This is a genomic window from Microbispora sp. NPDC046973, assembly GCF_040644495.1.
GTDB lineage: Bacteria > Actinomycetota > Actinomycetes > Streptosporangiales > Streptosporangiaceae > Microbispora.
On the sequence record NZ_JBEYWQ010000023.1, the window covers coordinates 57,672 to 114,735 of the forward strand.

49 protein-coding genes (1 of these 49 running past the window's edge) are annotated in these 57,064 nt (G+C 72.3%); 19 read left to right on the forward strand and 30 right to left on the reverse strand.

Annotation, left to right across the window (positions count from 1 at the left end; translation table 11 throughout):
* The 8 genes from ABZ860_RS32290 to ABZ860_RS32325 all read right to left on the reverse strand — a co-directional run.
* A protein-coding gene (locus ABZ860_RS32290; RefSeq protein ID WP_357227357.1) for a hypothetical protein crosses the window boundary here: on the reverse strand, window positions 1-1,954 show its 5' portion. It extends 296 nt beyond the left edge of the window; 1,954 of the gene's 2,250 nt are visible here — the first part of the coding sequence; its start codon is at window positions 1,952-1,954; its stop codon lies off the left edge, out of view.
* A 5-nt stretch (window positions 1,955-1,959) separates the two neighbouring features.
* Window positions 1,960-4,047: a hypothetical protein gene (locus ABZ860_RS32295; protein WP_357227359.1), complete on the reverse strand. Its 2,088-nt coding sequence runs from the start codon at window positions 4,045-4,047 to the stop codon at window positions 1,960-1,962.
* Between the two features lie 29 nt (window positions 4,048-4,076).
* Complete coding sequence (locus tag ABZ860_RS32300; protein WP_357227361.1) at window positions 4,077-5,342, reverse strand: hemopexin repeat-containing protein; 1,266 nt, start codon at window positions 5,340-5,342, stop codon at window positions 4,077-4,079.
* The gene (locus tag ABZ860_RS32305; RefSeq protein WP_357227363.1) at window positions 5,339-6,007 is read right to left on the reverse strand and encodes a hypothetical protein; all 669 of its coding nucleotides are present in this window, start codon (window positions 6,005-6,007) and stop codon (window positions 5,339-5,341) included. The genes ABZ860_RS32300 and ABZ860_RS32305 overlap by 4 nt, the downstream gene beginning before the upstream one ends.
* Window positions 6,008-6,009: 2 nt before the next feature.
* Entirely contained in the window at window positions 6,010-6,786 is a 777-nt protein-coding gene (locus ABZ860_RS32310; RefSeq protein WP_357227366.1) for a hypothetical protein, read from the reverse strand.
* 120 nt (window positions 6,787-6,906) lie between these two features.
* On the reverse strand, window positions 6,907-7,389 hold the full coding sequence (locus ABZ860_RS32315) for a hypothetical protein (RefSeq protein WP_357227369.1): 483 nt from the start codon (window positions 7,387-7,389) through the stop codon (window positions 6,907-6,909).
* A gap of 27 nt (window positions 7,390-7,416) precedes the next feature.
* Window positions 7,417-7,977 (reverse strand): sigma-70 family RNA polymerase sigma factor, encoded by a 561-nt coding sequence (locus ABZ860_RS32320; protein ID WP_357227372.1) that lies wholly within the window; start codon window positions 7,975-7,977, stop codon window positions 7,417-7,419.
* A 6-nt stretch (window positions 7,978-7,983) separates the two neighbouring features.
* Entirely contained in the window at window positions 7,984-9,195 is a 1,212-nt protein-coding gene (locus ABZ860_RS32325) for a S8/S53 family peptidase (RefSeq protein WP_357227374.1), read from the reverse strand.
* Window positions 9,196-9,271: 76 nt separating this feature from the next.
* Here ABZ860_RS32325 and ABZ860_RS32330 point away from each other — a divergent pair, with 76 nt between their 5' ends.
* Both ABZ860_RS32330 and ABZ860_RS32335 read left to right on the forward strand, forming a co-directional pair.
* Window positions 9,272-12,010: a CHAT domain-containing protein gene (locus tag ABZ860_RS32330; protein WP_357227377.1), complete on the forward strand. Its 2,739-nt coding sequence runs from the start codon at window positions 9,272-9,274 to the stop codon at window positions 12,008-12,010.
* An 83-nt stretch (window positions 12,011-12,093) separates the two neighbouring features.
* Window positions 12,094-12,720: a TetR/AcrR family transcriptional regulator gene (locus ABZ860_RS32335; RefSeq protein WP_357227380.1), complete on the forward strand. Its 627-nt coding sequence runs from the start codon at window positions 12,094-12,096 to the stop codon at window positions 12,718-12,720.
* Here ABZ860_RS32335 and arfB read toward each other — a convergent pair.
* Complete coding sequence (arfB, locus tag ABZ860_RS32340) at window positions 12,692-13,114, reverse strand: alternative ribosome rescue aminoacyl-tRNA hydrolase ArfB (RefSeq protein WP_357227383.1); 423 nt, start codon at window positions 13,112-13,114, stop codon at window positions 12,692-12,694. The genes ABZ860_RS32335 and arfB overlap by 29 nt on opposite strands.
* A 176-nt stretch (window positions 13,115-13,290) precedes the next feature.
* On the opposite strand from arfB, the gene ABZ860_RS32345 reads away from it, so the two are divergent.
* Both ABZ860_RS32345 and ABZ860_RS32350 read left to right on the forward strand, forming a co-directional pair.
* A complete protein-coding gene (locus ABZ860_RS32345; protein WP_357227386.1) occupies window positions 13,291-14,124 on the forward strand; it encodes a hypothetical protein in 834 nt (277 codons plus the stop codon).
* Window positions 14,125-14,154: 30 nt separating this feature from the next.
* Complete coding sequence (locus ABZ860_RS32350; RefSeq protein WP_357227389.1) at window positions 14,155-14,733, forward strand: HAD-IA family hydrolase; 579 nt, start codon at window positions 14,155-14,157, stop codon at window positions 14,731-14,733.
* Window positions 14,734-14,797: 64 nt separating this feature from the next.
* Here the strand turns inward: ABZ860_RS32350 and ABZ860_RS32355 are convergent, their stop codons facing one another.
* Window positions 14,798-15,670, reverse strand: coding sequence for an aldo/keto reductase family oxidoreductase (locus ABZ860_RS32355; RefSeq protein ID WP_357227516.1), 873 nt, complete (start codon window positions 15,668-15,670; stop codon window positions 14,798-14,800).
* Between the two features lie 128 nt (window positions 15,671-15,798).
* Between ABZ860_RS32355 and ABZ860_RS32360 the strand changes: the two genes are divergently transcribed.
* The gene (locus tag ABZ860_RS32360) at window positions 15,799-16,245 is read left to right on the forward strand and encodes a helix-turn-helix domain-containing protein (protein WP_357227392.1); all 447 of its coding nucleotides are present in this window, start codon (window positions 15,799-15,801) and stop codon (window positions 16,243-16,245) included.
* A 7-nt stretch (window positions 16,246-16,252) separates the two neighbouring features.
* Here ABZ860_RS32360 and ABZ860_RS32365 read toward each other — a convergent pair whose 3' ends face one another.
* The gene (locus tag ABZ860_RS32365; protein WP_357227395.1) at window positions 16,253-16,834 is read right to left on the reverse strand and encodes a helix-turn-helix domain-containing protein; all 582 of its coding nucleotides are present in this window, start codon (window positions 16,832-16,834) and stop codon (window positions 16,253-16,255) included.
* 82 nt (window positions 16,835-16,916) lie between these two features.
* Between ABZ860_RS32365 and ABZ860_RS32370 the strand changes: the two genes are divergently transcribed.
* Window positions 16,917-17,870, forward strand: a complete 954-nt coding sequence (locus tag ABZ860_RS32370) for a zinc-binding dehydrogenase (RefSeq protein ID WP_357227398.1) — start codon at window positions 16,917-16,919, stop codon at window positions 17,868-17,870.
* 29 nt (window positions 17,871-17,899) lie between these two features.
* Here the strand turns inward: ABZ860_RS32370 and ABZ860_RS32375 are convergent, their stop codons facing one another.
* Complete coding sequence (locus tag ABZ860_RS32375; protein WP_357227401.1) at window positions 17,900-19,351, reverse strand: MFS transporter; 1,452 nt, start codon at window positions 19,349-19,351, stop codon at window positions 17,900-17,902.
* Window positions 19,352-19,505: 154 nt separating this feature from the next.
* Here ABZ860_RS32375 and lon point away from each other — a divergent pair, with 154 nt between their 5' ends.
* The 7 genes from lon to ABZ860_RS32410 all read left to right on the forward strand — a co-directional run bounded on the left by lon (window position 19,506) and on the right by ABZ860_RS32410 (window position 28,880).
* Entirely contained in the window at window positions 19,506-21,866 is a 2,361-nt protein-coding gene (lon, locus tag ABZ860_RS32380; protein ID WP_357227403.1) for an endopeptidase La, read from the forward strand.
* A gap of 325 nt (window positions 21,867-22,191) precedes the next feature.
* Window positions 22,192-23,136, forward strand: a complete 945-nt coding sequence (locus ABZ860_RS32385; RefSeq protein ID WP_357227406.1) for an ATP-binding cassette domain-containing protein — start codon at window positions 22,192-22,194, stop codon at window positions 23,134-23,136.
* Window positions 23,133-23,789: a methionine ABC transporter permease gene (locus tag ABZ860_RS32390; RefSeq protein ID WP_357227408.1), complete on the forward strand. Its 657-nt coding sequence runs from the start codon at window positions 23,133-23,135 to the stop codon at window positions 23,787-23,789. Before ABZ860_RS32385 ends, ABZ860_RS32390 begins: the two co-directional genes overlap by 4 nt.
* Before the next feature lie 22 nt (window positions 23,790-23,811).
* Window positions 23,812-24,645: a MetQ/NlpA family ABC transporter substrate-binding protein gene (locus tag ABZ860_RS32395; RefSeq protein WP_357227411.1), complete on the forward strand. Its 834-nt coding sequence runs from the start codon at window positions 23,812-23,814 to the stop codon at window positions 24,643-24,645.
* A 67-nt stretch (window positions 24,646-24,712) separates the two neighbouring features.
* Window positions 24,713-25,852, forward strand: coding sequence for a Fic family protein (locus ABZ860_RS32400; RefSeq protein ID WP_357227414.1), 1,140 nt, complete (start codon window positions 24,713-24,715; stop codon window positions 25,850-25,852).
* Between the two features lie 59 nt (window positions 25,853-25,911).
* Complete coding sequence (locus ABZ860_RS32405) at window positions 25,912-27,447, forward strand: acyl-CoA synthetase (protein ID WP_357227416.1); 1,536 nt, start codon at window positions 25,912-25,914, stop codon at window positions 27,445-27,447.
* A gap of 134 nt (window positions 27,448-27,581) precedes the next feature.
* Window positions 27,582-28,880 carry a trypsin-like peptidase domain-containing protein gene (locus ABZ860_RS32410; protein WP_357227419.1) on the forward strand — a complete coding sequence of 433 codons (1,299 nt, stop codon included), beginning with the start codon at window positions 27,582-27,584 and terminating at the stop codon, window positions 28,878-28,880.
* Window positions 28,881-28,968: 88 nt separating this feature from the next.
* Here ABZ860_RS32410 and ABZ860_RS32415 read toward each other — a convergent pair whose 3' ends face one another.
* The 8 genes from ABZ860_RS32415 to ABZ860_RS32450 form a co-directional block, all read right to left on the reverse strand.
* Complete coding sequence (locus ABZ860_RS32415) at window positions 28,969-29,856, reverse strand: MurR/RpiR family transcriptional regulator (protein WP_357227422.1); 888 nt, start codon at window positions 29,854-29,856, stop codon at window positions 28,969-28,971.
* A 13-nt stretch (window positions 29,857-29,869) separates the two neighbouring features.
* A complete protein-coding gene (locus ABZ860_RS32420) occupies window positions 29,870-30,700 on the reverse strand; it encodes a carbohydrate ABC transporter permease (RefSeq protein WP_357227425.1) in 831 nt (276 codons plus the stop codon).
* The gene (locus tag ABZ860_RS32425) at window positions 30,697-31,641 is read right to left on the reverse strand and encodes a sugar ABC transporter permease (RefSeq protein ID WP_357227428.1); all 945 of its coding nucleotides are present in this window, start codon (window positions 31,639-31,641) and stop codon (window positions 30,697-30,699) included. The genes ABZ860_RS32420 and ABZ860_RS32425 overlap by 4 nt, the downstream gene beginning before the upstream one ends.
* Before the next feature lie 38 nt (window positions 31,642-31,679).
* Window positions 31,680-32,972, reverse strand: a complete 1,293-nt coding sequence (locus tag ABZ860_RS32430) for an extracellular solute-binding protein (protein ID WP_357227431.1) — start codon at window positions 32,970-32,972, stop codon at window positions 31,680-31,682.
* 160 nt (window positions 32,973-33,132) lie between these two features.
* A complete protein-coding gene (cydC, locus tag ABZ860_RS32435; RefSeq protein WP_357227434.1) occupies window positions 33,133-34,899 on the reverse strand; it encodes a thiol reductant ABC exporter subunit CydC in 1,767 nt (588 codons plus the stop codon).
* Window positions 34,896-36,650: a thiol reductant ABC exporter subunit CydD gene (cydD, locus tag ABZ860_RS32440; RefSeq protein ID WP_357227437.1), complete on the reverse strand. Its 1,755-nt coding sequence runs from the start codon at window positions 36,648-36,650 to the stop codon at window positions 34,896-34,898. Before cydD ends, cydC begins: the two co-directional genes overlap by 4 nt.
* 10 nt (window positions 36,651-36,660) lie before the next feature.
* A complete protein-coding gene (locus ABZ860_RS32445) occupies window positions 36,661-37,407 on the reverse strand; it encodes a cytochrome d ubiquinol oxidase subunit II (RefSeq protein ID WP_357227440.1) in 747 nt (248 codons plus the stop codon).
* Between the two features lie 14 nt (window positions 37,408-37,421).
* Window positions 37,422-38,609, reverse strand: coding sequence for a cytochrome ubiquinol oxidase subunit I (locus ABZ860_RS32450; RefSeq protein ID WP_357227443.1), 1,188 nt, complete (start codon window positions 38,607-38,609; stop codon window positions 37,422-37,424).
* A 93-nt stretch (window positions 38,610-38,702) separates the two neighbouring features.
* Here ABZ860_RS32450 and ABZ860_RS32455 point away from each other — a divergent pair, with 93 nt between their 5' ends.
* The gene (locus ABZ860_RS32455; protein WP_357227446.1) at window positions 38,703-39,026 is read left to right on the forward strand and encodes a helix-turn-helix transcriptional regulator; all 324 of its coding nucleotides are present in this window, start codon (window positions 38,703-38,705) and stop codon (window positions 39,024-39,026) included.
* Here ABZ860_RS32455 and ABZ860_RS32460 read toward each other — a convergent pair.
* Window positions 38,986-39,717: a permease prefix domain 1-containing protein gene (locus tag ABZ860_RS32460; RefSeq protein WP_357227449.1), complete on the reverse strand. Its 732-nt coding sequence runs from the start codon at window positions 39,715-39,717 to the stop codon at window positions 38,986-38,988. The genes ABZ860_RS32455 and ABZ860_RS32460 overlap by 41 nt on opposite strands.
* A gap of 403 nt (window positions 39,718-40,120) precedes the next feature.
* On the opposite strand from ABZ860_RS32460, the gene ABZ860_RS32465 reads away from it, so the two are divergent.
* The 3 genes from ABZ860_RS32465 to ABZ860_RS32475 all read left to right on the forward strand — a co-directional run bounded on the left by ABZ860_RS32465 (window position 40,121) and on the right by ABZ860_RS32475 (window position 44,188).
* Complete coding sequence (locus ABZ860_RS32465) at window positions 40,121-40,591, forward strand: universal stress protein (protein ID WP_357227452.1); 471 nt, start codon at window positions 40,121-40,123, stop codon at window positions 40,589-40,591.
* Window positions 40,592-40,678: 87 nt separating this feature from the next.
* On the forward strand, window positions 40,679-41,560 hold the full coding sequence (locus tag ABZ860_RS32470; RefSeq protein ID WP_357227455.1) for a universal stress protein: 882 nt from the start codon (window positions 40,679-40,681) through the stop codon (window positions 41,558-41,560).
* Window positions 41,561-41,710: 150 nt separating this feature from the next.
* Window positions 41,711-44,188 (forward strand): ExeM/NucH family extracellular endonuclease, encoded by a 2,478-nt coding sequence (locus tag ABZ860_RS32475; protein ID WP_357227458.1) that lies wholly within the window; start codon window positions 41,711-41,713, stop codon window positions 44,186-44,188.
* Window positions 44,189-44,237: 49 nt separating this feature from the next.
* On the opposite strand, the gene ctaD is transcribed toward ABZ860_RS32475, so the two are convergent.
* Window positions 44,238-45,923 (reverse strand): cytochrome c oxidase subunit I, encoded by a 1,686-nt coding sequence (gene ctaD / locus ABZ860_RS32480; RefSeq protein ID WP_357227461.1) that lies wholly within the window; start codon window positions 45,921-45,923, stop codon window positions 44,238-44,240.
* 122 nt (window positions 45,924-46,045) lie between these two features.
* On the opposite strand from ctaD, the gene ABZ860_RS32485 reads away from it, so the two are divergent.
* Window positions 46,046-46,411, forward strand: coding sequence for a thioredoxin domain-containing protein (locus tag ABZ860_RS32485; RefSeq protein ID WP_079314506.1), 366 nt, complete (start codon window positions 46,046-46,048; stop codon window positions 46,409-46,411).
* A 175-nt stretch (window positions 46,412-46,586) separates the two neighbouring features.
* On the opposite strand, the gene ABZ860_RS32490 is transcribed toward ABZ860_RS32485, so the two are convergent.
* Window positions 46,587-47,924: a class II 3-deoxy-7-phosphoheptulonate synthase gene (locus ABZ860_RS32490; RefSeq protein ID WP_357227519.1), complete on the reverse strand. Its 1,338-nt coding sequence runs from the start codon at window positions 47,922-47,924 to the stop codon at window positions 46,587-46,589.
* 44 nt (window positions 47,925-47,968) lie between these two features.
* Window positions 47,969-49,216 carry an FAD-dependent oxidoreductase gene (locus ABZ860_RS32495; protein ID WP_357227464.1) on the reverse strand — a complete coding sequence of 416 codons (1,248 nt, stop codon included), beginning with the start codon at window positions 49,214-49,216 and terminating at the stop codon, window positions 47,969-47,971.
* 118 nt (window positions 49,217-49,334) lie between these two features.
* Here ABZ860_RS32495 and ABZ860_RS32500 point away from each other — a divergent pair, with 118 nt between their 5' ends.
* Complete coding sequence (locus ABZ860_RS32500) at window positions 49,335-49,502, forward strand: hypothetical protein (protein WP_161627906.1); 168 nt, start codon at window positions 49,335-49,337, stop codon at window positions 49,500-49,502.
* A gap of 2 nt (window positions 49,503-49,504) precedes the next feature.
* Here ABZ860_RS32500 and ABZ860_RS32505 read toward each other — a convergent pair whose 3' ends face one another.
* The 6 genes from ABZ860_RS32505 to ABZ860_RS32530 all read right to left on the reverse strand — a co-directional run bounded on the left by ABZ860_RS32505 (window position 49,505) and on the right by ABZ860_RS32530 (window position 56,643).
* Window positions 49,505-50,509 carry an aminoglycoside phosphotransferase family protein gene (locus tag ABZ860_RS32505; protein WP_357227467.1) on the reverse strand — a complete coding sequence of 335 codons (1,005 nt, stop codon included), beginning with the start codon at window positions 50,507-50,509 and terminating at the stop codon, window positions 49,505-49,507.
* The gene (locus ABZ860_RS32510; protein WP_357227469.1) at window positions 50,510-51,406 is read right to left on the reverse strand and encodes an aldose 1-epimerase family protein; all 897 of its coding nucleotides are present in this window, start codon (window positions 51,404-51,406) and stop codon (window positions 50,510-50,512) included.
* Window positions 51,407-52,072: 666 nt separating this feature from the next.
* Window positions 52,073-53,395 carry a GH1 family beta-glucosidase gene (locus ABZ860_RS32515; RefSeq protein WP_357227471.1) on the reverse strand — a complete coding sequence of 441 codons (1,323 nt, stop codon included), beginning with the start codon at window positions 53,393-53,395 and terminating at the stop codon, window positions 52,073-52,075.
* A gap of 4 nt (window positions 53,396-53,399) precedes the next feature.
* Window positions 53,400-54,641: a 2-oxo acid dehydrogenase subunit E2 gene (locus tag ABZ860_RS32520; RefSeq protein WP_357227473.1), complete on the reverse strand. Its 1,242-nt coding sequence runs from the start codon at window positions 54,639-54,641 to the stop codon at window positions 53,400-53,402.
* The gene (locus ABZ860_RS32525; protein ID WP_357227476.1) at window positions 54,638-55,615 is read right to left on the reverse strand and encodes a transketolase C-terminal domain-containing protein; all 978 of its coding nucleotides are present in this window, start codon (window positions 55,613-55,615) and stop codon (window positions 54,638-54,640) included. Before ABZ860_RS32525 ends, ABZ860_RS32520 begins: the two co-directional genes overlap by 4 nt.
* A complete protein-coding gene (locus ABZ860_RS32530) occupies window positions 55,612-56,643 on the reverse strand; it encodes a thiamine pyrophosphate-dependent dehydrogenase E1 component subunit alpha (protein ID WP_357227479.1) in 1,032 nt (343 codons plus the stop codon). Before ABZ860_RS32530 ends, ABZ860_RS32525 begins: the two co-directional genes overlap by 4 nt.
* Window positions 56,644-57,064 lie beyond the last annotated feature (421 nt).

Sequence of the window (57,064 nt, forward strand, 5' to 3'; positions counted from 1 at the left end):
CGGCCGTGTGCAGGTTCTCCAGGTAGACGTTGCGGACGACCAGCTGGGCGGGGTCCGCGGGGTCGAGCACCGCCTGCGGCACGACGGCCCCGTCCTGGACGGCGGCGGGCAGCGCGAGGTCCCCGTGGGCGGGCACGCGCGCCGGTGGGTCGAGCGGGACGCGCTGCCACCCCCCGACCGGCGGCCGCACCCAGAGGGCCGTCACCGCGGCCGCCGTGTCGGCGTCGTTGCGCAGCCCGGTCGCGGTGACCCGTACCGGCCCGCCCGGATACGGGCCGGCCAGCTCGTCCACGTCCAGGTGCACCGTGGTCGCGATCGAGGTGGAGGAGTCGCCGGTGTCGAAGACGACCTGCGAGACCGCGTCGCCCCCGCGCAACTGGGCGACCGCCACGACAGCGTCGTCGTAGTCCACGTGCAGCGCCAGACGGATGGCGTCGTCGTCCAGGACGGCGCGCAGGCCGCCCTCCAACGTGCTCGACCGCACCGACACCCCGGTCGACCCCACCGAGGGGGACGTGGGGAGCAGCACGCGGACGTCGCGCCCGCCGGCGTCCGCGCGCAGCAGCGAGTCCAGCTCGGCGAGCTCGGCCGCCGACAGGTCGGGCACGCACCGGGCTTGAAGCCGGCACGGCAGGCCCGCGTCCACGGTCGCGTCGAACACCTGCAGCCACTCCAGCTGGGGGCGGCCGGCCACGTCGCGGGCCACCCGGTAGTGGGCGGGCACGACGAGGTACGTGGCCGGCTGCTGGAGCGACTCCCACACCGAGTAGCGGTGGTCGCGGTCCAGGCGCGGAGCCGGCGCGAACCGCCGGGCCGGGACGCGGCCGAGCTGGAAGGCGTCCTGGCAGCCGACGATCACGGGCTCTCCGCTCCCGACGTCCTGCCGGTACAGGCCGGGGTTGTCGCGGCACGGCACCAGCAGCGGCAGGCGGTGCGAGCGGGTCACGGACACGCCCATGTCCATGGTGAACGACGGGGGGTCCGTGGCGAGTCCGCGGGGGTCGGGCCCTTCCGATCCCGTGGTCCCGTCGAGGATCCCGTCGCGCCGTCCGTCGAGGTCGTCGCGGAGCACCAGGCGCCGGCCGGCGCGCGGCAAAGGAAGCGGCACCCGGGCGAGGGTCAGCAGGGCCGGCAGATCCTCCGCCGGCGCCTCCGCCAGGAGGGCCGGCCCCGCCACCGCCGAGTCCGTGAGCGCCGGCTCCGTGAGCGCCTCCGTGAGCGCAGACTCCGTGAAGGGCGGCGAGACCTCGGTCAGCCGGACGGCGCCCCGCCCGGCGGTCGTGAGCTCGCCGGGGACGCGGACCTCGGTGGTCACCACGTCCGACCAGTTCGGGTGCTCCTCGGGGATCGGGTGCTCCTCGCGGAGCGGCTCCTCGAACGGCCATCCCCGGACCGGCACGATCTCCAGACTGTCCGGCCTGTCGGGGCCCTCCCCGGAGAGGGCCCACGCGGCGAGCGTCTCCTGCACGCCGACGAAGCTCGTGCTGACGATGACTCCCGCTCCGTCGTCCGGCTGGAAGCCCGGCGTGCTCAGCGCGCCGTACGCGGCCCTGGCCACGGCTCCGCTGATCTCGGCCCGGCAGTGGACGAGGCCGTCGTGCCGGTCCACGTCGACCGGGAGCTCGGTGGAGGTCGGCCGGCCGGTGTCGGCGTCCACGAACGGGATGCGCAGCCGTACGCTCACGTCCGTCCACGGGACGGTCTGGGCGCCGGCGGGCGGCGGAGGGAAGCGCAGCACGGCGGTGACCGTCGCGCTGAGGACGGGCGAGCCCTCGTCGTCGTGACCGGTGACGCGGAACAGGAACCGGAACGTGCCCTCGGAGGCGGGCACGAGCTCCGGCGCGGGCGCCCACCAGGGCGAGCCCAGCTGCGAGTCCGGCAGCAGGGGCTCGCTCCGGTCGGCCGCTCCGACGCGGGGGCCCGGCTCGTCGGCCGGGACTCCTGGCGTGTTCATCCCGGTCAGCCCTGGCTCACGACGGTGACGCCGGGATCGGTCTTCTTCGGCACCCGCACGGACAGGTCGCCGCTGCCCTCGCCGTCCGTCCAGGGCCCGATCCACTCGTCCCCGTCCTCGAACAGCGTGCCCTTGATGATCACGCGCGCCCGGTACCGGTACGCTGGCGGCCGTCCCGGCTGTCCCGTGTACAGGGCGAACCGGCGTTCCTTGTAGTTCTCCCCGGTGTCGGCCATGGTGAAGGTGAACGTCACGATCGGGCGCTCGCCGCCGTCGGGGCCCTCGCCCTTGGGCTGCACCTGCACCTCGACGATCTGGTTGCTCGCCGTCAGGTCCCGGTTGATCGAGATCGGGGCGAGCACGAGTGCGCCGGCGTTGTCGGCGCGCACGGCCACGTTCAGGCTGTCGGTGAGCGTGCCGAACGGGCCCGGGTCGAGGTCCACCTCGTTGGCCTCGACGATGATCCGGGAGAACCGGTCGTCGAGGGCGGACGGCGCCTCGTCGAACTGGATGGTGCGCCGGACGAACACCTTGTCGGGGCGCCACCCCTCCGGGGCGCCGGCGACCTCCTCCGCCTTCTTCTGGGTCTGCCGGGCGAAGAAGACCTCGCTGGTCGCGCCGCTGGCGTAGACGAGGGTCGCCGAGGAGGCGGGGGCGAGCGGGGTGGTCTCCCCGACGGGGGCGCCCTCGCCGTGCACGTCGGTCGTCGCGTCGACCTCCTGCGGGCGCGGCGGCGGCAGGAAGTCGTGGGCGGACCACGCGATCTCGCCGTTCACGCCCGGGTAGCCGATCTGGACGCTGGCGAACTTCACCGGGTCGCCGCTCACGCCGTGGTCGGGGTCCGGCCACTTGATGACGGGGCGGCAGACCGTGGTGATCTTGCGTTCCCAGTTGTCCAGGTACAGCGTGCGCAGATAGCGGCTCTTGAGCTCCGGGTGGGCGGCCAGCAGGTCGGCCACGCCGTCCACGTTGCCGCCCATCGTGCTCGGCTGCGCGTACATCTCGTCGACCTCGAAGGTGAAGGAGTTGGCGATCTCCACCCGATCCTGGCGGAAGTTGAGGTTGAACCCCGCGCCGAAGCCCCAGCCGAAGAGGTTGAGCAGCCCGCCGGACTTCGGCGGGCCCGGGTCCTGGACCTCCGGCATCGGCTGGAAGATCACTTGCTTCGCCTGGTCCAGCCACATCGCCACGAGCATGTCGATGTATTTGGTGACCATCGCCTCCTTGTTGTCCGCGCCGGGAATGGTCCGGTCCATCTCCAGCTCGACCTTGATGTCGCCGTTCATCCGCAGCGTGTTCCAGGTGGCCTTGAGGTCGACCGAGCTCCACCACCAGCTGGCGTTGGCCTGGGCCGTGAAGTGGCTGAACACCCGCTCCCAGTTGGCGGTCATGTGCAGCCGCGTGATCGGCGCCCACAGCGGCAGCGTGAGGTCGGCCGTCACCGCGATGGGCACCTCGGTGCCCAGCAGCCCCTGCTCCACCTGCGCCGCCGCGAACGTGCCGAGGTTGACGACGAACGGGTGCTCGGCGGTGGGGATGAGGGAGCCGTTTCCGGCGCCCTGGGCGGTGACGAAGAACGGGTCGCCGGCGTTGCCGCCCTGCGTGCCGTCCTGGTCGGTGATCATCAGGCGCAGGGTGGAGCTCCTGATCGGGATCGGCCGGATGTCGGCGATCGTGGACCGGTCGGCCACGCCCGGCTTGACCTGCCAGAACCGGTCCCGGCTGCCCTGCTGCATCCGTTCCAGGATCTGCTTGTGCGCGTCCCGGAGGACGCCCTCGGGCGGCGCGCCGGTCATCGCGAAGCTGAGCACCCCGCCCGAGGTCTCCCGGGTCTGCCCGGGGGCCACGCCGAGGTTCGTCTGGCCGTCCTGCACGCCGAGGAAGTGCAGGAAGCTGAGCCTGAGGTCGCCGTTCGGCTTGCGCGCCAGGCGCATCCGCTCCGGCAGCCAGTAGAAGACGGGGTTGGCCCCCTGGGCCTGGAGCTCGTCGTTGTGCTTGTCGGGAAGGAAGACGAGGGAGTATTCGACGCCGGCGTCGTTGAGGGTGACGGTCTCGAAGCCGCCGGCCATGATCGGTCCTGCTGGGTTCACCATCGCTGGCTCCTGAACTGTGTGGGGGCCGCTCACAGGGCGGCGGGGTAGTAGATGAGGGACGGGTCGAGGCCGCGGGCGACCACGGCGGCCGCGTTGCGGAACAGCCGGAGGTTCGCCCGGTTCCGCGGGGCGAGGCCGGGGTTGCCGTCCTCCCGCAGGTGGGACTGGGCCGCCGCGTCCTCCCACCGGCCCGCGTTCGCGGCGGCGTTGAAGCCCGGCCAGCGGGTGGGGAAGAACGAGCCCGTCCAGGCGATGCTGTGCGCCCCGAGCCGGGCGTCGGCGGGCCAGTCCGCCCACCCGGGGAAGAAGGCCGACAGCCGGGCCTCGTTGACGTCGAACCTCTTGCGGACGAGCTCGTCGATCGCGGCGTCGGGCAGCTCCAGGGTGTGGATGGCCTTGGCCGCCAGGTGGCCCTTCTTCGCGAGGCCGGGCGCGTCCTTGATCCGGTGCCACTCGGCCACGATCTCCGCGCGGGTGGCGGGCGTCCCGGTGTCCTTGTGCACGAACGGCAGGGCGGCCGCCTCCTCGGGGGAGTCGACGAGGTTGCCGACGCCCGTGGTGACCAGGCCTTTGACGTCCTGGTAGAGGTAGGGGAGCCGGCCCTCCAACGGCGCGCTGAACTCGGGGAAGAAGTCCCTGACCGAGCGCGCCGAGCCGGTCGGCCCGTCCGGTGCGACAGGCTCGGGAACGTCCTCGGCCGGCGGCCCGATCGGCAGCCCCGGCCAGTCCTCGATGGACCGGGGGAAGCCCTCGGCCACCGACCCGTCGTCCGGGTCGAGCCTCGCGTACTCGTTCCCGGAAAAGATGTACGGGTTGCCGCTGGGCCACCACAGCGCCGTCTCGATCCGCGGGAACGCTCCAGGCCAGTCGTCGGCGACCGGCTTGACCTCCGGGTCGATCCGGCCGGTCGCGCCGTCGAACTCCTGGTACTCCTCCCCGGAGAAGAAGTAGGCGTTGCCGCTGCCCCACAGGATCGCGGCGTCGATGCCGGACTCGAAGAGCCCGGGCCACATCTCGGCGATCGGCCGCGGGCCGTCCAGCACGATCCCGTTCTCGATGTCGTACGACAGGCACTGGTCGCCGCGGAAGAAGAAGACCGAGCCGTCGCTCCACGGCAGGGCGGCGTCGATGTCCGCCTCGAACAGGCCGGGCCACTGGTCGGCGATCGCCAGCGGGTAGCCCTCGTCGGCGCCGTCGGCCTCGACGTCGTAGCGGATGTAGCGCTCGCCGGTGAAGAAGTACGCCTTCGCCCCGGACGGGGCGACGAACCCGCAGAGCTTGTCCACGGCGGTCATCCCCCGGCCTGCGGCGCGGGCTCGTCCGACACCGTGCCGACGTGGTGGAACCCGCGCGACTCGACCAGCCTGCCGCCGGCCGCCTCGATCCGCTCGACCGTCCGGGGCCGCAGCCGCAGCTCGGCGAAGTCGCCCGTCGCGGCGACGAGGTACTCGACCCGGCCGTTGACGGCCTCGTCGTCGCGCGTCCAGATCGCGCCGGACACCGCGCTGAACCGGGACGGCACGGTGACCTCCTCCTCGAGCGCGGCCACCAGCTCCTTCTCGAAGGTCTCCTGGATCATCCGCAGCGGGAGGTGGACGGCGGCCATCACCAGCGAGTGGCCGTCCCGCGTCCGCAGCACGTCCAGCGCCGTCTCGTCGTCCGGCACCGCGCCCGCGACGGGCCGCACGCGCGGCTCCTTGACGTCGGCGCCGAGCCGGGCGATCCGGGGGCGCATGCCGAAGAACCCGGTGTCGCCGACCAGGATCGAGTTCACGACGCAGCGGTACGCCGGCGGGAACCCGTAGCCGGCCTCGCGGTACAGGCTGCGCACGAACAGCGTGCCGGGCGGGTGCGGCGGGTCGCCCGCGCCCGGCATGACGTCGCCGGTCATGGCCTCCTCGAACGCGGAGTCCACCGTCGAGGGGTGCAGCCGGATGTCGCAGAAGGTGAGGTTGCGCATGCTCAGGCCGCCGTTCCTGTGACGCCGATCTGCATGTGGATGTGGTTCTTGTGGGCCTCCCGGCCGTGCGGCGTCCCTGGGGAGGTGGCCGGGTGGTCGGGGTGCATGATGAAGCTGCGCTCGCCGATGGACGTGGGCGTGTCCAGCCCGTCGGGGCCGTCGGTGCGGTCCTGCCACTCCGAGGCGACGAACTCGTACACGGCGCGCCAGAAGTCCCGCGTGAACGGGTCGGCGTCCTCGTCGTCGAGCCGGTAGGACGTGTCGGACCCGGTCCCGGGCGGCCAGTTCCCGCCGGGAGTCGCGGCGGTCGACACGGTCCCCCAGTCGTCGTTGACGGTGAGCGTCCATTCCTCGCCGTCCTCGGCGACCGCCTTGACGCCGGCGAAGTCGACCGCGCGGCCCTGCCCGTGGCAGTCGGTGCGCGGGCGGCCCTGGGCGTCGACGCCGCCGCCGGAGATGCCGAGGTGGTACAGCTCGACGACGTTGTAGGTGTCCTTCAGCCACTGGCACAGCCGCACCAGGGCGAGCGCGTTGCGGGGGTCCAGCCGGTCGGGCGCCGCCGGGCGGCTGGGCTGCCCGGACGTCACCGTGCCCGACGCCAGGTAGCGGACGACGACTCCGGCGACGTTGCCGTCCTGGGGCTGCTCGCCGTCCCAGCCGTCCAGGCTCACCCTCTCCGGGCTGCCCTCCCCCTCCAGCCGGATCACGTCGCCCGACTGCAGGTCGAGCAGCTCGGCGTAGGCGTCTTCCTTGCTCATCGCGCGTGCGGGATCGCTCACGATCCTGGTCCTTCCGGTGCGTACGTCACCGCTGACGCGGTGGTCTGTCACACGACGGATGGCGCAGGGGGACCGGTGATACAGCGAATCCGCGCGAGTTCTCCGGCGGGCGGCGGTCGCCTACGGCCGGGGCTCGATCCAGCCGGTGATGACGGTGGCCCCGGCGTTCGTGCGGACGTGCAGCCGGAAGCGCCGGGCCGGGACCGGCTCGATCACGAACCAGCCGACCTCGTCGACCGGGACCTCCCGGACGGGGCCGTCGTCGTCCCGCACGAGGACCGCGCCGGGTTGTGCGGGCACGAGCTGCCCGCGCACCGCGTCGGGATGGATCTCGGCCTCGATGGACAGCTCGCCGGCGGCGAAGCTCAGCACGCGCGGCCCCGAACCGTCCGGCCGCGGCTCGTCGCGCAGGCCCGCCGGCTCCCGCGCCGGGAGCAGGGAGTCGAGCCGCAGCTCGGCCAGCTCGGCGTCGGCGGTCCGCCAGGCGAAGGCCGCCTTCCCGGCGCGCACGAAGGACTCGGGCACCCGGGCCTCGCGCACCGCGTGCCCCAGCTCATCGAGCAGCCGGTCGTCGTCGTCCCACCAGCTCGGTACGTCCGTCACGCCGTCGCTCCCGTCCGCGTCGACCGCCTATGCCAGCTCGAGAGCGGCCAGTGCCCGGCTTCTGCGCAGCCTATCCAGGCAGCGCCCGCGGGTGGGGCCGATCGCCCCCACCGGGACGCCGAGCGCCGCGCTGATCTCGTTGTAGGAGGCCGGCGGCTCGGCGAACAGCATGCCCAGCAGCTCCCGGCACCGGGCCGGCAGCTCGGCGAAGGCCGTGCGCAGGGCGTGCCGCCGCTCCGCCACCAGTATCTCGCCGTCCACGCCGTCCTCCTCCTCGCGGGCGCCCGGCTCGGGGGCGTCCACCGGAACCTGCCGCTTACGGGCGCGCAGCAGCTGCAGGCACTGTCGCTGGGTGGTGCGGACGAGCCAGCCGGGAAGGGCGGCCGGCTCGTGCAGCGTGCCGAGGCGCTCCACCAGCCGCAGCCAGACGCCGCCGGCGACGTCGTCCGCGTCGCTGCCGGTCACGCCGTACCGGCCGCACACCCCCCAGACCAGCGGCGCGTACCGCTCGACGATGGTGTCCCACGCCGCGGCGTCGCCCTCGCGCGCCCGGAGCACGAGGTCGACGACGACCGGATCGTCGCGCATGACCCGTCAGCCCTCAAGCGGGTAGGGCCGGACCTCGGCGGCCTCGGCAAGGAGCTTGTCCAGCGCCTGCCGGGGCGTCACCGAGCCCGGGACCGTGCGGGCGGCGACCGCGCCGCTGACGAGGGCGGCCGAGAAGGAGGTGCCGCTCCACCGGGCGTGGCCCTGGAAGGTCTGGCGGCGGCCGTCGATGTCGACCTCTCCTGTGAGGTACGCGCCCACGACCCCCTTCCCGGGCGCCAGGCACGCCACCCACGGGAGGTCAGGGCTCCAGCCGGGCATGACCGGGTGCCCGTCCACCGTGCCGTACGCGCCGACCGCGACGACGGGCGGGACGGCGGCCGGCCAGCAGGCCGAGCGCCGGCTGCGCCCGGAGCTGAGGTGGGCGAGCGCGCCGTGGTTGCCCGCGGCGGCCACGACCAGCACCCGCGGGGCGAGCCGCTCGATCGCGCGGGCGATGACCAGCGGCGGCCCCCCGGACAGCGTGAAGCAGCCGAGGGACAGGTTGAGGACGTCCGGCTGGAAGGCGGCCGCCAGCCGCAGCATGGCCCGGGCCGTGTCCCAGGAGTCGGCCCGGCCCGTGCCGGGGTCGAGGACCCCCTCGACGGAGAGCTCCGCGGCCGGCGCCTCCCGCCGGATGAGGCTGCGCACGAACGCGGAATGCCCCGAGCGGTACGGAAGCGGGTGCTCCGCCGTGCCCGGTTCCGCGGACGCGAGCGGGGTGTCGACGACGCCGACCCGCACGCCGCGCCCGGCGTCCTCGTGCCCGGCCAGCGGCTGTGGAAGGTCGGCCGGGCCGACGGGCTCCGGCTGCCCGCCGTCCATCGGCTTGTGCCCCAGCACGTCGAACTCGCCCAGGGACATGGGCTTGTGGCCGCTCGCCAGGACCGCGCCGTCCGGCAGGGACATGGGTTTGTGGCCGTCCCCGATGACCGCGTCCACGACCCGGTTCTTGCCGATCGTCGGCACCCAGCCGCCGCGGTCGGCGGCCGCCTTCTCCCGCAGCAGGGCGAGGAGCTCGCCGACCTCGACGGGATCGTCGTCGGCGTCCTTGAGGTCGCGCAGGCGGGCCAGTCCGAGGAGCTCGTCCCGGTCGTCGGGGGCGAGGGCGGCGTGCACGACGCCGAAGTCGCTCAGCATGCGCTCGACGACCTCCAGGTGCAGGAGGTCGACGATGAGTTGGTCCGGTTGGTGCGATGTGGTGCCCGCGTCGACTGGCATCTGGATAATGTCCTTCCCGGGGTCGTGACTTGTCCGGAACGCGAACTTCCTCAGACGGAACCACGAGGGCCTGGCCGTGATACATCCAACGCAGGAAACGCCGCCGGGCGCAAGGGCCGATGGGAACGCTCCAGCACGCGCCCCCGCCGTTCCCGCCGACCGCGACGGCGGGCCGCCGGAGTCCGCGGATGAACCGCTGGCCGAGGCCGAGGCGGCGCTGGCCGCGGTCGACCGCGACCCCGTCTCGGGCCTCCCGGCGGCCGAGAGGGCCGCCCGGCGCGCGGCGCGCGCGGGCCACGCCGTGGCGGCGTCCACGGCCGAACGCGCCTGGGGGCACGCGCTCCTGCACGTGGGCGAGCTCGACAACGCCGTCAGGCACCTGAGCCGCGCCGCCGCCTGGGGCATGCGGGCCGGCCGCGCCGACCTGGCCGCCGAGGCGCGGTACAAGCTCGCCTTCGCGGTCCTGCAACGGGGCAGGCCGCAGGCCGCGCTGCGCGAGATCGACGCCGCCCTGCCGGATCTGACCGGTATGGCGGCCGCCCGCGCCCGCGCGCAGCGCGGGATCGTGCTGCACGTGATCGGCCGCCTCGACGAGTCGCTCGCCGAGTTCGAGGCGGCGCTGCAGGTGCTGCGCCGGCACGCCGACCTGCTCGGTGTGCAGCGGATGCTGATCAACCGGGCCCTCGTCCACTCCGACCGCCACGCCTTCGCCGCGGCCGAACGCGACCTGCTGGAGGCGGAGACGCTGGCGCGCGAGCTCGGCCGCCCGCTGACGATCGGCCTGATCGCCAACAACCTCGGTCTCATGGAGACGCTGCGGGGCGACGTACCGGCCGCGCTGCGCCACCTCGACCGGGCCGAGCGCATCATCGGCGCGCACGGCGCTCAGCTGGGCACGCTGCACCAGGACCGGGCCGAACTGCTGCTGTCGGCGGGGCTCACGGCCGAGGCGAAGGCGGCCGCCGCCCGCGCGGTGGACGCCTACCGCCGCGAGCGCCGCTCGCTCAAGGTGCCCGAGGTGCAGGTGCTGCTCGCGCAGGCCGAGATCCTGTCCGGAGATCCGGAAGCCGCGCTCGGCCACGCCCGTGTGGCGCTGCGCCGCTTCCGTGCCCAGGGGCGGCGGGAATGGACGGAGCTGGCACGGCTGTCCGTCCTGTCCGCCCAGCGCGCCGCCGGCCGCCGGCCGCGCCTCCCGGCGGCGGTCATCGACGTCATGGTCGCGACCCTGGACGCGGCGGGATGGCCCGCGGCGGCGCTGGACGCCGCGATCGTGGCCGCCCAGGTGACCGCCGAGCGGCGCTCCCGGACGGGGGACGTGGCCGCCGGCTACCTGAGCCGGGCCGCGTCGGCCTCCCGGTCCCGGGGGCCGGCGCTCGTCCGGGCGCGCGGCTGGTATGCGCGGGCGCTGCAACGGCGGGCCGAGGGGGACGCGCGCGGCGTGCTCGCCGCCGTACGGACGGGCCTGCGGGTCCTGGACGAGCACGCCTCGGCGATGGGGGCCACCGACCTGCGGGTGCACGCGGCGGCGCACCGGGCCGACCTGGTGGCGCTGGGACTGGAGGTGGCCTTCGAGGCCGGTCGCCCCGACGGCCTCCTCGAGTGGTCGGAGCGCGCCCGGGCCAGCCGTCTGCGGGCCGCGCCGGTCCGTCCGCCCGACGACCCGGTGCTGACCGCACTGCTGGCCCGGCTGCGCTCCGTGACGAGGGACCTGGCCGGTCAGGCGGCGGCGCCCGCCCCGCTGCTCGCCCGGCAGGCGGACCTGGAACGGCGCATCCGCGACCGCAGCCGTCAGCTCGCCGGCACTCCCGGCCACGCGTCCGCCGCCCCGGTCACGCCCCGGGACCTCGCCGCCTCGCTCGGCTCGTGGGCGCTGGTCGAGTACGTCCGCCGGGGTGCCGACCTGCACGTGCTCACCCTGGTGGACGGCCGCGTGGGCGTCCGGCGCCTCGGGGCGACGGCCGAGGCGGCCGACCTGATCGAGCGGCTGACGTTCGCCGTGCGGCGCGACGCGCGGCCGGGCGCCCGGCCCGAGATGCTGGCCGCGTCCGCCGCGCTGCTGGACGCCGCGGCCGCCCGGCTCGACGCCCTGCTGCTCGGGCCACTGGCGGAGATCGGCGACCGCCCGCTCGTCGTGGTGCCCACCGGACCGCTGCACAGCCTGCCCTGGTCCCTCCTGCCGTCCTGCGCCGGACGGCCCGTGACCGTCGCGCCGTCCGCGACGCTGTGGCACCTCGCCCGGACCCGCCTCGCGTCGGCGGACGGGGGACGGGTGGTCGCGGTGGCGGGCCCGCGGCTGCCGGCCGCGGGGCCCGAGGCGGCGGCGGTCGGCGCGATTCACGACGGCACCGTGCTCGCGGGAGCCGCGGCGTCGGTCGAGGCGGTCTCGGCCGCCCTGTCGCGGGCCGGGCTCGCGCATCTCGCCGCGCACGGCCACCTGTCGGCGGAGAACCCGCTGTTCTCGGGCATCGCCCTCGCCGACGGGCCGCTGATGGCCTACGACGTGGAACGGCTGCCGCGGGTGCCGCGCACGCTGGTGCTCGCGGCCTGCGACAGCGGCCGTTCCGTGGTGCGCACCGGCGACGAGCTGATGGGCCTCGCCGTGGCGTTCCTCGCCCGCGGCACGTGCCAGCTCGTCGCCTCGGTGCTGCCGATCCCCGACGCGGCGACGACCCCTGTCATGGTGGCCTTCCACGAACGGCTGGCCGCCGGGCGCCCGCCCGCCGCCGCCCTCGCCGAGGCCCAGCGGGCCGTACGGGGCGACGACCCGCGGACGGCCGCCGCAGCGGCCGGCTTCGTGTGCATCGGCGCCGGCTGACGAGGCGGTGGTGGCCGCGCCGCCTCCTGGGGCGGCAGAATGGACCGGCAAGTCCAGACGACGGAGGCTGTACGGAGGCTGCGGTGCGAACGCTGACCACGAAGGGAGCCGCCACCCGGCAGCGGATCGTCGAGGGAGCCGCCGAGACGATCCGCGAGCGCGGGGTGATGGACACGACCCTCGACGACGTCCGCGCCCGGACGCGCACCAGCAAGAGCCAGCTGTTCCACTACTTCCCCGGCGGCAAGGAGGAGCTGCTGCTGGCCGTGGCCCGCTTCGAGGCCGACCGGGTGCTCGCCGACCAGCAGCCCCACCTCGGCGAGCTCACCTCGTGGGCGGCCTGGCGGGCCTGGCGCGACCGCGTGGTGGAGCGCTACCGCGAGCAGGGGCGGCAGTGCCCGCTCAACGTGGTGATGTCGCAGGTGGGCCACAGCACACCGGGCGCCCAGGCGGTGGTGACCGAGCTGATGCTCCGGTGGGAGGCGGAGATCGCGGCCGGCGTGCGGCACATGCAGGCCGCGGGCGAGATCGACCCGGGCATCGATCCCGGGCAGGCGGCGGCCGCGCTGCTCGCGGGCATCCAGGGCGGCGTGCTGCTCCACCTGTCCACCGGACGGCTCACCCATCTGGAGGCGGCGCTGGACATGGGCATCCGGCACCTGCGCGACAGCGCGCCGCGGGTCAGTCCTCCGTACGGCGCAGGCGCTTGAGGTCGGAGCGTTGTTTCTTCGCCGCCAGGCGGCGCTCGACCGCGCCCTTCGACGGCTTGGTGGGACGGCGCCGCTTGGGCGGCGGCGCGATGGCGTCGCGGAGGAGGGCGGCGAGTCGTTCCCGCGCCGCCTCCCGGTTGCGCAGCTGCGAACGATGCTCGGAGGCCGCCACCGTGATCACGCCGTCCACCAGGCGGGCGGCGAGCCGTTCGAGCGCGCGGGCCCGCAGGGCCGGGCCGACCGCGGTGGTGTGCGCGAGGTCGAAGCTCAGCTCGACCCGGCTGTCGGTGGTGTTGACGCCCTGGCCGCCCGGGCCGGAGGAGCGGGAGAAGCGCCAGGCGAGCTCCGCCTCGGGCACGACGACCGAGCCGCGCACGTGCAACGGGCCTGACATCGGTTCTCTCCCTTGGCGTACGGACGGGGACGACCAACTTATCGGGGTGAATATCACCGCCGCTCTCCATTTATCACCGTAAACGCGGCGGGTGGTTGTCGCGGTCCATCGCGTCGTGCACAGTGGCCCCCGGTATCCGCAGACCCCAGATGGGGGCGACAGGGATGGGCGGGAGCATGGCCTCGATCGTGGGCGTCCACGGCATCGGCAAGTATCACTACTACGAGGAGGCCGGCGGGTCGGCGGGCGGCGCCGCCGAGGTCATGCGGGCCAAGTGGAACGCCTACCTGCACCAGGGTCTGACCGGTCGGGCGGACGGCGCCGGCGACTACTTCGCCGAGATCGCCTACTACGCCCACCACCTGCACGGCGGGCCGCCGAAGCCGCCGCGGCAGATGGAGGTGCCGGCCAAGCTGGTCCTCGCCGACTGGGCGGTCCAGCTCGGCGGTCCGTTCCGCGACGCGGCGGGGGAGTCGCTCACCGGTCTCGCGCACCGGCTGGCCGAGTGGCTGCTGACCAGGATGGGCCCGCAGGCGGTGCGTTTCGCCCAGGACTTCTGCCCGGAGGTGGCCGCCTACCTGGGTGGCGCGGACCCGCGCGTGCGGGCCCGTGACGCGGTGGCCGACGTCGTGCGCAGGCGCCGTCCCCGGGCGGTGGTCGCCCACTCCCTCGGCAGCGTCGTGACGTACGAGGCGCTGTGGGCGCACCCGGACCTCTCGGTCGAGTTGCTGGTGACGCTGGGCAGCCCGCTCGGCATGCGCGACGTCGTCTTCGAACGGCTCGCCCCGGTCCCGGTGCGGGGGCGCGGGGCGCGGCCGCCGGGGGTGCGCCGCTGGATCAACATCGCCGACAAGGACGACATCGCCGCGATCCCGGCCATGCTCGCGCCGTGCTTCGACGGCGTCGAGAGGGACGTCTCCTGCGACATCGACTGGCTCGACTTCCACACCGTGCGCAACTACCTGCGCTGCGGAAGTGCCAACGGATACCTCAAGCCCTACGTGACCTGAGTTCCGAACACGGGCTATGATCGTACGACCATGAAGACTGTGCTTTTCGACTACGGCAACGTCGTGTCGCTTCCCCAGGCCCCCGAGGACGTCGCGCGCATGGCGGGAGGTGACCCCGGGTTCGAGGACCGCTACTGGGAGGTGCGGCTCGACTTCGACCGGGGCTCGCTCGACCCCGCCGCGTACTGGTCCCACGTGTACGGCAGGCCGGTGGACGGAGCCGAGCTGGACGCGATCGTCGCCCTCGACGCGGCGAGCTGGTCGCGGCCCAACGAGGAGACCGTGGCGATCATCGACGAGCTGGCCGGCGTCGGGGTGCCCATGGCGCTGCTGTCCAACATGCCGGTCTGCATCGCCGAGAGCATCGACACGCTGCCGTTCATGCGGCCGATCGGCCCGCGCTTCTACAGCGGCCGGATGGGCCTGGTGAAGCCGGAGCCGGAGATCTTCCATGAGACCGTGGCCTGGCTCGGGCTGGCCCCCGGCGACCTCGTCTTCGTGGACGACCGGCTGGAGAACGTCGCGGCGGCCGAGCAGGCGGGGCTCGCCGCCGTCCACTTCCGCGACGCCGCCGCCCTGCGCGAGGACCTCAAGGCGCTGCTGGTCTGAGCTGTGTCCTTGACGGTCCCCGGCAGGGCCGTCGGCATGAGCGTGGGGGACCCGCGGATGCCCGCTAGCGGCCGATCTTGTCCAGCTCGGCGAGATCCTCGTCGGAGAGCGAGAGCCCGGCGCCGGCGGCGTTCTCGCGCAGGTGCGCCACCGACGACGTGCCGGGAATCAGCAGGATGTTCGGCGACCGCCGCAGCAACCAGGCCAGGGCGACGGACATCGGCGTCGCATCCAACCGGGCGGCCACGGCCGACAGCGCCGAGGACTGCAGTGGGCTGAAGCCGCCGAGCGGGAAGAACGGCACGTAGGCGACGCCCTCTTCGGCGAGCTCGTCGATCAGCTCGTCGTCCTGGCGATAGGCGAGGTTGTACATGTTCTGCACGCACACGATCGGCGCGATCGCCTGTGCCTCCGCGACCTGTTCCGCCGTCGCGTTGCTCAGTCCGAGATGCCGGATCAGGCCCTGCCGCTGGAGTTCGACGAGCGTCTCGAACGGCTCGGCGATCGAGCCGGGCCGGGGTCCCTGGGCGTCGCCGAGCCGGAGGTTGACCAGGTCGAGCACCTCCAGGCCGAGGGTTTCCAGGTTCTCGTGGACGGCGCGGCGCAGATCCTCGGGCTGTCGGGCCGGGGGCCAGCCGCCGTGCTCGTCGCGGGTCGCGCCGACCTTGGTCGCGATGTGCAGCGATTGCGGGTATGGGTGCAGCGCTTCACGGATCAGCTGGTTGGTGACACGCGGTCCGTAGGCGCCGCTGGTGTCGATGTGCGTGATTCCGAGGTCGGCGACCTCGCGGAGGACCGCGAGTGCGCCGCCGTGGTCGGCGGGCGGGCCCATGACCCCGGGGCCGGCGAGCTGCATGGCGCCGTAGCCGAAACGGGTGACGGTCAGGTCGCCCAGAGTCCAGGTGCCGCCGGGAAGCGAAGGGGAGAGCGTGCTCATGCCTCTGTCTTTCATGGTGAGCTGGGTGGTGCCTAACGGCTTGCTGCATCAGTATTGGTGGGTAACTTCCTCACGGGAAGTACGCACTTCGGAGTGCGTAAGGCACCCACGGGTGAGAGGAGCGGTCGATGGCGACGATGACGGCGGCCCAGAAGAGGGCACAGGCCAAGGCGGAGTATGACGCTTTCCTGGCGGCGTGTCCCAGCCGCAAGCTGCTCGACCGGATCTCCGACAAATGGGTCACGCTGATCCTGTCCGCGCTGGGTGGCGCCGGCTCGCATCAGCTGGGCGCCGACTGCGCCGGCGAGCCCCGGTCGATGCGCTACTCGGAGCTGTCGCGCCTGCTGGCCGGCGTCAGTCAGAAGATGCTCACGCAGACGCTGCGCTCCCTGGAGCGTGACGGTCTGATCACCCGCACCGCGACGCCGACCGTGCCCGTCACGGTCTCCTACGAGCTGACCGACCTCGGTCTCTCCCTGCACCGATTGGTGCGCGACGTCAAGGCCTGGGCCGAGACGCACATGGACGACGTGCTCGCCAACCGCGCGTCGTACGACACCCGCACCTCCGGGTAGCTCGGTCTCAGCGGATGCCGAGGGCGTCGAACGCCGCGGCGACGTTCGGCCTGAGCGCGGCCGGGTCGGCGCCGGCGACCTCGCGGCCGGCGATGTAACAGGCCAGTGCGACGCGCGGGGCCAAGGCGGCCGTCTCGGCCGACGCGCCCTGCTCGCGCAGGATCTCGCTCAGCGACTCGGCCAGGCGCCGCTGTTTGCGGGCCGCGCGGTCGCCGAGCTCGGGGTTGCCGGCGATCAGCCGCTCGCGCTCGGCGTAGCGCCGCGGGTCGCGGGTCACCTGCTCGCAGACGGCCTCGGTGGTCGCCCGCAACAGGGACAGCGCTTCTGCGAGCGAGGGAGGCCGGTCCGGGCGCAGCTCTCTGTGGCGCCGTCCGATGTCGTCCAGCCAGTCCTGCTCGTTGGCGAAGACGACTTCCTGTTTGTCGCCGAAATAGCGGAAGAAGGTGGTGCGCCCGACCTCGGCCCGCTCGGCGATGTCGGCGACGGTCACCGCGGCGTACCCGCGCTCGGCGAACAGCGCGTAGGCGGCTTCGACGATCTCGTCACGGGCGCGCTGTTGTTTGCGCTCCCGAAGGCTGGGCCGGGACATAGCGGCAGTCTAGCGCTCGGGAGCATCGTCCCTTATGGTACTCAGTACCAAAGGGGACTTAGTTCCTAGGAAAGGCGGAGCCATGCGAGCCGTACAGATAACGGAGTTCGGCGGCCCGGAGGTGGTCGCGGTACGCGAGGTGCCGGAGCCCCGGCCGCACGACGGCCAGGTGCTCCTCGACGTGGCCCGCTGCGGGGTGAACTTCGCGGACACGCTGCTGCGCGAGAACGCCTACATCGCGTCGGTCGCGCTGCCACTGGTGCCCGGCGGCGAGGTCGTCGGCCGCACCGCCGACGGGCGGCGCCTGGCCGCGATCGTCGAGAGCGGCGGATACGCGGAGAAGGCCGCGATAACCGAGGACGCCGCCTTCCCGGTGCCGGACGGGGTCGACGACGTGGCGGCCGTCGCCCTGCTGGCGCAGGGGCTGACGGCCTGGTGGCTGGTCGGCCGGGTCGCCCGCGTGCAGCCCGGGGACAGCGTCGTCGTGCACGCGGCGGCGGGCGGCGTCGGCTCGCTGGCCGTGCAACTGGCGAGGGCGCGCGGCGCGGCCCGGGTGATCGCCACGGCGAGCACCCCGGAGAAGCGGGCGCTCGCGCTGTCCCTCGGCGCCGACGCCGCGGTCGACCCCGCGACCCGCGATCTCACGGCGGCGCTGTGCGAGGCGAACGGCGGGCGGCAGGTGGACGTCGTCCTCGAGATGACCGGCGGCCGTGTCACCGACCAGAGCCTCGCCGCGCTCGCGCCGTTCGGCAGGCTCGCCTACTACGGTATGGCCGGCAGGGTGGAGCCGGAGAAGGTGTCCCCCCGCGCGCTGCAGCGCCGCTCCCTCACCGTCAGCGGCTTCTGGCTGACGCACGCGTTCGCCCGGCCCGAGGTGCTCACCGAGGCGTACGCCGAGATGGCGGCACAGGTCGCCGACGGGCGACTGCGCGTCGTCCCCGGCGGCGACTACCCGATGTCGCAGGTCAGGCGGGCGCACGAGGACCTCGCCGGGCGCCGTACGACGGGCAAGCTGGTGCTCGACCCCAGCCGTTAGCCCTGCACGTGAACCGCGCCTCGGACGCCTCAGCTCACCGGGGGGCGGTGGCCGAGAGGCGGTGCGTCGACCGGGCAGCCGGGGGCGGGTGGTTTGGGCGCGGCCGCGAGGACGTTCGTCCTGATCGTGACGAACGTGATGACCGCCGCGACGGCCATCATGGCCGCGCCGACCAGGATCGAGGTGTGGAACCCCCGGGTGAACGCCGCAGGGGAGTCGTAGGCGTCGCCCGTCAGCCCCACCAGCGGCGGGACGGCGGCGACGGCCAGGAGGCCGCCCGACCTGGCCAGGGCGTTGTTGATCCCGCTCGCCACGCCCGCGTACCGCTCCTCCGCCGTGGCGAGCACGGTCGCGGTGAGCGGGGCGACGGCGGCGGACAGGCCGAGCCCGAACACGATCGCCGGGAGCAGCACGTCGAGATAGGACGAGCCCGGGGCGATGCGGCTCATCAGCAGCAGCCCGGCCGCGCACAGGAGGATCCCTCCCGTCATGGGAAGGCGTGGGCCCACCCGCCTCGCCAACTCGCCGGCCCGCGGCGACAGCAGCAGCATGAGGATCGTGACCGGGAGCATCGCCGACCCGGCGGCGACGGGAGAGAACCCGGCCGACACCTGGAGCTGGACGACCAGCAGGAAGAACACCAGGCCCATCGCCGCGTACATGACCAGCGTGACGACGTTGACCGCGGTGAACTCCCGCGAGGCGAAGACCCCCACGGGGACGAGGGACTGAGGGGAGCGCCGGATCTCCACCACCACGAAGCAGGCGGCCAGGACGAGCCCGGCGGTCAGCGGCACCAGCCCGTCGCCCGCCAGGATCAGGCCGTACGTCAGCCCGGCCAGCGCGGGTGCGGCGAGGACGGTCCCGAGCACGTCGAAGCGGCCGTGCGGTCCTGTGTCCCGGGTCTCGGGCACGTGCCGGGCGGCGACGCCGACCACGACGGCCGCGAGGGGCAGGTTGAGCAGGAACACCCACCGCCAGCCGGCCGCCTCCACGAGCCAGCCGCCGAGCAGCGGCCCGAGGGCGGCGGCGACGCCGCCCAGCCCCGACCAGGCGCCGACGGCGCGCGGCCGGTCGTCCGGCACGTAGCTCGCCTGGATGATCGCCAGGGACCCGGGGATCAGCAGGGCCGCGCCGACGCCCTGGAGCGCACGGGCGAGCACGAGCACGGGCGTGTTCGGCGCGGCCCCGCAGAGTGCGGAGGCCAGGGCGAACCAGACCACCCCGGCGACGAAGATCCGCCGCCTGCCGAGCCGGTCGCCCAGCGATCCGCCGAGCAGGATGAGCGCGGCCATCGTGAGCGTGTACGCGTTCACGGTCCACTGGAGGCCGGACATCCCGGCGTGCAGGTCGCGCCCGAGAGCGGGAAGCGCCACGTTGACCACGGTGCCGTCGAGCGTCGCCATACCCGACCCGAGGACCGTGGTCAGCAGCACCCACCGGCCTGGCACGGAGCGAAGCCGGATGTTTCCGGATGTCATGGACGCCATCATGCGTTACCCGGAGGAGTGAACGTGTCGCCGCGGCACAGCGGATTACACAATTACGATCGCTCACAGCGAACTGACGCAGAACAGGGAACAGGATCGGACTCCTGTTAGTTGAGCCGACATAACTCAACCTAGTGGAGTGCTGATGTCCCAGATCCTTCCCGTCCTCCCGCTCGACGACGAGGTCGTCCTGCCCGGCATGGTCGTGCCCCTCGATCTGTCGGCCTCCGAGGTCCGCGCCGCCATCGACGCCGCCCGTGCCAGCGGCGAGAGCACGGTCCTGCTGGTGCCCCGCATAGACGGCCGCTACGGCCCGGTGGGGGTGAGCGCCGTCGTGGAACAGGTCGGCCGCCTGCCGGGCGGGGAGCCCGCGGCCGTGGTCCGCGGCGTCGACCGCATGCGCGTCGGCACCGGCACCACCGGCCCCGGCGCGGCGCTGTGGGTCGAGGCGACCGTGCTTGAGCCGGTCGCGACCGGGTCGAGGGCCGAGGAGCTCGCCAAGGAGTACAAGGCCCTCACCACCACGATCCTGCAGAAGCGGGGCGCGTGGCAGGTGGTCGACGCGGTCAACCAGATCAAGGACCCCGCCGTCCTCGCCGACAGCGCGGGGTACGCCCCCTGGCTGCAGACGCCGCAGAAGCTGCTGCTGCTGGAGACCCCCGACCCGGCCGAGCGGCTGGACAAGCTGGTCGGCTGGGCCCGCGACCACCTCGCCGAGCTGGACGTCGCGGAGACCATTCGCAAGGACGTCCAGGAGGGCATGGAGAAGCAGCAGCGCGAGTTCCTGCTCCGCCAGCAGCTCGCGGCCGTGCGCAAGGAGCTCGCCGAGCTCAACGGCGACCCCTCCGACGAGGAGGAGGACTACCGCGCCCGGATCGAGGCCGCCGACCTGCCGGAGAAGGTCAGGGAGGCCGCGCTCAAGGAGGTCGACAAGCTGGAGCGGGCCTCCGACCAGTCGCCCGAGAGCGGCTGGATCCGCACCTGGCTCGACACCGTCCTCGACATCCCGTGGAACGTCCACACGACCGACGAGTACGACATCGCCGGGGCCCGCGCCGTGCTCGACGCCGACCACACGGGCCTGGACGACGTGAAGGACCGCATCGTGGAATACCTCGCGGTCCGCAAGCGCAGGGCCGACCAGGGCCTCGGCGTGGTCGGCGGGCGGCGCAGCGGCGCCGTCCTCGCGCTGGCCGGCCCTCCCGGAGTCGGCAAGACCTCGCTGGGCGAGTCGGTCGCCCGCGCGATGGGCAGGAAGTTCGTCCGCGTCGCCCTCGGCGGCGTCCGCGACGAGGCGGAGATCCGCGGTCACCGGCGCACGTACGTGGGCGCGCTGCCCGGCCGCATCGTCCGGGCCATCCGCGAGGCGGGCTCGATGAACCCGGTCGTGCTGCTCGACGAGATCGACAAGGTCGGCGCCGACTACCGGGGCGACCCGACGGCGGCGCTGCTCGAGGTGCTCGACCCGGCGCAGAACCACACCTTCCGCGACCACTACCTGGAGGTCGAGCTCGACCTGAGCGACGTGCTGTTCCTCGCCACGGCCAACGTGCTGGAGCAGGTGCCGGGGCCGCTGCTCGACCGCATGGAGATCGTCACGCTCGACGGCTACACCGAGGACGAGAAGGTCGCCATCGCCCGCGACCACCTTTTCCCGCGCAACCTGGAGAAGGCCGGCCTCACCGCCGCCGACGTGACGGTGGAGGACGCGGCGCTGCGCCGCCTGGCGGGCGAGTACACCCGCGAGGCCGGCGTCCGCTCTCTCGAGCGCTCGATCGCCAGGATCCTGCGCAAGGTGACGGCGAAGGTCGCCCTCGGCGAGGCCGAGCTCCCGGCGACGGTCACGGCCGACGACCTGGTCTCCTACCTGGGCCGTCCGCGCCACGTGCCCGAGTCGTCCCTGCCGGAGGCCCGGCAGCGTACGGCGGTGCCGGGCGTGGCGACCGGCCTCGCGGTGACCGGCGCGGGCGGCGACGTCCTCTATGTCGAGGCGTCGCTGGCCGACCCGGAGACCGGGGCGACCGGTGTGACCCTGACCGGCCAGCTGGGCGACGTGATGAAGGAGTCGGCGCAGATCGCGCTGTCCTTCCTGCGGTCGCGGGGCGCCGAGCTGGAGCTGCCGGTCGGGTCGCTCAAGGACAGGTCGGTGCACATCCACGTGCCCGCGGGCGCGGTGCCGAAGGACGGCCCGTCGGCCGGTGTCACGATGACCACCGCCCTGGCCTCGCTGCTGTCGGGACGGCCCGTCCGCGCCGACGTCGCGATGACGGGCGAGGTGTCCCTCACCGGGCGGGTGCTGCCGATCGGCGGGGTGAAGCAGAAGCTGCTGGCCGCCCACCGGGCGGGCATCACCACGGTGCTCATCCCGGCGCGCAACGAGCCCGACCTGGACGACGTCCCGGCCGAGGTGCTGGCCGACCTCACCGTCCACGCGGTGAGCGACGTCCGCGAGGTCCTCGGCCTGGCCCTCACCCCGGCGACGGTCGCCAGGCAGGCGGTCGCCTGACCCACTCCGCACGGCCCGCGTCTCCGTCCCGGAGGCGCGGGCCTTTCCCTGTGAGCAAGCACACATTCCCGGTCTGGAATAAGGATTAGCTCACTCCTGTTTCAGCCGGTCGTGAGCGTACCGAACCTGGTGAACCCGCCCGAGCGAGGGTGTCGCGCGGCCTGAAGCCCGCGACCCCCACCCCTCCCACGAAGGCACTCACCGATGACGCTCTCCCCGCTGCCCGATCTGATCCTGCGACGGATCACGCACCTGCCCTTCCCGCCCGGCACGCGCTAGCGCGCGTGCATGAGGAATCGGCCGCCAACTTCTTCGGGGACAGCAAGTGATCACGGTTTCGGGCCTGCGCAAGGCCTACGGCGACGTCGTCGCGCTCGACGGCGTCGACCTCCACGTCGGCAAGGGCGAGGTCTTCGGCGTGCTCGGGCGCAGCGGCGCCGGCAAGAGCACCCTGCTGCGCTGCGTCAACCTGCTCGAGCGTCCCGACGAGGGCGTGGTGACCGTCGACGGGCGCGAGCTGACCGCCCTCGGCGCGGCCGACCTGCGCCGCGCCCGCCAGCGCATCGGCATGATCCATCAGCACTTCGCCCTGCTGTCGTCGCGCACGGTGGCGGGCAACGTGGCCTTCCCGCTGGAGGTCATGGGCGTCGGCCGGGCCGCCAGGGCCCGGCGCGTCGCGGAGATGCTCGACCTCGTGGGCCTGGCCGACCGCGCCGGGGCCTACCCCGCGCAGTTGTCCGGCGGCCAGAAGCAGCGGGTCGGCATCGCGCGGGCGCTCGCCGCCGAGCCGGCGGTGCTGCTGTCGGACGAGGCCACCTCAGCGCTCGACCCCGCCACGACCCAGTCGATCCTGGCCCTGCTGCGGCGGCTCAATCGGGAGCTGGGGCTGACCATCCTGCTCATCACCCATGAGATGGACGTCATCAAGGCCGTCTGCGACTCGGCGGCGATCATGAACGACGGGCGGATCGCCGAGGCGGGCCCCATCCCCGAGCTGCTCGCCACGCCCGGGTCGCGCCTGGCGGCCGAGCTGTTCCCGCTGCCGCCCGCCGAGCCCGGCACGGTCACGGTCACCCTGGCCGCGGACCAGGCCCTGCTGTCGCGTCTGGCGCGTACGCACGACGTGGACGTCGCCATCGCCGCAGGCGCGGTCGAACAGGTCGCGGGGGTCCCGGCGGGCCGGCTGCGGCTGCGGATCACCGGAGCCGGTGCGGCGGCCGCCCTCGCCGACCTGCGCGAGCGCGGCCTGCTGGTGGAGGAGGACGCATGACCTGGTCGGAGATGAGCCCCCTGCTGTGGGAGGCCACCGGGCAGACCGCCGTGATGGTGGGCTGGTCCACGCTGTTCACGGTGCTGTTCGGGCTGCCGCTCGGCGTCTGCCTCGCCGGGACGGACCGGGGCGGGCTGTTCCCCGCGCCCGCCGTGCGGCGCGTGCTCGGCCTGGTCGTGAACGTCGGGCGGTCGCTGCCCTTCATCGTCCTCATGATCGCGGTCATCCCGGTGACCCGCGTGCTCACCGGAACCACGATCGGGACCGCCGCCGCCGTGGTCCCGCTCACGATCGGCGCGGTGCCGTTCTTCGCCCGGCTGGTCGAGACGGCGCTGCGCGAGGTGGGCCGCGACGTCGTGCAGGCGGCCGAGGCGATGGGGGCGGGCCGCGTGACGATCGTGGCGCGCGTCCTGCTGCCCGAGGCGCTGCCCGGCCTGGTCGCCGGGCTGACCGTCACCGTGGTCACGCTCATCTCCTACTCCGCCATGGCGGGAGTGATCGGCGGCGGCGGTCTCGGCGACCTCGCCGTCCGCTACGGATACCAGCGGTTCGAGACCGCGCTCATGGTCGTCACCGTGGTCGTCCTGGTCGTCGTGGTTCAGCTCGCGCAGACCCTGGGCGACGCCGTCGCCCGTCGTCTTTCTCACCGTTAACCCACTTAAGGAGTCTCGTCCCATGCGTAGAACGCTCGGCCTCGTCATCGCCGCCGTGGTCGCGCTCGTGTTGTCCGCCTGCGGGTCCTCGTCGCCGGGCAGGGCGACCGCCTCCGGCACGGCGGCGGCGGACGCCCCGCTCAAGGTCGGCGTGAGCCCGGTGCCGCACGCGCAGATCCTGAAGTACGTGGCCGACAACCTGGCCGCCGCGAAGGGCCTCAAGCTGGAGATCGTGGAGTTCAGCGACTACGTGCAGCCCAACCTGCAGCTCCAGGACGGCCAGCTCGACGCCAACTACTTCCAGCACAAGCCGTACCTGGACGACTTCAACGCCTCGAAGGGCACGAAGCTGAGCTTCGTCGCCCCCGTGCACCTGGAGCCGCTCGGCCTGTACTCCAGGAAGGTCAAGGATCTCGCCTCGCTGCCGCAGGGCGGCACGGTCGCGGTGCCCAACGACGCCACCAACCTCGGCCGGGCGCTCAAGCTGCTCGCCGACAACGGCGTGGTCACGCTCAAGGACGGCGTGGGCACCGCCGCGACCGAGCGCGACGTGACCGGCAACCCGAAGAACCTGACCTTCCGCCCGCTGGAGGCCGCCCAGCTCCCACGCTCGCTCGACGACGTCGACGCCGCGGTGATCAACGGCAACTACGCGCTGGAGGCGAACCTCAACCCGTCCTCCGACGCGCTGGTGCTGGAGAAGGCCGAGGGCAACCCGTACGCCAACGGCCTGGTGGTCGCGCAGGGGCACGAGAGCGATCCCCGGGTGAAGACGCTGGCCGGACTGCTGACCGGCCCCGAGGTGAAGAAGTACATCGAGGACACGTTCAAGGGCTCGGTCATCCCGGCCTCCTGACGCGCACATACATGGACGAATCATCCAGTCGCTTGACCGGATGATTCGTCCATGCTGTCATGGCCCCATGTTGTACGGCACACCCAGGCTGGAGGCCGCGGACGAGAAGGTGCTCGCCGAGATCGAGGAGATGCGGCGCGACCTGAAATACCGGCTGGCCGAGGCCCACCGCTGGGACGGACTGCTGCGGCGGCAGTTGCAGGCGCGGGCGATCCAGGGGTCCAACTCCATCGAGGGCTACCACGCGAGCGTCGAGGACATCGAGTCGATCATGTCCGGCGAGGACCCCCTGGAGACCCCGGCGGCCGTGGCCCGGGAGATCGCCGGCTATCGGCAGGCGCTCACCTACATCGGCACCCTGTCGCGCGCGTGGGCCTTCCGCTACGACGTGGGCCTGCTGCACGCGCTCAACTTCATGATGATCGGCCACCACGTGGACAAGACGCCGGGCACGGTGCGCCCCGGCGGGATCTACGTGCGCAACTCCGCCACCGGCGAGGTGGTCTACGAGGGCCCGGACCACGATCAGGTCCCCGGCCTGCTGGCGGAGCTGGCCGAGTGGCTCAACGAGGGCGACCTCGACGCGCCCAGCTACGTGCGCGCCGCCATGGCGCACCTCAACCTCGTCAAGATCCACCCGTGGCGGGACGGCAACGGGCGCATGTCGCGGGCGCTGCAGACGCTCGTGCTCGGCCGCGACCAGATCACCACGCCGGAGTTCGCCTCGATCGAGGAGTGGCTGGGCGAGGGCCGCACCACCTACGACTACTATGACGTGCTCGGCGAGGTGGGACGCCGCCGGTGGAGCCCGCACGGGGACACCCTCTCGTGGGTGCGGTTCGTCCTGCGCTGCCACCACATGCAGGCGCAGCGGGTGGGACGCCGGCTCGCCGAGGCGGGCGAGGTGTGGATGCTGCTGGAGGAGCGGACCGGGGCGCAGGGCCTGCACCCGCGCACGGTCTCCGCGCTCTACCAGGTGTTCGTCTCCCGGCGGCTGCGGCGGGGCATGTACCAGGCCGACGAGGGCCTGAGCCAGGGCCAGGCCGCTCGCGACCTGCGAGAACTGGCGGCCACCGGGTGGCTCCAGCCGTACGGCGAGACGAAGGGCCGCTTCTACGCGCCGGGGCCGAAGATGACGGAGATCAAGGCCGCGTTCGCCGAGCGCGTCAGGCCGCTGCGCGACCCCTACCGGACGCTGGAGAGCTGAGCGGGCGCATCGGGAGTCCGCGCCTACCGCGCCGAAACCAAACCGAGTAGCGTTCGGTTATGCACCCTGGGGCGATCGCGGCGGTGACGCCGGACAAACCGGCGGTGATCATGGCGGGCTCCGGCCGCGTGATCACCTTTCGTGAGCTCGACGAGGAATCCAACCGGCTCGCCCACCTGCTGCGGGCCGCGGGCCTGCGGCCGGGCGACCACATCGCCTTCATGCTGGAGAACCATCCGCTCTTCCTCGTGATCGCGTGGGCCGCGCATCGCTCGGGCCTCTACTACACCGCGATCAGCTCCCGTCTCCAGGCCGACGAGCTTTCGTACATCGTGGACAACTGCGGGGCGCGGGTCTTCATCTCCTCGGCGAAGCTCGCCGGCGTCGCGAGCGCCGTCACCGAGGCCACGCCCGGGGTCGAGCTGCGGCTCATGGTCGACGGCGTCGCCCCCGGCTTCACGTCGTACGAGGAGGCCGTGGCCGGGCAGCCCGCGACGCCGCTCGACGACGAGTGCCAGGGCGCCGACATGCTCTACTCGTCGGGCACCACGGGACGTCCCAAGGGCGTGAAGCCGCCGCTCAGCCGGGCGCCGCTGGAGGCCCCCGGGGCCCTGGTGCGGCTCATCCAGCTCCTGTTCGCGCCCTCGGCCGACAGCGTGTACCTGTCGCCGGCGCCGCTCTACCACGCCGCTCCGCTGCGCTACAGCATGTCCTTCCAGCGCCTCGGCGCGACCGTGGTGGTGATGGAGAGGTTCGACCCCGAGGAGGCGCTGGCGCTCGTCGAGCGGCACCGCGTCACCCACGCGCAGTGGGTGCCCACGATGTTCGTCAAGATGCTCAAGCTGCCCGAGGAGGTGCGCGAGCGCTACGACCTGTCGTCGCTGCGCTGCGCCATCCACGCCGCCGCGCCCTGTCCCGTCGAGGTCAAGGAGCGGATGATGGAGTGGTGGGGGCCGATCATCCACGAGTACTACGCGGGCACCGAGGGCAACTGCTTCCTGTACGCGGGACCGGACGACTGGCTCGCCCACAAGGGCACGGTGGGCCGGCCGCTGCTCGGGGTCACCCACGTCTGCGACGAGGACGGTGGCGAGCTGCCGCCCGGTGAGCACGGCACGGTCTACTTCTCCGACGGCCCGAAGTTCGAGTATCACGGCGACCCAGGGAAGACCGCGTCGGTCCAGGACCCCAAGGGCCGCGGCTGGACCACGCTGGGGGACATCGGCTACCTGGACGAGGACGGGTTCCTCTACCTCACCGACCGGCGCTCGTACATGATCATCTCCGGCGGGGTGAACATCTACCCGCAGGAGGCCGAGAACGCGCTGGCGATGCATCCCAAGGTGGCCGACGTGGCCGTCTTCGGGGTGCCGGACCCCGAGATGGGCGAGCAGGTCAAGGCCGTCGTCCAGCCGGCGGACCCGGCCGGCGCCGGTCCCGCCCTGGAGGCCGAGCTGATCGCCTACTGCCGGGAACGGCTGGCCCACTACAAGTGCCCGAAGTCGGTCGACTTCCGTGACGAGCTGCCCCGCCATCCAACGGGCAAGCTGTACAAGCGCCTGCTCAGGGACGAGTACTGGCCGCGTACGAGCTGACATAAAGTACGCGTAGGGCGCTCGGGGATCCCCACCGCTGATCGCTTAGCGTGACCTTATCGCCGATGCGTCATCGTATTACGTGTACCGGCGGAGAGCCGGGATCACCGGCGAATCCATTGAGGGGGATGGCGATGAGCTCACATGAGCATGTTCCCGGCGACGAGAACACCCAGATACTCCCCGGTCACGGCTGGAGCCAGTTCGGAAGCACTCCGCCGCAGCACGGGCAGTACACCGGGGCGTACCAGTCGTACGGCGCCTACGGGAGCGGTCCTTATGACACGGCGCAGTTTCCGCCGCCTCCGGCGCGGAAGGGCACGCTGAGCGCACGCCAGAAGGCGGGCGCGGGCCTCGCTCTCGTGGCCGTGGCGCTGGGCGGCGGGGTCACCGGGGCCCTCGTCGCGAACAGCGTGAACGGCGGGCAGACGGTGATCGCGAGCCCGGTGGTCAAGGGGGTGTCCAACTCCTCGACCACCACGATCGCCGCGGTGGCCAAGGCGATCATGCCGTCGGTGGTGTCGATCGAGGTGAAGACCGCCACGGCCGGCGGCGAGGGGTCCGGTGTCATCCTGTCGGCCGACGGTCTGATCCTGACGAACAACCACGTGGTGAGCATCGGCGGCGGAAACGGCGGCACGGTCACCGTGAAGTTCAGCGACGGCAAGACCGCCAACGCCGTCATCAAGGGCACCGACCCCACCACGGACCTCGCGGTCATCCAGGCGCAGGGCGTGTCCGGCCTGACCCCCGCCTCCCTCGGCGACAGCGACAAGCTCCAGGTCGGCGACGGGGTCCTCGCGATCGGCAGCCCGCTCGGCCTGGAGGGGTCGGTCACCTCCGGCATCGTGAGCGCCCTCGACCGCACGCTGACCGAGGCCCCCGAAGAGCAGCAGCAGCCGCAGTTCCCCTGGGGGATGGAGCAGCAGCAGCCGCAGAGCCAGGGCAACACGATCGGCGGCATGATCCAGACCGACGCCGCGATCAACCCCGGCAACTCCGGCGGCGCGCTGGTGAACACCAGCGGGCAGGTCGTCGGGATCAACACGGCGATCGCCACCTCGGGCTCCAGCTCCGGCAACATCGGCGTCGGCTTCGCGATCCCCATCAACACCGCGAAGCTCGTCTCCGACCAGCTCATCAAGACCGGCAAGGCGACGCACGCCTTCCTCGGTGTGAGCGTGGCCGACGCGGTCGGCGGCGCGTCCGGCGCGGTGGTCAGCTCGATCACGGCCGGCAGCCCGGCGGAGAAGGCCGGCCTCAAGGAGGGCGACCTGATCACCAAGATCAACGACAAGGTGGTGGACAGCGCGGAGGCGCTGGTCGGCACCATCCGCAGCTCCCGCCCCGGCGACAAGGTGACCATCACCTTCACGCGCGACGGCAAGGAGAACACCATCACCACCGCGCTCGCGGAGCAGTCCGCGGGCTGACGGCCCACGATCGTCGCCGGCGGGCCTCTGGGGGGACGGCCCGCCGGCGATCGTCCTTTCTCCGGTGTCCTCTCTCCGGGAAGCGCGCCTACTTGCGCCGGCGGCCGCTGATCGCGCGGAAGGTGTCCTCCAGGGCCGTGAGGGTCTCGTCGTACGTGCGCCGGGCGGCCACCCCCACCGAGAGGCAGTCGACGACGGTGAGCTGAGCGATCCTGCTGCCCATCGCGCCGAACCGGAACGGGGTCTCGCGGGCCGCGGTCCTCAGCACGATGTCGGCGAGCTCGGTGATCGGCGAGGGGGCGAAGTTCGTGATCGCGATCGTGGTCGCCTGCCGATCGGCGGCGAGCCGCAGCGCGTCGAGGACGTCGACGGTGGTGCCGGTGTGCGAGATGCCGATCGCGACGTCGCTCCTGCCGAGCAGCGCGGCCGAGGTGAGCGCGCTGTGGAAGTCCTGCCAGGCGAAGGCCATCAGGCCGATCCTGTGCAGCTTCTGGTGGAGATCGGCCGCGACGAAGCCGCTCGCCCCGGCGCCGTAGAGATCCACACGGCGGGCCCCGGCGATCGCGGTGACCGCGCGCTCCAGGGCGGCGATGTCGAGGTGCTCGGCGGTCTCCGCGACCGCGCGGGAGTCGCTGTAGCCGATCTTGGCGACGATCTCCTCCAGCGGATCGTCGGCGCTGATGTCGCCGTCGAGCGGGCGGGCGCTCCCGGCACGCGACGCCTCCAGCGTCGCCTCCCGGGCGAGCGCGATCCGCAGCTCGGGGTAGCCGCGCAGCCCGATGGCCCGGCAGAAGCGGAGCACGGTGGCCTCCGAGGTGCCGCACTCGCGGGCGAGCGCCCCGATCGGCCGGTCCGCGACGCCCTGGGGGTCGGCCAGCACCGCGCGCGCGACCCGCTGCTCGGCGGGCCGCAGGGACCGGATCGCGCCGCGCAGCCGCACGAGAATCCCGTTCGAGTAGTCTCCGCCGGGGCTCACGCCACCCTGCCTTCTACTTGCTCATGCCGGCGGTCAGCCCGGCGATGATCTGCTTGGTCGCCAGGACGAACAGCACGAAGAGCGGCGCCGTGGCGAGAACCAGCCCGGCGAACAGCGCCGACCAGTCGGTCGTGTACTCGCCGAAGAACTGCGACAGCCCGCGCGGGATCGTGAACCTCTCGTCCGAGCGCAGCAGCACCAGCGGGTAGAGGAACTCATGCCACAGGGGCACGAACTGGAACAGCATCACCGACGCCAGCGCGGGCCGCACCAGCGGCAGCATGATCTGCCCGAAGATCCGGAACTCGCCGGCCCCGTCGAGCCGGGCCGCCTCGTCCAGCTCGCCGGGCAGGGAACGGTAGAACGCCGACAGCACGAACATGCAGAACGGCACCCCGGACGCTGCGTACAGCAGCGTGAGCCCGAGCAGCGAGTCGATCAGGCCCATGGAGTCCATCAGGTAGAAGATCGGCACCAGGCCCAGCCGGATCGGCAGCATCAGCCCCGCAAGGAAGTACGCCCCGAGCACCCGGCTGCCGGCGAAGTCGTAGCGGGCCAGCGGATAGGCCGCCATCGCGGAGACCGCCGTGCCGAGCAGCACCGCGCCGCAGGTGACGACCAGCGAGTTCAGCAGGTAGGTGCTGAACGACGCCTCCGTCCACACCCGGCCGTAACTGTGCAGCGTGGGCGACGCCGGGAGCCCCAGCGGCGCGGTGAAGATCTCGCTCGTGGGCCGCAGCGAGTTGAGCACCATGACGGCCAGCGGCAGCAGCGCGACGACCGCGTACCCCCACAGCAGCAGGTGGACGGCGACGCGCCCCGGAGCCCGGCTCCGGGCCGTCACAGCAGGCTCCTCTCCCGGCGGCGGAAGTACGAGCCGGCCAGCAGCGACACCCCGAAGATGAACACGAACATCAGCACCGCGAGCGCCGACGACCGCCCGATCGCCTCCGTGCCGCCCTCCACGAACGCGACCCGGTAGAACAGCAGGCCGAGCACGTCGGTCGAGCCCGCCGGGGACCCGGTCGACCCGGCCATCGCGTAGACCAGCCCGAAGGCGTTGAAGTTGCCGATGAACGTCAGCACGCTCACCACGCCGATCGCCGGGGTGAGCAGCGGCAGCGTCACCCGCCGGAAGGACTGCCAGGCCGACGCGCCGTCGACCCTCGCCGCCTCGTGATACTCGGCCGGGATCCCGGCGAGCGCGGCGGAGAACAGCAGCATGGGGAAGCCCACCCACTGCCACGCGTTGACCACGATGACGATCGGCAGCGCCGTACGCGTGTCGCCCAGCCAGGGCAACGCCCAGGAGTCCAGGCCGACGGCCTCGAGCAGCGAGTTGACCGGGCCGAACGTGGGGTTGAGCAGCAGGCTCCACAGGTAGCCGACGACCAGCGGGTCCACCAGGTAGGGCGTGGTGAACGCGGCCTGCAGGAACCGCTTGCCGCGGCCGTACCGGAACAGCAGGAGGGCGAACAGCAGGCCGACGGTGTTCTGGATCAGCATCGTCCCGGCGAAGAACAGCGCGTTGTGCCCGAACGCCCGCCACAGCTGCTGGTCGTAGGGGTAGACGCCGAACAGGTCCCGGTAGTTGCCGAGCCCGGCGAACCCCGCCTGCCGGATCCCGCGCCACTCGAAGAAGCTGTACTCCAGCGCGGTGACCAGCGGATAGACGATGAAGACCGAGTAGAGCAGGAGCGCGGGCAGCAGGAACACGGCCAGCACCCGCCATCGCGGCACGTACCGGCGGCCGGCGCCGGTGCGTGCCGCGCGACGCCCGGACAAGCGTCCGGGGAAGCGCCCTGCGGGGCGCCGGGGCGTGCTCAGTTCCCCGGCTTGAACCACTGCTCGACGCCCTTCTGCACGCTCTCGGCGACCGCCTTGGGATCGGTCTGGCCGACCAGCATCTTCTGCACCTCGTCCCGGAAGACCGCGTCACCGTTCGGCTGGCCGTACCGGAAGTCGACGAGCAGCGTGTACGGCGCGCCGTTGGCGGCGTAGTTCTTCGCCATCTCGGCCAGCAGCGGGTCCGGCGGCGTGACGCCGGGGACCGCGGACAGCTGCTTCAGCTCGCCGGCGTAGAGCTGCCCGAACTCCGGCGTCGCCATCCACGTGACCAGTTCGAGCGCCTCGGCCTGGTGGGCCGACTTGGCGTTGACGCCGAACGAGCCGTCGGCCCAGCCCGGGGTGACGGGGGTGGTCACCGGGGAGCCGGGCGGCGGCGGCACCTGGAAGGCGCCGACCTCAAGGCTGGGGTTGAGCGCGAGCACGGGCGCCAGGTCGAAGCTGCCCGTGGGGTACATCGCGGCCTTTCCGGTGGCGAACAGCGCCTGGACGTCGGGGATCTTGACGGCCGCCACGTCCTTGGGGAAGTACGGCTCCAGGTCCTTGAGCAGCTTGACGGAGGCCGTGAAGTCGGGGTCGGTGAACTTCTTCGCGCCGCTCAGCAGCGCGTCCCGGAACTTCGCGCTGCCGTAACGGGCGTTGCCGAAGATCTCGTGGACGATCGGCAGCGTCCAGGTCGCGTCGGGACCGGCCGCGACGGCGAACGGCGTGATCCCGGCCGCCTTCAGCTTCTGCGCCGCTGCGATCATGTCGTCCCAGGTGGCGGGGGGCTTGATGCCGTTGTCGCCGAACAGCTTCTTGTTGTAGAGCACCTGGAGCGTCTGGTAGGCGAACGGCACACCGTAGATCTTGCCGTCCTTGTGGCCCTTGGCGCCTTCCAGCAGCTTGGCGTCGAAACCGGACAGCGCCGCGACCTTGCCGTCCAGCGGGACCAGCTGGCCCGCCTCGACCAGCGGCTGGAGCCCGCCGTAGGCCCGCAGCTGGGCGACGTCAGGCCCGGCGGTGCCGGACAGGCCGGTGGCCAGGATGTTGTTGTACTCGGTGGCCTGGAACGGCTTGAACTCGACGTGGATCTTCGGGTGCGACTCCTCGAACTTGGCGAGGATCTTCTCGTACGCCTTGACGTCCTCCACCCGCCACGACCACAGGCTCAGCGTGACCTTGTCACCGCCCGCCTCGCCGCCCTGGTCGGATGCGCCGCCCCCGGGAGCGCACGCCGCCAGCGCCACCGCGAGCACGCCGATCGCTCCCGCGATCCATCTTCTCTTCATGAGACTCCCTGTCGGCTCGTAGCCAGTTCGGCGAGCGCCATGCGTGTAGGTAAATGCCATGCAAGGTCATCGCGTTGTCTGAAAATTACTTACATCTGACAAGATCCGCAATGCCTTCTTCACGGAAGGTTCACGCGAGCAGGTGGCGGGGCGGGAGCGTTCAGCCGCGGTGGCGGGTGAGGGCCTCGGACTCCCACAGATCGCGGTAGTAACCGGGCACGGCGACGAGGCCGGCGTGCGTGCCGCGCTGGGTGACCGTGCCGCCCTCCAGCACGACGATCTCGTCGACCTGTTCCAGGCCGCGCAGCCGGTGGGTGACCAGCAGCGTGGTGCGGCCCCGGGTGGCGTCCAGCAGGTCGGCCATCAGCAGGTCGGCCGTCTCCTCGTCCAGGGCCTCGGCCGGCTCGTCCAGCAGCAGCACCGGCGGGTCGTACAGCAGGGCCCGGGCCAGCGCGAGCCGCTGGAGCTGGCCGCCGGAAACGGTGCGGCCGTCCTCGCCGAGCACCGTGTCCCAGCCGGTGCGCTCGGTCCAGGCGCCCAGGCGGGCCCGCCGCACCGCCGCCTCGATGTCCTCCGTGGGCGCCTGCGGACCGGCCAGGCGCAGGTTGTCCCTGACCGTGGCCTGGAAGACGTACGGGTCCTGGGTGAGGCCCGTGATGAGCGCCCGAACGTCGTCGGAGGACAGGCGCCGCACGTCGGTCCCGTTGAGCCGGATCGCGCCGGACTCGATCTCCACCGTCCGCATCAGCGCCGACAGCAGGGTGCTCTTGCCCGCGCCGCTCGGGCCGACCACCGCGACCCGGCGGCCCGGCGTCAGCGTCAGGCTCACGCCCTTCAGCGCGGGCTCGCGCCCGCCGTGGCGCACCACGAGGTCGTCGACCTCGACCGTCAGCGGCGGCTCGGGCGCGGGCGCGGGGTCCGAGGGCTCGCGCACCGCCGGGGGAGTGGCGGCGGTCTCCCTGAGCCTGCGCAGCGCCGCGACCACTCCCGCGAACCGCTCGCCCGCCGCCGCCAGCGGCAGCGCGGGCTCGAAGGCGACCAGCGAGGTCAGGGCGGCCACGGCGGTCGCGACCCGGCCGAGACCGGCGGCCTGGGCCGTCAGGACCACGGCGACGACGGTCAGCCCCTGCGTCAGCATGCCGACGCCGAGCGCGGCGGCGTTGATCCGGGCCTGCCCCCGCTCCAGCCGGGACAGCCGCCCGTCGGCGTCCATCGCCGCCGACAGCGCCCGGTCACGCGCGCCGTACGCCGCGAGGTCGGCCGCACCGTGGACCAGGTCGGCCACCCGGGCGGCCAGGTCCGCGCGGGCCGGGGCGATCCGCGCCGACCAGCGCCGCGCGGCGGCGGCCGTGCCCGCGGGCAGCAGCACCCCGGCGACGAGCAGGCCCGCGGCGAGCACGAACGCGGCGGCGGGCAGCAGGAAGCCCGCGATGACGACGGCGGCGACGCCGGTGATCAGCGCGGCGGCGGCCGGCAGCAGGCAGCGGACGAGCAGGTCCTGCACGGCGTCGGTGTCGTCCACCATCCGGCTGAGCAGGTCGGCCCCGCGCTGCTGCAGCGGCCCGGCCGGGATCAGCGCCCGGTAGAGACGCTCGCGGGTGCCCGCCTGCGCGCGCAGCGCGACGTCGTGCCCGGCCAGGCGCTCGCCGTACCGGAACACCCCACGCGTGGTCGCGAACGCCCGCACGGCCACGATTGCGACCGACAGCGCCGCCAGGGGCGGCTGCTCGGCGGCCCGGGTGATCAGCCAGGCGGCCGACGCGATGAGCGCGACCCCCGCGAGGTCGGCCGCCGCCCCGGCGAGCGCGGCGAGCACGAGCCGCCGGCCCATGCCGGTGCCGGTGATCACCGACAGCGGTGAGGCCGCCGTGGCCGTCCCCGTGGCCGTCTTCGAGGTCGTCTTCGGGGTCGTCTGCGCGCGGCTCATCGGGCCTCCCCGCCCTGTGCGGAGATCGAGGGAGCCGCGACCGCGGGAACGAGGACGCCGCCGTCGAGGCGGACGACCCGGTCGGCCAGGTCGATCATCGCCGGACGGTGGGCGACGATGATCGCTGTGCGCCCCTCGGCCAGCCTGCGTGTGGCCGCCACGATCGCCGCCTCGCTCCTGCCGTCGAGCCGCGCCGTGGGCTCGTCCAGCAGCAGCACCTGGGCGGCGGGGCGGCAGAAGGCCCTGGCCAGGGCGACCCGCTGACGCTGGCCCGCCGACAGGTTCGCGCCGCGCTCGCCGAGCGGGGTGTCATACCCCTGCGGCAGGGCGCCGGCGAACTCCGCGACCTGCGCCGCCTCGGCGGCGGCCCTGATCTCCTCCGCGCCGATCTCGTCAGGACCGGCCGCCGAGCCGAGCGCGATGTTGTCGGCCACAGACGTCGCGAACAGGTGCGGGCGCTGCGGCACGAAGGCGAGCCGCCGCCGCCACTCGTCGAGGTCGAGGCCGGCCAGATCCGTTCCGTCCGCCAGCACCCGCCCCTCGGACGGGGCCACGAACCCGAGCAGCAGGTGCAGCAGCGTGCTCTTGCCCGCGCCGCTCGGGCCCACGATCGCCACCCGCTCACCCGGCCGGATGACCAGCGAGACGCGGTCGAGCGCGGTCTCCTCGCGGCCCGGGTAGCGCACGGTGACGTCCTCCAGGCGAATCTCCGGCGGCCCGCCGGCCGCCGCGGAACGCCCCGCGCTCCCTGCCTCTTTCGCGCTCCGCGCGCTTGGTGCCTTCCCGGTGCCCGTCGCCGCTTCGGCCGGCCGGCTCTCCCGCCCGGCCTCCTGCGGCGGATTGATCACCGCGAACGCCTCGTCGGCGGCGGCGACGCCCTCCATGGCGGCGTGGAAGCGGGTGCCCATCGCGCGCAGCGGCAGGTACGCCTCGGGGGCCAGCAGCAGCACGAGCAGCGCCGTGCGCAGGTCGAGCGAGCCCGACAGCAGCCGCAGCCCCACGGGCACCGCCACCAGCGCCAGCGACAGCGACGCCACGAGTTCGAGCACCAGCGACGACAGGAACGCCACCCGCAGCGTGCGCATGGTCGCGGCGCGATGGGCCTCGGCCACCTCGCGGATCACCGACGCCTGGTAGCGGGCCCGGCCGAACGCCCGCAGCGTGGGCAGGCCGCGCACGACGTCGAGGAAGTGACCGCCGAGGCGGGCCAGCGCGCGCCACTGCCGTTCTGTCACGGTCTTGGTGGTCCACCCGACCAGCGCCCCGAAGATCGGGATCAGCGGCAGCGTGAGCACCACGATCACGGCGGTGGCCAGGTCGGCCGCGAAGAGCCGGACCACGACCGCGAGCGGCACGACCCCGGCCACGGCGACCGACGGCAGGTAGCCCGTCAGGTAGGGGTCGAGCGCGTCGAGCCCCCGGCCCGCGAGCGTCACCAGCTCACCCGACCGGTACGCCGGGCCGAGACCCTCCACCCGGCCGAGGAGCAGCCGCCGCAGGGCCGACTTCAGCGCGGTGGCCGCGCGGCCGGCGAGCACTCCCTGCGCCCATCCGAGCAGCCCGCGGCAGGCGACGACGAGCGCCAGGGGGAGCAGCGCGGCGACCGCGAACCGGCCCGACAGCACCCCGGCCAGCAGTTCCGCCTGCACGAGCACGAGCAGCCCGGCCACCACCGCCGCCGCCAGGCAGCAGGCGAGATGGATGCGGACGCTCCGCTCCGCGCGGGCCAGCCGGAGGAGATCCTTGTGCAACGGTCCCCAATCAGAAGAACGTCGGCAGCGCGCCCCTGGAGAAGGTGCGCCACACCCATACTTGCGCGCCCACGAGGATCGGGGCGACCGGGACCACCATGACACTGAGCACAGTCAGTGTCTGATCCGGGGCGGCGTTGCGGAGCATGGGGGCGGCCACGGCCGCCATGACCAGGACCGCGGGCGCGGCGGCGGCGCAGGCCGACACCAGCAGCGCCCGCCCGCTCCCGCGCGGGCCGTCCTGCAGGCGCCAGGCCGCGAAGGTGTGCCCGTGCCAGGCGAGCAGCGCGAGCAGCGCCACTCCTCCCGCGACGCCCGGCACGTCGAAGGGCGAGGCGGGCAGGCCGCGCGCGACGGCCACCAGGATCGCGCCCCAGGCGAGCGCCAGCCCCGCCGAGCCCGCCCACAGCGCGCCGTCCCACGCCAGCCGCCAGGCGGCGCCGCCGGCCCTGCGGCGGAACCACAGCCCCGCGTCGCGCACGATCCACGCCAGCAGCAGGGCGACGACGAGGGGATACAGGCGGCTCAGCGCCTGGCCCTCCAGCACCGGGAACGCGCCGAACAGCACGCCGGCGAGCGCGACCAGCCACACCTCGTTGGCGAGCACGAACGGGGCCATCGCCCCGACGAGGCGGTCGCGGGCGGCGGGGGAGCGGGCCAGCACGGGCAGCAGCACGCCGAGCCCGATGTCGAAGCCCTCCAGGGCGAAGTAGCCGGCCAGCAGCACGGCGAACGTCAGGAACCAGAAGATGTCCATGGGGAGCGTGTCCTCTACAGCGAGTGGGTGGGGACGGGCTCGGCGGTGACGGGAAGGTCCGCGGCGCCGAGCGCGACCTGTCCGGGGCCGCGCCGTACGGCACGGGCGATGAGGACGTAGTCGACGAGGGCGAGCAGCCCGAGCACGCCCGCGAAACCCGCGAAGGAGGCGGTGATGTCCGCGCGGGTCAGCCCGGGGGTGAGGGCGTCGGCCACGGAGAGCTTGCCGTACACCAGCCAGGGCTGGCGGCCGACCTCACGGACCATCCAGCCGGCGATCGCCGCGACGAACGGCAGCGGGGTCATGATCATGAGGAGCGGGTGCAGCCAGCGCCAGCGGGCCAGCAGGTCGCGGATGAGCAGCGGCGTCAGCACGAACATCACGGCGAACTGGACGAGCTGCCCGATCGTGATCATCAGCCCGAGCGCGGTGCCGGGGATCGCTCCGTGGAACTTGTCCGGCTGGACGTCGCCGACCGGCCCGAACTGGGCGTAGCCGAACCCGACGGTGAACAGCGACCCGACGAAGGCGGTCAGCACGCCGATGCGCAGGGAGCGGGTGAAGAACTCCCGCTCGGGGGTGCGCCGGAACAGGTGGTAGGCGCTGGCGCCCATCACGACGAACCCGCCGGTCCACAACCCGGCGCTCAGCACGTGGGGGAGTGCGAAGACGAGGGTCGGGTTGGTGAGCAGCGCCCCGAAGTCGCGCAGCACGAGCCGCCCGCCCACCTCTGCCGAGCCCACCGGGTTCTGCAGGAAGGAGTTGGCGACCATGATGAACAGCGCCGAGGCGTACGCCGTCAGCGTCACCAGCCAGATGCAGGCCACGTGGAGCCCGCGCGGCAGCCGGTGCCAGCCGAAGATCCACAGGCCGAGGAACGTGGACTCCAGGAAGAAGGCCAGCAGCGTCTCCATGGCCAGCGGCGCGCCGAACACGTCGCCCGCGTAGTGCGAAAGCCCGCTCCAGCTCAGCCCGAACTGGAACTCCATCACGAGCCCGGTGACGATGCCGAGCGCGTAGTTGATCACGTAGATCTGTCCCCAGAAGCGGGTCATCCGCTCGTGCAGGGGATTCCCGCCGATGGCGTACCGAGTGTGCATGATCGCCACCAGTGGGGCCAGCCCGAGCGTGAGCACGACGAACAGGAAGTGGAGGCTTCCGGTCACGGCGAACTGCAGCCGAGCGAGGCCGACGACGTCCATTGGTCTCTCCTTGGCGTCCTATACGTAGACTGCCTACATATAGACAGCCTACATATACACTGGAGGCGTGAAGAACCGGGATAGGCTGCGGGCGTGAACGCCGATGCGCTCCGGGGCCATATGGACGCCCTGCTGCTCTCCGTGCTGGAGCGCGAGCCGCTGCACGGCTACGCGATCATCGAGGCGCTGCGTGAGCGCAGCGGCGGCGCACTCGACGTGCCGACGGGCACGGTCTACCCCGCGCTGCGCAGGCTGGAGCGGGCCGGGCTGCTCGCCGGCGAGTGGGCCTCCGACGGGGGGCGCAAACGGCGGACCTACCGCCTCACCGACACCGGGCGCAAGGCCCTGGCGGGGGAGCGGTCGGCCTGGCGGTCGTTCACGACCGCGATAGGGAGCGTTCTCGATCCGCTGCGCTGAGATTCGCCGCGCTCAGCGCGGAGACCGCCCTGGTGCACCGCAGGCAGTGCGCGGCGCTGTACAGCTGCCACACGCTGAGCGCGTAGCTGACCGCGGACACGGCCAGCCCGGGAAGGTAGTCGCTGAACCCCACAGGGCCGTGGGCGGCCGCCGCCAGCATCAGGCCCATCGCCCCGATCAGCGGCGTCTGGATCCAGACGAACAACCCCAGCCACCGGGTGAGCCGCGCGGGCCGGCGGATGTGCCGCGCCCAGCGGCCGAACGCGAGCAGCGCGACGCCGCCCATCACGCCCACGCTGAGCTGGAGGAGATCCACCGTCCTGGCCAACAGCCCGAACCACACCGGTTTGATCTCGTCGACATGCGGGCTCTCGGGGAAGACCCGCCAGATCACCGCCCACATGAACGCGATGAGCGGCACGCTGAGGAACAGCAGCGCGGCCGTGCGGCGGCCCTGGCTCACCGTCAGCTCCCCCTGGAAGCCCGGCGCGACCTCGGGCACGGTCCCGAAGTCGGCGACCGCCAGCCGTTCGGCCTCGGCCCGGGGGAGACCCTCGTCCTCGTACGCCTCGGCCGCGTCGAGCAGGCTGTCGCGCGCCTCGGCCAGCAGGTCGCGCCTGGCCCCGCCCGGGCCCCGCAGCGCACGGCGCATCGACGCGACGTACTCGTCGATCGGACCCGCGTTCCCCATCGTTCCTCCCCGGTCTGCGGCAAGCGTACGGCCGGGGCACCCGGGGGCGCATCAGGGTGATCCCTGACCTGGGACCGAAGGTCCCGCACGACCCGTGCCGTACGGCACTGCCGCTCCGGGCCGCCGTGCGCTGTCCTTGAGAATGGGGAGCGGGTAACGAGAAGGCCGGCGAGCGCCTCCGGATCGGCAAAGGGCGGGAGCGGCACCGCTCCGGTTCGCAGATACCCTGTCCTCAGGTGCGACCCGGCCCCCCAAAACATGGCCTGCCCCTGGTGAGGCGAGAGGTACCGGCGGTGTTCCTGGGTACAGGGATGCTCGTGGGCGGTGTCTTCTGACCGTTTCGCCGCGGCAACACCCTGTTAACCCTGGTCGGCGAGACTGAGAGCGGAGAGCGAGGCGGGACGTGAACCAGCCGAAGATCGTGGTGGGCATCAACGGGTCGATGGCGTCGCAGGCCGCATTGAGGTGGGCCGCCGCCGAGGGTTCGCTGCGCGGTGCGCGGGTCGAGGCGGTGTACGCCTGGGAGTGGACGGGCGGGCTGCACGCCCACTACGCGCCGATCGCGAGCCGCACCTCACGGGAGGACGAGCACAAGACCGCCCTCGACGTCGCCGCCCAGGCCGTCGCCGAACTCGGCGAGCGCCACGTCGAACCGGTCGTCGTCGAAGGTTCGCCGGCGCAGGTCCTGCTGCGCGCGACCGAGGGCGCCGACCTGCTGGTGCTGGGCGCGCACGAGGCCGAGTCGGAGCCTTACCCCGTGCTCAATCCGGTCGTGTCCGCCTGCCTGCTGCGGGCCAGGTGCCCGGTCGTCGTCGTGCTGCCCGGCATGGAGCACGACCGGCGTCCCGGAGTGCTGGCGGGCAGCCGGTCCTGACGCGACCTACGCCAGGGGCCGGATGTCCTCCCGGTCTCGGGACTTTCCGCCCTGCCGGACCGTACGGCCCGGGCGGAGCATGAGGGCATGGACCCCAACCGCCCAGCCGACGGCCCAGCAGCCGACCCGGGCATCGTCGTCGGGTACGACGGCTCCGATTTCGCCATGCAGGCGCTCGACTGGGCGATGGACGAGGCCGAGTTCAGGGACTCGCCCATCACCGTCTGCCACGCCTGGCAGTCGCCGTACGACGCGGGCGACGAGGAGGCGCGCAAGTCGCTGCACCACGCGGCCGAGCACGTGCTGTGGCACGGCGCGGAATGCGCCCGGCAGTGCACGAGCGGCGTCCGCGTGCGAGAGGACCTGTTCGAGGGGCCGGCCTCCGATCGGCTCGTCGCGCTGTCGGAGACGGCCGGCCTCGTCGTCGTGGGATCGCGCGGCCTGAGCGGCGCGGCCCGCCGCGTGATGGGGTCGGTCGCGGGGCACGTCGCGACGCACGCCCACTGCCCGGTGATCGTGGTCCGCGGCACGGGGCCGCTGCCGCATCGCAGGCACCCCGGACCCGTCGTCGTCGGCGTCGGCGGCGGCGACGACCACGTCCTCGCCTTCGCCTACCACGAGGCCGCCCTGCGCGGGCTGCCGCTGATCGCGGTGCACGCCTGGCGCTACCCGGCCGCCGCCTGGAGCGCGGGCATGGCGCCCATGGTGATGTCCGACGTCCCCGGCAGGGAGGCCGTCCAGGCCCTGGAATCCGCCCTGGAGCCCTGGCGCGCGCGCTATCCGGACGTGCACACCCTGCTCCAGCCGGTCGAGGGGCCCGTGCTCGACGTGCTGGCCGACACCTCACCCGGCGCGACCATGCTGGTCGTCGGCGCGACCCGCGCCCGGGGGATGCTCGGCAGGCTCGGGTCGGTCACCCGGCCGCTGATCGACGCGGTCACCTGCCCGGTGGCCGTCGTCCACTGCTGACCGGATAGGACCGATCCATCCCGGACCGCGACGCGCAAGGGCAGTACGCCTACGTTTGCGACGTCAGGTAATCGGCAAATTCATACAAGTTTGTGATAAAGACACTTAATGGTCCTGGTGCCGCGGTGGTCTACCCCTAAAGTCCGGGGCATGCGTGCTCTATCCCGGGCCTGTCCCGATGACCACCTCGGTGGCCGCGACACGAGACGCGGCTTCCGCGCGGTCGCCGCGCTCGCGGCCGCCGGTCTCCTGACCGCCGGCGTCACGGTCGCGTCGCCGGCGCCCGCCTCGGCCGAGCCGGGCGCCGTGGTGATCAGCCAGGTGTACGGAGGCGGCGGCAACTCCGGCGCCCCCTACACCAACGACTACGTCGAACTGTTCAACCGTGGCACCGCCACGATCTCGCTGGACGGCTGGTCCCTTCAGTACACGAGTGCCACCGGGACCGGCCAGTTCGGCTCCCAGAAGCAGGACCTGTCGGGCTCGCTCGCCCCCGGCGGATATCACCTGGTCCAGCTGTCCGCCGGAACGACGCCGAGCGGTACGCTGCCGGCCGCCGACACCGTCGGCACTCTCAGCCTGAGCGCCACGGCCGGCAAGGTCGCCCTGGTCCGCTCGACCACCGGCCTGGCCTGCAACGGCGGCTCCTCTCCCTGCACACCGGAGCAGACCGCCCAGATCGCCGACCTCGTCGGGTACGGCACGGCCAACTACTTCGAGGGCTCGGCGGCGGCCCCGGGCCTGAGCAACTCCACCGCCGCGGTGCGCGCCGGCGGCGGCTGTGCCGACACCGACGACAACGCCGCCGACTTCGCCGCGGGCACGCCCGCGCCGCGCAACACGGCGACGCCCCCGGCTCCCTGCGGCGTCGCCTCGCCGTCGCCGTCCGCGACCCCTTCCGCGACCCCCTCCGCGTCGCCCTCGGCATCGCCGTCGGTCTCGCCGTCCGTGTCGCCCTCCGCCTCGCCGACGCCGTCGCCCACTCCCTCCGCCGACCCGTGCGACGTGCCGGCGAACCGGCAGATCGCCGAGGTCCAGGGCAGCGGCGCCGCCTCCCCGCTCGCAGGGCAGACCGTCCGGGTCGAGGGAATCGTGACCGGCGACTTCCAGCAGACCGGCCAGCAGAGCGGCTTCTACTTCCAGGACCCGACGCCCGACGCGGACCCGGCCACCTCCGACGGCCTGTTCGCGTTCGCCCGGGCGTCGTTCAAGGATGTCAAGGCCGGCGACCGGGTGCTCGTCACCGGCAGGGTCACCGAGTTCAACGGGCTCACCGAGCTGTCCCCGGTCACGGCGGTGGACGTCTGCGGCACCGGGACGATCACCCCGAAGGCCTACGACCTGCCGCGGGCCGACGGCGCCACCTTCGAGCCGTACGAGAACGTGCTCGTGACCTTCCCCGAGCCGCTGACCGTGACCGACCACTACAACCTCGGCCGGTACGGCGAGGTGACGGTCGCCGCCGGCGGCAGGCTGTTCCAGCCGACCGACCGGGAGGGGGTGGACCCCGCCCTGGACGCCCGCAGGTCGCTGCTCGTCGACGACGGCTCGAACACCGAGAACCCGGCGACGATCCCCTACACGACGCCGCAGGTCGTCCGCCTCGGCGACACCGCGCTGGGCGTCACCGGCGTGCTGAGCTACGGCTTCGGGGCCTACCGGCTGGAGCCGACCAAGCAGATCACCTTCCTGCGGACCAACCCCCGGCTGCCGGCGCCGCTGCCGGTCGGCGGGAACGTCCGCGTCGCGAGCCTCAACACGCTCAACTGGTTCACGACGCTCGGCTCGCGCGGCGCCGACACCGCCGAGGAGCAGCAGCGGCAGCTCAAGAAGATCGTCGCCACGCTCAAGGGCCTCGACGCCGACGTCGTCGGGCTCATGGAGGTCGAGAACAACGGGCAGACCGCCGTCGAGGCGCTGGTCGACGCCCTGAACGCCGAGGTGGGCGCGGGCACGTACGCCGCCCTGACCCACCCCTACCCGGGCACCGACGCCATCCACGTCGCCGCGATCTACAAGCCGGCGAAGCTGACCCCCGTCGGGGAGACGCGGTCGTCCACCGACCCCGTCTTCCGGCGGCCGCCGCTGATCCAGACCTTCCGCCGAGTGGGCGGCGGCCAGCCCTTCACGCTGCTCGTCAACCACTTCAAGTCCAAGGGCTGTGACGAGGAGGCCACCGGCGGCGACAGCGACCAGGGCGACGGGCAGAGCTGCTACAACGCCGAGCGCGTGCGGCAGGCCAAGGCCGTGCTCGGCCTCATCGACTCGATGGACCTGCCGAACCCGCTGGTGATCGGCGACCTCAACGCCTACGGCGAGGAGGACCCGATCCACACCCTGGAGACGGGCGGCCTGACCAGCCTGTCCAAGCGGTTCGTCCCCGCCGCCCAGCGCTACAGCTACCTGTTCGGCGGGCTGTCGGGCGAGCTGGACCACGCGATGGCCGGCAAGCAGCTGGTCAAGCGGGTGACCGGGGCGACCATCTGGCACGTCAACGCCGACGAGTCGCGCATCCTCGACTACAACCTGGAGTACAACCCGCCGAGCCTCTACCGGCCCGACGCGTTCCGCTCCTCCGACCACGACCCGCTGCTGATCGGGCTGAACCTGCCCGGCGGCAAGGGCTGACGATCCGCACGCGAAGGGGCCCCCGGCGACGGGGGCCCCTTCCTGTCCGTCAGGCGTTGGGATCGACGAAGTCCCGCTTGGTCTCCGGCGGCTCGCCCGGCTTGCCGCCCAGGCGCGGATAGCGCAGGTCGAAGGCGGGCCGCTCGGAGCGGATCGGCGGGATCGACACGAAGTTGTGGCGCGGCGGCGGGCAGGACGTCGTCCACTCCAGCGAGTTGGCGTGGCCCCACGGGTCGTTCACCGTCACCTTCTCCCCGTGCCGTACGGTCCACCAGATGTTGTAGAGGAACGGCAGGGTGGACAGCCCGAGCAGGAACGCCCCCACGCTCGACACCTGGTGCATCCAGGTGAAGCCGTCGCTGGCCGCGTAGTCGCCGTACCGGCGCGGCATGCCCTGCGCGCCGAGCCAGTGCTGGATGAGGAACGTCAGGTGGAACCCGATGAACAGCATCCAGAAGTGGATCTTCCCGAGCCGCTCGTCGAGCATCCTCCCGGTGAACTTCGGCCACCAGAAGTAGAAGCCGGAGAACATGGCGAACACCACCGTGCCGAACACCACGTAGTGGAAGTGGGCGACCACGAAGTAGCTGTCGGTCACGTGGAAGTCCAGCGGGGGCGACGCCAGGATCACCCCGGTCAGGCCGCCGAGCAGGAACGTCACGAGGAAGCCCACCGACCACAGCATCGGCGTCTCGAACGAGAGATGACCTCGCCACATCGTGCCGGTCCAGTTGAAGAACTTCACCCCGGTGGGCACGGCGATCAGGAACGTCATCAGCGAGAAGAACGGCAGCAGCACCCGGCCGGTGGCGAACATGTGGTGCGCCCACACGGTGACCGACAGCGCGGTGATCGCGATCGTCGCGCCGACCATCCCGACGTACCCGAACAGCGGCTTGCGGCTGAAGACCGGGATCACCTCGGTGACGATGCCGAAGAACGGCAGCGCGATGATGTAGACCTCCGGATGGCCGAAGAACCAGAACAGGTGCTGCCACAGGAGCGGGCCGCCGGTCTGCGGGTCGTAGATGTGCGCGCCGGTCTTGCGGTCGATCTCCAGCGCCAGCAGCGCGGCGGCGAGCACCGGGAAGGCCAGCAGCACGAGGATCGAGGTGAAGAACACGTTCCACGTGAAGATCGGCATCCGGAACATCGTCATGCCCGGGGCGCGCATGCACATGATCGTCGTGATGAAGTTGACGGAGCCGAGGATCGTCCCGAGGCCGGACAGCGCCAGGCCCATGATCCACAGGTCCCCGCCGAGCTGCGGGGTGAACGGCGCGGCCGACAGCGGCGTGTAGGCCGTCCAGCCGAACGTCGGAGCGCCGCCCGTGAGCGACGCCACCAGCACCATCACGCCGCCGAACAGGAACAGCCAGTAGCTGGCCATGTTGAGCCGGGGGAAGGCCACGTCGGGCGCGCCGATCTGCAGGGGCATCACCGCGTTGGCGAACCCGGCGAACAACGGTGTCGCGAACAGCAGCAGCATGACGCTGCCGTGCAGCGTGAACAACATGTTGTACTGCTGCAACGTGACGAACTGCATGCCCGGCTCGAAGAGCTCCGCCCGGATGACCATGGCTTCCAGGCCGCCGACCAGGAAGAAGAAGAAGGAGGTGATCATGTAGAGGTTGCCGATCACCTTGTGGTCCGTGCTCGACAACCATGAGGCGATCCGCGCGCCGGTGCCCCTCTGACCCGTCAAGTCGGTCGGCCGTACGGCATGAGTCGTCATCCGGGTGCTCCTTCTAGGTCAAGGAGGTCTCCTGCCCAATCACACGAGGCTCATCGCGAAATGGAATGCTGGGATTGTCCGGCTGGTTATGCCCGCTGAAGACCGAGCGAAAGGAGTCGCCCGTGGCGACCATCGAGGTAACCGAGAAGAACTTCAACGACATCGCCGACAACGGCATCGTACTGCTCGATTTCTGGGCATCCTGGTGCGGCCCCTGCCGGTCTTTCGCGCCGATCTTCGAAAAGGCGTCCGAGGAGCACAAGGACATCACCTTCGGCAAGATCGACACCGAGGCGCAGCCGGCACTGTCGGAGGGCTTCGAGATCACCGCGATTCCGACGATCATGGCGATCCGTGACGGCATCGTGGTGTTCGCCCAGCCGGGCGCCCTTCCGGCGCCGGCGCTCGATGACCTGATCCGGCAGCTGCGCGCGCTCGACATGGACGCCATCCGCGCCCAGATCGAGGCGGAGGCCAAGAACTCCTGAGGCGTCGGGCCGGTGCCCGCAAACGGAACGGGCTGTGCCCGCAAACGGAACGGGCCCCGCCCAAACGGAAACCGCCGTCACCCCGTCCGAGTGATCGGAGGGCGACGGCGGATTCAGACGGCCGGGCCGGCGGACCCGGCAGCGGACCTGGCGGCCCAGCCGGGCCTGGTGCGGATCAGCTCGACCGGTACATCTCCGCGACGCGGAAGGCGAGGTCGAGCGACTGGCCGCGGTTGAGACGGGGGTCGCACGCGGTCTCGTACCGCAGCGCCAGGTCCTCCTCCACGATCGCGTGCCCGCCGCCCACGCACTCGGTCACGTCGTCGCCGGTGAACTCGATGTGGATGCCGCCGGGGTGGGTGCCGAGCGCGTGGTGCACCTCGAAGAAGCCCGCGACCTCGTTCAGCACGTCGTCGAGCCGGCGGGTCTTGTGGCCGCTCGGCGCCTCGAAGGTGTTGCCGTGCATCGGGTCGCACACCCAGGCCACGGTGGCGCCGCTCGCGTTGACCTTCTCCACCAGCGTCGGCAGCGCGTCGCGGACCTTGCCGGCGCCCATCCGGGTGATGAAGGTGAGCCGACCGGGCTCGTTGTCCGGGTTGAGCTTGTCGATCAGCGCGATGGCCTCTTCGGGCGTGGTCGTCGGGCCGAGCTTCACGCCGATCGGGTTGCGGATGCGGCTGAAGAACTCGACGTGCGCGCCGTCGAGCTGCCGGGTGCGCTCGCCGATCCACACCATGTGCGCCGACACGTCGTACGGCAGGCCCGTGCGCGAGTCGATCCGGGTGAGCGCCCGGTCGTAGTCGAGGATCAGGGCCTCGTGGGAGGAGTAGAACTCCACGGTGTGGAACTCCTCGGGATCGGCCCCGCAGGCCCGCATGAACGAGAGCGCCTGGTCGATCTCCCGCGCGAGCTGCTCGTAGCGCCGCCCCGCGGGGGACTCCGCGACGAAGTCCTGGTTCCACGCGTGGACCTGGCGCAGGTCGGCGTAGCCGCCCTTGGTGAAGGCCCGCGCGAGGTTCAGCGTGACGGCCGAGGAGTGGTAGGCGCGCAGCAGCCGGTTGGGGTCGGGACGGCGCGCCTCGGCGGTGAAGTCGAAGCCGTTCACCATGTCGCCCCGGTAGGCCGGAAGCTCGACGCCGTCGCGGATCTCCGTGGGCTTGGAACGCGGCTTGGCGAACTGCCCGGCGAGCCTGCCGATCTTCACGACCGGCACCCGGCCGGCGTAGGTCAGCACGATCGCCATCTGCAGCAGCGTCTTGAGCTTGTTGCGCACGTTCTCGGCCGTCGCGCCCGCGAAGGTCTCGGCGCAGTCGCCGCCCTGCAGGACGAACGCCTCCCCGCGCGCCACGGCGGCCATGCTCTCCTTGAGCTGGTCGCACTCGCCGGCGAACACCAGCGGGGGCAGGGACGCCAGCTCCGCGACGACCTTGTCCAGCTCGCCGGGGTCCGGCCAGTCCGGCTGCTGGGCCGCGGGCAGGTCGCGCCAGATGTCCAGGGCACGCCCGGTGTCCAGGCCGCTCACGGGGTCGAGGTTCGTTGCGCTCACGGGAACCAAGGTTATTGCACCACGTCCCGTGTGGGCCCCTTCATGTCCATTTGCTGAGATCTTTTTTCTCGCAGCGGAAGACGTACGTGCTCGGGCAGCACGCCGAGCCCGATGAACCGGGGCACCAGCGAGCGCACCACCGGCACGCGGGCGAGAGGGGGGAACGACGCCACCGGACCGGCGAGCGCCGGCCGGATGAGGCGTTCCTGCACCACCCGCTGCGCGGTCTGCACGACGGCCGTCGGCACCTTCCTGCGGCGCTCCACTTTGGCGAGCACCGCGGTGGGGGCCCGGCCGCGCAGCAGCGCCGGCCCGACGATGTTGGCGGCCGCGACCGCGTCCTGCACCGCGAGGTTGATCCCGACGCCGAAGACCGGCGACATCGCGTGGGCCGCGTCGCCGATCAGCAGCAGCCCGGGCAGGTGCCAGCGCGTGAGCCGGTTCACCTCGACGCTGAGCACGCCGGTCTCGTCGAAGCCGTGCAGCTCGGAGGTCCTGCCATCGAGGAAGGGCAGCAGCCGTCCCACCTCGTGGCGCAGCGCGTCGACGCCCTTCGCCTCGAGCGCCGTGAAGCCGCCCTTCGGGATGAGGTAGGCGAGCTGCCAGTAGGTCTCCCTGTTGATGGCGACCATGAGCCGTCCGGTCGACGCCCGCAGGAACGGCTGCTCGGGATCGCCCTCCGCCCGCGGCAGCCGGAACCAGACGGCGTCCATCGGCGCGCCGAAGCGTCTCGGCGCCAGCCCGGCAGCCCGCCGCACGTCGGAGTGCCGGCCGTCGGCGGCGACCGTGAGCACGGCCCGGATCTCGTGCTCCTCGCCCCGCTCGTCGCGGTAGCGCACCCCGCGGATCGCGCCGTCGTGCCGTACGAGATCGACGACCTTGGCGTTCATCAGGAGGTGGAAGTTGGGATACGCGCCCGCCTCGCGGACGAGGAGGTCGAGGAAGTCCCACTGCGGGACGAAGGCGATGTACTGATACTTGCCCGGCAGGCGCCGCAGGTCGGCGATGGGCACCTCGCCGTCGTCGGTCCGCATGGACATCGTGTACGCCTTGCGGTGCGGCAGCCGGTGGAACGCCTCGGCCAGGCCGATCTCGTCCAGGACCTGGAGGGTCGAGGGATGGATGGTGTCACCGCGGAAGTCGCGCAGGAAGTCCGCGTGCTTCTCCAGCAGAGTGACATCGACGCCCGCGCGGGCCAGGAGCAGCGCGAGCATGGCCCCCGCGGGCCCGCCGCCCGCGATCACACATGTCGTCTCCATAATTCATCACCCGCTGAAATCATCTCACGCGGGGGTCCCGGCCGCCAGAGTGGGCCTACCGGAGCGCGTGCGGGACCGCTATTTTGTGATCAGTGGAGTCGGCCTTCTGGAGTGCGCTGTGAGTGCTCGTGTCAGTCACCTGCCCCGCGTCGCGGCCGGGGCGATGGTCTTGTCCCTCGTGGCGTCGCTGACCGTGGGAGCGCCCGCGGCCCTCGCCGCGACCGGCGACTCCGAGCCGCACACCGGCAACGGATGCGGCTCGCAGTCCCTCACGCTGGAGGCGTGACCTCAGACGTGCGCGTGGTTCCGGGACCCCGCGCGCAGCACGTCGAGGCAGGCGGCCAGTGACCGCGTGGTGATGTCCCTGGTGGGGGCGTAGGCCTCCTCCGGATACTGCCGCGGGCCGTCTTCCACGAGCATGATCAGGTAGAGGTAGGCCCGGTAGAGGGCGATCCTGACGCGGGCGGCGTGGTCCAGCGTCAGCGGGCCGGCCGCCTGCCGGTAGCCCGCGAGCAACGGATCGTCCTCGCGTAGCTCACCGAAGATGGTGGGGGTGACGAAGTCGGCGAGCGGGTCGCCCCAGAACGCCCTCTCGTGGTCGATGAGCGCCTGGACGCGCTTGTCGCCGTCCAGGAACACGTTGCCCGGCCACATGTCGAAGTGCACCAGCGACGGGGTGGTGACCTGGTCGAGGACGTGCGCGTTCATGTGGACGAGCCCGACGATCTCGACGATCGTCGCGGGGAGCGGGGTGTTGTAGTAGACCGCGTCGTCGAGCAGGGCGCCGACCATGACGAGGAACGCCTCCCGCCACGTCCGGCCGGTCAGCCCGGCGTACGGGTAGCCGAAGACGCCCGTGCCCGGGATGGCGTGCAGGCGGGCGAGGTGGCGGCCCAGTTCGAACCGCAGCGCACGCTCCTCCGCGGGGCTGAGCGACGTCCGGTTCCACGGCTCCCCGTCCAGCGCGGACAGGATGAGGTAGTCGCCGCCCAGCAGCGGGTCGTCGAACGACGCCTTGAGCAGGGCGGGCATCGGCAGCCCCGCGGGCTGGGCGAGGTGGTAGACCATCGCCTCGGTGCGCAGCAGGTGGCGCTCGTAGGCCAGCAACCGCAGGTCGGGGGGTGGCCCGAGCTTGAGCACCACCTGACGTCCGTCGTCGAGCCCGAGCCGCCAGACGGCGTTCGCGAAGCCGTCGGTGAGCTCCTCCGACGAGGTCACCCCGCAGCCCAGCGCGTCGCGGGTGATCTCGTCGAGCTGGGCGGGGGACAACCGCCTCTTCGTCCTGCTGTCCATTCAGCCTTCCAATGACGCGATGGTGACCGCGATGGTCCACGTGGCCTCGTGCTTGTCCCCCGGCTGCAAAACGATCAGATCCGTGCCCGAGTTGAACGCGTCGGGCGGGCAGGTCATCGGCTCCACGGCCAGCCCCCGATGGCCGAGCCCCGTGCCGGTGCAGATCTGGACCCACGGCAGCACCGCCGGGTCCCAGGTGAGCTCCACCCCTCCCTCCGGCCCGAGCACGCGCACGCGCCCCTCCGTCACGTCCGTGTAGGCGTGGTCGACGGCGGTGTCCCCGATCACGCGCGGCGTCCTGAAGTCGTACGGCGTTCCCGCGACCTCCACCAGGTCGGTGGGGGCGAGCAGGTCGTCGGTGAGCAGCACCCGCCCGGCCGGCAGGCCGAGCTCGTAGGCGGTGACGTCGGGCCCGGCCAGCAGCCACGGGTGCGGCCCGCAGCCGTACGGCGCCGCCGTCTCGCCCACGTTCTGCGCGGTGAGCGTGGTCGACAGGCCCTCCTCTGACACCGAGTGCCGCACCTCCAGGGCGATCCTGTGCGGGTAGCCCTCGGTGGGCTCCACGACGTGCGTCAGCCGTACGTGGCCGTGGTGGTCCTCGACCGACAGCAGCTCCGCGCACTTCCAGTCGAGCCCGGCGACGAGGCCGTGCAGGGCGTGGCCGCGGTCGGGCTCGTTGACCGGCAGATGGCGGCGCTGCCCCTCGAAGACGTACGTGCCGCCGACCACCCGGTTCGGCCACGGGGCCAGGATGGTGCCGCTGTAGTAGGGGACCGGCCCGCCTTCCGGCCAGCTCGTCACCAGATCGCGGCCGTCGTGGCGCAGCACTCGGAGCGCGCCGCCCCGCTCGCTGATCGTGGCCTGGTATCCGCCGCCGGCAATCGTGTAATCGGGCACGGGGGAGTCCTCTCGCTGACGCGACGTCAAGAAGCGGGTCATCTGACGGTATGCAGGGACTTTATCCCAGCTCATCGCCCTTGATCCAAGCGGGGTGGGGGAGTCGTGGGAGCGCTCCCATCGCGGGTAAAGTTAAGTCTTTTCGGCGGGCGCGTCAACTTATTCTCAGGATTATCGTGTAGATCGGTATAACGGCACCGATTTGCCGCAGACCGGTAATGACATGCACGTGCATGGGCGAGCGCCCACCAGTCCGTGCTGAAAGTTTCAGCAGCTCCGGGCAGCCGTCATCGTGCCGCCGCGCACCACGGCCGGGGCACGCGAAATACGCCCCGGCCGGACAGGAACCGTGCCGTGGGAATGGCCGGCGGGCAGCGCGCCGCGGGCGGCGACGATGGATAAATCGGCCGTCGCAATGACGGACCGGCCGCCCGCACGCCGGGTCGCCGGGTGGCCGCACGGCGCGGCGGTGCCCGCGCCGGGGAGAGGCCCGGGACGCCGGCGAGAAGCCCGCCGGCCCGGTGCGCGGCGCGAGAACCGCCCGGCCCACCGGGCCCGCCGGACCCCTGTTATCGGGCCCTGTTCACCGGGCCCTGTTCGTCGGGTGTCGTCGATCAGGAGCCTTCATCGGGCGCTGTTCGCCGGCCGGGCGGGCCCGCGCGGGTGTCAGCGCAGCTCGCCGCTCTTCACGACGTCGCGGTACCACAGCGCGCTGTCTTTGGGAGTGCGCTGCTGCGTCGTGTAGTCCACGTACACGATGCCGAACCGCTGGCTGTACCCCTCGGCCCACTCGAAGTTGTCGAGCAGCGACCACACGTGGTAGCCCTCGACCTGCGCGCCGGCCTCCATGGCGCGGAGCGTCGCGCGCAGGTGGTCGCGCAGGTAGGCGATCCGCCGCTCGTCGCGGACGCGGCCGTCGGCGTCGACCCCGTCCACGGTGGCCAGGCCGTTCTCGGTGATGACCATCGGCACGCCCGGGTAGTCCCGCTGCACCCGGACGAGGACGTCGTGCAGGCCCTCGGGGTAGATCTCCAGCCACTCGGCCTGGGCCCGCTCGTGCAGGAAGACCCGCTCGCCCTTGCCGTCCACGAAGACCGGGGTGTAGTACTGCACGCCGAGGACGTCGATGGGCTCGCTGATGACGCCGAGGTCCCCGTCGAGGATGTGGTCGGCCATCGGGCCGCGCTCGGAGATCCAGCGCAGCGTGTCCTCGGGGTAACGGCCCTTGAAGATGGGGTCGAGGTAGAGCCGGTTCTCCAGCCCGTCCTGGTGGTGGGCCGCCTCGCGCGCCTCCGGCGTGTCGTCGGCCGCGTAGGTGGGGTGCAGGTTGAGCGCCGGCCCGATGCGGCGTCCGGGGTGCCGCTCGTGCAGCACCCGCGAGGCGAGTCCGTGGGCGAGCAGCAGGTGGTGGCAGGCGACGAACGCGCGCGCGTCGTCCTTGAAGCCCGGCGCGTGGCTGCCGAAGCGGTAACCGCAGTCGACCACGGTCTTGGGCTCGTTGATCGTCAGCCAGTCCCTGATCTCCAGGGCGTCGAAGCAGATCTCGGCGTACTCGGCGAAGCGCTCGGCCGTGTCCCTGTTCTCCCAGCCCCCTCGGTCCTGCAGCTCCTGCGGCAGGTCCCAGTGGAAGAGCGTGGCCATCGGACGGACGCCGCGTTCGGCCAGTCCGTCCACGAGCCGGCGGTAGAAGTCGAGGCCCTTCTGGTTGGGCTTGCCCGAGCCGGTCGGCTGGATCCGCGGCCAGGCGATGGAGAAGCGGTAGCTGCCCAGGCCCAGATCGGCGATCAGGTCGAGGTCCTCGTTGTAGCGGTGGTAGTGGTCGGCGGCGTGCTCCCCGCTGTCGCCGTCGCGTACGTTGCCGGGGACCGCGCAGAACGTGTCCCACACCGAGGGCCCGCGGCCGTCCTCCGTGGTCGCGCCCTCGATCTGGTACGCCGCGGTGGACGCGCCCCAGACGAAGTCGGCCGGAAACCGTGCGGGTGAGTTCATGGCTTCATCCATTCTCGGTGAGGAAACGCGCGGGTGATTCGAGCGCCGTGCGGAGTTCGCCGAGGAACTCCGCGGCATCGCGACCGTTGATGTAACGGTGGTCGTATGCGAGGCCTATTGTGGCGGTCTTGCGTACGGCGAAGCCCGAACCGTCCTGGACGACCTCCGAGCGCGGCGCCGTCAGCGACAGCGCGCACGTCTGGCCGGGGAAGACGATCGGGACGGCGAACACGATGCCGTCGTGCGTGTGCAGGGTGAGCGTGATGGCGCCGCCCTGGAGGTCGCGTTCCCGGAACGACCCGGTGAGCGCCGTCTTGCGGAAGCCGACCAGGTCGCCGGCGATCTCGGCGAGCGGCCGGTTGCCGGTGTCGCGGACGACCGGGATGAACAGCCCCCGGCCCACGTCGACCGTCACGCCCACGTCGGCGGTGGCGGCCCTTCTCGCGCGCGGGCCGGGGCCGGGCTGCGCGAAGAACATCGGGAAGCGGTCGAGCAGCCCGCCGGTCGCCTTCACCACCATCTCGGGCAGGCCGACCAGCGTGCGCAGCCGGCGGGTGAGGTCGCGGGCGAGCGACAGGACCTCGGTCACGTCGACGTTCATCGCCGTGAAGGCCGCCGGGATCTCGCGCAGGGACCGCTCGACCACCTCCGCCGTCCGCTGCTGCGCCCGCGACAGCGTGATCCACTGCGCGTCGTCGTCCCCGCCCGCGGTGTTCCCGGCCGCGTCGTTCGCGGCCGGAACGTCGTCGGTGGCTGCGGGGGAGGAGGACGGCTCCTGCCCGCCGAGCAGCTCCTCGACGTCGGTCCGCCTGATCACCTTGCGGCCGAGGGCGTACACCCGCTCCATGGCGATGCCGTGCGCCTCGATCAGCTCGCGCGCGGGCGCCGTGACGACCACGCCGGAGACGTCGCCGGGTGATGCCGGGGTCTGCGGCCCGCCCGGGGCCTCGTCCGCGGCTTCCTGGGCGGCCTGCCGGGCGGGCTCGCCCGCGCTCTCCCCGGCGGCCTCGTCCGCGCTTCCGAGCAGGCGGGCGATCACCTGCCCCGGCTCGCACTCGGCCCCCTCGGCGAGCAGCCGCCGCAGGACGCCGTCCGCCGGGGCCTCGACCTCCTCGGTCGCCTTCGACGTCTCCAGCAGCACGATCGGCTCGCCGTCGCGCACCGCCTGCCCGTCCTCGGCCAGCCACTCGACCAGGACGTACGACGTGTCGTTGTTGTTGAGCTTCGGCACCCGGAAGTCGGTCACGACAGCGCCTCCCTCACCGCGGCCCGGATGCTGTCGGCCTGCACGAGCACCTCGCGTTCCAGATGGGGGGCGGCGGGGATCACCCCGTCCGCCGAGTTGATTAACGTGATCGGGCGGCGCAGGCGGTCCCACAGGCGCGGGTAGAGCGCCGTGGCCACCTCGGCCGCCCAAGTGCCGCCCTCGGTGCCGTCGTCCACGACGCAGACGTGCGGCGCGTCCTCCAGCCCCGGCAGATGGGGCACGGGGTAGAGCTGGGCGGGCACCAGCAGCTCGCAGACCAGGTCGTCCTCCAGGAGCAGCGCCCGCATGGCGTCGAGGGCCCGGTGGACGAGCCCGCCGTGGGTGACCAGCGTGCAGTCGGGCCGGCCCGCGCCGTCGACGTGCACCCGTGCCACGTCGTCCACCAGCTCGAACCGGAACAGGTCGTCGGTGCGGTACATCTGCCGCGTGTACAGGACCTTGTCCTCGAAGAACAGGCAGGGCCGCCCGAGCCCGAACATCCGGGCGAACAGCTCGCCCGCGTCGTGGAACGGCGTCATCTCGAACAGGGACAGGCCCGGCACGCCGATGAAGTGCTTCTGCGGGTTCTGGCTGTGGGTCGGGCCGTAACCGCGGTTTCCGCCCGTGGGGCAGCGCACCACGAGCGGCACCGGCACGGGCCTGCCGTACATGGAGGTGGACTTGGCGGCGAAGTTGGTGATCTGGTCGAACGCCAGCGCCACGAAGTCGGCGAACATGATCTCGACGATGGCCTTGTCGCCGGCCAGGGCCAGCCCGGCCCCGACCCCGGCGATCGCGCCCTCGCTCAGCGGCGTGGACCTCACGCGGGAGCCGAACCGGCTGGACAGTCCCCGGGTGACCTTGAACGCGCCGCCGTACGGGTCGCTGACGTCCTCGCCCAGCAGGTGGACGGAGGGGTCGGACTCCATGAGATCGTGCAGCGCCTGGTTGAGGTGCTCGGAGACCCGGGTCACGCCGCTCCCCCCGGCCGGGCGTCGGGCCGGGCGGAGACCTCGGCGACCACGCGCTCGACGAGCTCTCGCTGCTCCCGGTCGAACCGGGCGAACCGCTCGGGATCGGCCTCGGCGTAGCGGTCGTACCAGTCGGACTCCCGCGCCCGGCGGATCTCCTCCGGCGGACGGGTGTCGTCGCCCTTGCTGTGCGGTCCGAGGCGGTGTGTGGCGAACTCGACGACCAGCGGGGACGGCTCGGCCCGTACGGCGTCGACCAGCGGGGCGAGGGACTGCGTGATCTCGCCCACGTCGGTGGACGTGACGTGGTGGTGGCGGACGCCGAAGGCCGCCGCCCGGGCGGCGATCGTGCCGGCCATCTGCGCCGACGTGGGGGTCGACTGGGCGATGCCGTTGTGCTCGACCACGACGAGCAGCGGCACCCGCCAGAGGGACGCCATGTTCAGCGCTTCGTAGACGGCGCCCTCGCCCCAGGTGCCGTCTCCGATGTACGCGCAGGCCAGCGCTCCGGTGCCGGCCAGTTTGAGGGCCACTCCGGTCGCCACCGGCAGGCTCTCGCCCTGCACCCCGGTGGACAGGAAACGGCGGTGGTAGATGTGCTGGCTGCCGCCGACGCCGCCGCACAGCGCGCCCTCCCGCCCCATGATCTCGGCGAGCAGGCCGTGCGGGTCGGGATGGCGGGCGAGGAAGTGGCCGTGCCCCCGGTGGTTGCTGAACACGAAGTCGTCGTCGCGAAGCAGGGCCGACATCGCGACCGGGACGTACTCCTGCCCGAGGCAGGTGTGGGTGGTGCCGCTCAGCACGCCTTGCTCGAACAGGCGGAGCAGGGCGCGTTCGAAATGCCGTATGAGGAGGAGTGAGCGGAGGTCCCCGTCGTTGAGGGCATGCCGCGGGCTCCGGGGCGGTGCAGCGGTGACGATCACAGGTGGTCCGCTCCTGGTGCGTCTCTGGTCGAGGGCGCGCTCGACGCCGCCGGGCCCCGCTGCCAGGGACAGGAGCACCACAGCATCCATGGGCAGGAGCACCAGCATCCATTGACAGGAGCGCCCTGGCTGGGAGCGCTCCCACGGAGGGTAGGTGCGGTAAGGGGCCCTGTCAATCCCTGGCCATACGGCGAATTTGGGAGATTACGACCGCATTGTCCGTGATCTGCGGCAATATCCTCACATTCCCCGCCTTGGGGCTAATAACGGACAGAAACTTCCATGACACTTGACGAACGAAAGCCGTCATCCCTAGCCTCCACTGCCGTGGGAGCGTTCCCACTACCGCGTCCGAAATGGGGGGTCACCGGCGCGAGCGGCAGTGTATTCCGTGCCGCGCCAGGCACCAGGCAGGAAGCTCACCGGCGGTGATTCCGCCGCCGGATCGTTGGTCGTCCGCGTCTTCGCATCGAATCGCCGGCGTACCGGGCGCAGAGCGCACAAAGGAATGCCATGTTCTTAATGCAAA

Coding starts and splice junctions, on each gene's coding strand:
- ABZ860_RS32375 (WP_357227401.1), bottom strand. CDS start 19,351: ATGACATCCGGAAACATCCGGCTTCGCTCCGTGCCAGGCCGGTGGGTG.
- ABZ860_RS32370 (WP_357227398.1), top strand. CDS start 16,917: ATGCGAGCCGTACAGATAACGGAGTTCGGCGGCCCGGAGGTGGTCGCG.
- ABZ860_RS32300 (WP_357227361.1), bottom strand. CDS start 5,342: ATGACCGCCGTGGACAAGCTCTGCGGGTTCGTCGCCCCGTCCGGGGCG.
- ABZ860_RS32460 (WP_357227449.1), bottom strand. CDS start 39,717: ATGGGGAACGCGGGTCCGATCGACGAGTACGTCGCGTCGATGCGCCGT.
- ABZ860_RS32515 (WP_357227471.1), bottom strand. CDS start 53,395: ATGAACTCACCCGCACGGTTTCCGGCCGACTTCGTCTGGGGCGCGTCC.
- ABZ860_RS32445 (WP_357227440.1), bottom strand. CDS start 37,407: ATGGACATCTTCTGGTTCCTGACGTTCGCCGTGCTGCTGGCCGGCTAC.
- ABZ860_RS32405 (WP_357227416.1), top strand. CDS start 25,912: ATGCACCCTGGGGCGATCGCGGCGGTGACGCCGGACAAACCGGCGGTG.
- ABZ860_RS32305 (WP_357227363.1), bottom strand. CDS start 6,007: ATGCGCAACCTCACCTTCTGCGACATCCGGCTGCACCCCTCGACGGTG.
- ctaD (WP_357227461.1), bottom strand. CDS start 45,923: ATGACGACTCATGCCGTACGGCCGACCGACTTGACGGGTCAGAGGGGC.
- ABZ860_RS32355 (WP_357227516.1), bottom strand. CDS start 15,670: ATGAGCACGCTCTCCCCTTCGCTTCCCGGCGGCACCTGGACTCTGGGC.
- ABZ860_RS32495 (WP_357227464.1), bottom strand. CDS start 49,216: ATGGAGACGACATGTGTGATCGCGGGCGGCGGGCCCGCGGGGGCCATG.
- cydC (WP_357227434.1), bottom strand. CDS start 34,899: ATGAGCCGCGCGCAGACGACCCCGAAGACGACCTCGAAGACGGCCACG.
- arfB (WP_357227383.1), bottom strand. CDS start 13,114: ATGTCAGGCCCGTTGCACGTGCGCGGCTCGGTCGTCGTGCCCGAGGCG.
- ABZ860_RS32390 (WP_357227408.1), top strand. CDS start 23,133: ATGACCTGGTCGGAGATGAGCCCCCTGCTGTGGGAGGCCACCGGGCAG.
- ABZ860_RS32320 (WP_357227372.1), bottom strand. CDS start 7,977: ATGCGCGACGATCCGGTCGTCGTCGACCTCGTGCTCCGGGCGCGCGAG.
- ABZ860_RS32505 (WP_357227467.1), bottom strand. CDS start 50,509: ATGGACAGCAGGACGAAGAGGCGGTTGTCCCCCGCCCAGCTCGACGAG.
- ABZ860_RS32295 (WP_357227359.1), bottom strand. CDS start 4,047: ATGGTGAACCCAGCAGGACCGATCATGGCCGGCGGCTTCGAGACCGTC.
- ABZ860_RS32450 (WP_357227443.1), bottom strand. CDS start 38,609: ATGGACGTCGTCGGCCTCGCTCGGCTGCAGTTCGCCGTGACCGGAAGC.
- ABZ860_RS32470 (WP_357227455.1), top strand. CDS start 40,679: ATGGACCCCAACCGCCCAGCCGACGGCCCAGCAGCCGACCCGGGCATC.
- ABZ860_RS32410 (WP_357227419.1), top strand. CDS start 27,582: ATGAGCTCACATGAGCATGTTCCCGGCGACGAGAACACCCAGATACTC.
- ABZ860_RS32345 (WP_357227386.1), top strand. CDS start 13,291: ATGGCCTCGATCGTGGGCGTCCACGGCATCGGCAAGTATCACTACTAC.
- ABZ860_RS32430 (WP_357227431.1), bottom strand. CDS start 32,972: ATGAAGAGAAGATGGATCGCGGGAGCGATCGGCGTGCTCGCGGTGGCG.
- ABZ860_RS32530 (WP_357227479.1), bottom strand. CDS start 56,643: ATGCTGGTGCTCCTGCCCATGGATGCTGTGGTGCTCCTGTCCCTGGCA.
- ABZ860_RS32350 (WP_357227389.1), top strand. CDS start 14,155: ATGAAGACTGTGCTTTTCGACTACGGCAACGTCGTGTCGCTTCCCCAG.
- ABZ860_RS32395 (WP_357227411.1), top strand. CDS start 23,812: ATGCGTAGAACGCTCGGCCTCGTCATCGCCGCCGTGGTCGCGCTCGTG.
- ABZ860_RS32400 (WP_357227414.1), top strand. CDS start 24,713: ATGTTGTACGGCACACCCAGGCTGGAGGCCGCGGACGAGAAGGTGCTC.
- ABZ860_RS32360 (WP_357227392.1), top strand. CDS start 15,799: ATGGCGACGATGACGGCGGCCCAGAAGAGGGCACAGGCCAAGGCGGAG.
- ABZ860_RS32365 (WP_357227395.1), bottom strand. CDS start 16,834: ATGTCCCGGCCCAGCCTTCGGGAGCGCAAACAACAGCGCGCCCGTGAC.
- ABZ860_RS32475 (WP_357227458.1), top strand. CDS start 41,711: ATGCGTGCTCTATCCCGGGCCTGTCCCGATGACCACCTCGGTGGCCGC.
- lon (WP_357227403.1), top strand. CDS start 19,506: ATGTCCCAGATCCTTCCCGTCCTCCCGCTCGACGACGAGGTCGTCCTG.
- ABZ860_RS32325 (WP_357227374.1), bottom strand. CDS start 9,195: ATGCCAGTCGACGCGGGCACCACATCGCACCAACCGGACCAACTCATC.